General features: G+C 65.9%; 56 protein-coding genes and 1 pseudogene (1 of these 57 running past the window's edge). 51 read left to right on the forward strand and 6 right to left on the reverse strand.

Annotated features, from left to right (window positions below; genetic code table 11):
* The 5 genes and pseudogenes from ACFZAM_RS31155 to ACFZAM_RS31175 all read left to right on the forward strand — a co-directional run.
* Positions 1-498 (forward strand): annotated as a pseudogene (locus tag ACFZAM_RS31155) (hypothetical protein); the annotation flags it as partial.
* Between the two features lie 32 nt (positions 499-530).
* Positions 531-818, forward strand: coding sequence for a hypothetical protein (locus ACFZAM_RS31160; RefSeq protein ID WP_391050754.1), 288 nt, complete (start codon positions 531-533; stop codon positions 816-818).
* 171 nt (positions 819-989) lie between these two features.
* Entirely contained in the window at positions 990-1,283 is a 294-nt protein-coding gene (locus ACFZAM_RS31165; RefSeq protein ID WP_391050756.1) for a hypothetical protein, read from the forward strand.
* A gap of 65 nt (positions 1,284-1,348) precedes the next feature.
* On the forward strand, positions 1,349-3,535 hold the full coding sequence (locus tag ACFZAM_RS31170; RefSeq protein ID WP_391050757.1) for a hypothetical protein: 2,187 nt from the start codon (positions 1,349-1,351) through the stop codon (positions 3,533-3,535).
* Positions 3,532-3,975 (forward strand): hypothetical protein, encoded by a 444-nt coding sequence (locus tag ACFZAM_RS31175; RefSeq protein ID WP_391050759.1) that lies wholly within the window; start codon positions 3,532-3,534, stop codon positions 3,973-3,975. The genes ACFZAM_RS31170 and ACFZAM_RS31175 overlap by 4 nt, the downstream gene beginning before the upstream one ends.
* Positions 3,976-3,980: 5 nt before the next feature.
* Here ACFZAM_RS31175 and ACFZAM_RS31180 read toward each other — a convergent pair whose 3' ends face one another.
* From ACFZAM_RS31180 to ACFZAM_RS31190, 3 genes are all read right to left on the reverse strand, one after another.
* Positions 3,981-5,315, reverse strand: a complete 1,335-nt coding sequence (locus ACFZAM_RS31180; protein ID WP_391050761.1) for a DUF6545 domain-containing protein — start codon at positions 5,313-5,315, stop codon at positions 3,981-3,983.
* A 77-nt stretch (positions 5,316-5,392) separates the two neighbouring features.
* Positions 5,393-5,929: a hypothetical protein gene (locus ACFZAM_RS31185; protein WP_391050763.1), complete on the reverse strand. Its 537-nt coding sequence runs from the start codon at positions 5,927-5,929 to the stop codon at positions 5,393-5,395.
* A gap of 60 nt (positions 5,930-5,989) precedes the next feature.
* A complete protein-coding gene (locus ACFZAM_RS31190; protein WP_391050764.1) occupies positions 5,990-6,583 on the reverse strand; it encodes a hypothetical protein in 594 nt (197 codons plus the stop codon).
* A 245-nt stretch (positions 6,584-6,828) separates the two neighbouring features.
* Here ACFZAM_RS31190 and ACFZAM_RS31195 point away from each other — a divergent pair, with 245 nt between their 5' ends.
* The 29 genes from ACFZAM_RS31195 (at position 6,829) to ACFZAM_RS31335 (ending at position 31,527) form a co-directional block, all read left to right on the forward strand.
* Positions 6,829-7,125 (forward strand): hypothetical protein, encoded by a 297-nt coding sequence (locus ACFZAM_RS31195; RefSeq protein ID WP_391050766.1) that lies wholly within the window; start codon positions 6,829-6,831, stop codon positions 7,123-7,125.
* Positions 7,126-7,519: 394 nt separating this feature from the next.
* Positions 7,520-10,297 (forward strand): hypothetical protein, encoded by a 2,778-nt coding sequence (locus ACFZAM_RS31200; RefSeq protein WP_391050768.1) that lies wholly within the window; start codon positions 7,520-7,522, stop codon positions 10,295-10,297.
* Between the two features lie 19 nt (positions 10,298-10,316).
* Positions 10,317-10,550, forward strand: a complete 234-nt coding sequence (locus tag ACFZAM_RS31205) for a hypothetical protein (RefSeq protein ID WP_391050769.1) — start codon at positions 10,317-10,319, stop codon at positions 10,548-10,550.
* A gap of 53 nt (positions 10,551-10,603) precedes the next feature.
* Positions 10,604-11,446 carry a hypothetical protein gene (locus tag ACFZAM_RS31210; protein WP_391050771.1) on the forward strand — a complete coding sequence of 281 codons (843 nt, stop codon included), beginning with the start codon at positions 10,604-10,606 and terminating at the stop codon, positions 11,444-11,446.
* Between the two features lie 166 nt (positions 11,447-11,612).
* Positions 11,613-12,113 (forward strand): hypothetical protein, encoded by a 501-nt coding sequence (locus ACFZAM_RS31215; RefSeq protein ID WP_391050773.1) that lies wholly within the window; start codon positions 11,613-11,615, stop codon positions 12,111-12,113.
* Positions 12,114-12,152: 39 nt separating this feature from the next.
* Positions 12,153-13,142, forward strand: coding sequence for an HK97-fold major capsid protein (locus tag ACFZAM_RS31220; protein ID WP_391050774.1), 990 nt, complete (start codon positions 12,153-12,155; stop codon positions 13,140-13,142).
* Between the two features lie 123 nt (positions 13,143-13,265).
* The gene (locus ACFZAM_RS31225) at positions 13,266-13,733 is read left to right on the forward strand and encodes a helix-turn-helix domain-containing protein (protein ID WP_391050776.1); all 468 of its coding nucleotides are present in this window, start codon (positions 13,266-13,268) and stop codon (positions 13,731-13,733) included.
* 450 nt (positions 13,734-14,183) lie between these two features.
* Positions 14,184-14,555, forward strand: a complete 372-nt coding sequence (locus tag ACFZAM_RS31230) for a hypothetical protein (RefSeq protein WP_391050778.1) — start codon at positions 14,184-14,186, stop codon at positions 14,553-14,555.
* The gene (locus ACFZAM_RS31235) at positions 14,555-14,818 is read left to right on the forward strand and encodes a hypothetical protein (RefSeq protein ID WP_391050780.1); all 264 of its coding nucleotides are present in this window, start codon (positions 14,555-14,557) and stop codon (positions 14,816-14,818) included. Before ACFZAM_RS31230 ends, ACFZAM_RS31235 begins: the two co-directional genes overlap by 1 nt.
* A gap of 12 nt (positions 14,819-14,830) precedes the next feature.
* A complete protein-coding gene (locus ACFZAM_RS31240; RefSeq protein ID WP_391050783.1) occupies positions 14,831-15,841 on the forward strand; it encodes a fibronectin type III domain-containing protein in 1,011 nt (336 codons plus the stop codon).
* 118 nt (positions 15,842-15,959) lie between these two features.
* The gene (locus ACFZAM_RS31245; RefSeq protein ID WP_391050785.1) at positions 15,960-16,619 is read left to right on the forward strand and encodes a hypothetical protein; all 660 of its coding nucleotides are present in this window, start codon (positions 15,960-15,962) and stop codon (positions 16,617-16,619) included.
* Complete coding sequence (locus tag ACFZAM_RS31250; RefSeq protein ID WP_391050787.1) at positions 16,619-17,494, forward strand: hypothetical protein; 876 nt, start codon at positions 16,619-16,621, stop codon at positions 17,492-17,494. The genes ACFZAM_RS31245 and ACFZAM_RS31250 overlap by 1 nt, the downstream gene beginning before the upstream one ends.
* Before the next feature lie 111 nt (positions 17,495-17,605).
* Positions 17,606-17,974, forward strand: a complete 369-nt coding sequence (locus ACFZAM_RS31255) for a hypothetical protein (RefSeq protein ID WP_391050789.1) — start codon at positions 17,606-17,608, stop codon at positions 17,972-17,974.
* Between the two features lie 10 nt (positions 17,975-17,984).
* On the forward strand, positions 17,985-18,149 hold the full coding sequence (locus tag ACFZAM_RS31260; RefSeq protein ID WP_391050791.1) for a hypothetical protein: 165 nt from the start codon (positions 17,985-17,987) through the stop codon (positions 18,147-18,149).
* A complete protein-coding gene (locus ACFZAM_RS31265) occupies positions 18,146-18,823 on the forward strand; it encodes a hypothetical protein (RefSeq protein ID WP_391050793.1) in 678 nt (225 codons plus the stop codon). The genes ACFZAM_RS31260 and ACFZAM_RS31265 overlap by 4 nt, the downstream gene beginning before the upstream one ends.
* A 122-nt stretch (positions 18,824-18,945) precedes the next feature.
* Positions 18,946-19,617 carry a hypothetical protein gene (locus ACFZAM_RS31270; RefSeq protein ID WP_391050795.1) on the forward strand — a complete coding sequence of 224 codons (672 nt, stop codon included), beginning with the start codon at positions 18,946-18,948 and terminating at the stop codon, positions 19,615-19,617.
* Between the two features lie 24 nt (positions 19,618-19,641).
* A complete protein-coding gene (locus tag ACFZAM_RS31275; protein ID WP_391050797.1) occupies positions 19,642-20,280 on the forward strand; it encodes a hypothetical protein in 639 nt (212 codons plus the stop codon).
* 9 nt (positions 20,281-20,289) lie between these two features.
* Positions 20,290-21,018: a hypothetical protein gene (locus tag ACFZAM_RS31280; protein WP_391050799.1), complete on the forward strand. Its 729-nt coding sequence runs from the start codon at positions 20,290-20,292 to the stop codon at positions 21,016-21,018.
* A gap of 75 nt (positions 21,019-21,093) precedes the next feature.
* Positions 21,094-21,720 carry a hypothetical protein gene (locus ACFZAM_RS31285; RefSeq protein WP_391050801.1) on the forward strand — a complete coding sequence of 209 codons (627 nt, stop codon included), beginning with the start codon at positions 21,094-21,096 and terminating at the stop codon, positions 21,718-21,720.
* Between the two features lie 320 nt (positions 21,721-22,040).
* A complete protein-coding gene (locus ACFZAM_RS31290) occupies positions 22,041-23,327 on the forward strand; it encodes a hypothetical protein (RefSeq protein ID WP_391050803.1) in 1,287 nt (428 codons plus the stop codon).
* Between the two features lie 131 nt (positions 23,328-23,458).
* Positions 23,459-23,968 carry a hypothetical protein gene (locus ACFZAM_RS31295; protein WP_391050805.1) on the forward strand — a complete coding sequence of 170 codons (510 nt, stop codon included), beginning with the start codon at positions 23,459-23,461 and terminating at the stop codon, positions 23,966-23,968.
* An 11-nt stretch (positions 23,969-23,979) separates the two neighbouring features.
* Positions 23,980-24,528: a hypothetical protein gene (locus ACFZAM_RS31300; protein ID WP_391050807.1), complete on the forward strand. Its 549-nt coding sequence runs from the start codon at positions 23,980-23,982 to the stop codon at positions 24,526-24,528.
* A gap of 38 nt (positions 24,529-24,566) precedes the next feature.
* Positions 24,567-24,869, forward strand: coding sequence for a hypothetical protein (locus ACFZAM_RS31305; RefSeq protein WP_391050809.1), 303 nt, complete (start codon positions 24,567-24,569; stop codon positions 24,867-24,869).
* Positions 24,866-27,019 carry a hypothetical protein gene (locus tag ACFZAM_RS31310; protein WP_391050811.1) on the forward strand — a complete coding sequence of 718 codons (2,154 nt, stop codon included), beginning with the start codon at positions 24,866-24,868 and terminating at the stop codon, positions 27,017-27,019. Before ACFZAM_RS31305 ends, ACFZAM_RS31310 begins: the two co-directional genes overlap by 4 nt.
* A 1-nt stretch (position 27,020) precedes the next feature.
* Positions 27,021-27,668, forward strand: a complete 648-nt coding sequence (locus ACFZAM_RS31315) for a hypothetical protein (protein WP_391050813.1) — start codon at positions 27,021-27,023, stop codon at positions 27,666-27,668.
* Entirely contained in the window at positions 27,665-27,904 is a 240-nt protein-coding gene (locus ACFZAM_RS31320; protein ID WP_391050815.1) for a hypothetical protein, read from the forward strand. The genes ACFZAM_RS31315 and ACFZAM_RS31320 overlap by 4 nt, the downstream gene beginning before the upstream one ends.
* Positions 27,897-28,550 (forward strand): hypothetical protein, encoded by a 654-nt coding sequence (locus tag ACFZAM_RS31325; RefSeq protein ID WP_391050816.1) that lies wholly within the window; start codon positions 27,897-27,899, stop codon positions 28,548-28,550. Before ACFZAM_RS31320 ends, ACFZAM_RS31325 begins: the two co-directional genes overlap by 8 nt.
* A 44-nt stretch (positions 28,551-28,594) precedes the next feature.
* Positions 28,595-31,072, forward strand: a complete 2,478-nt coding sequence (locus ACFZAM_RS31330) for a hypothetical protein (RefSeq protein WP_391050818.1) — start codon at positions 28,595-28,597, stop codon at positions 31,070-31,072.
* On the forward strand, positions 31,072-31,527 hold the full coding sequence (locus ACFZAM_RS31335; protein WP_391050820.1) for a hypothetical protein: 456 nt from the start codon (positions 31,072-31,074) through the stop codon (positions 31,525-31,527). The genes ACFZAM_RS31330 and ACFZAM_RS31335 overlap by 1 nt, the downstream gene beginning before the upstream one ends.
* Before the next feature lie 68 nt (positions 31,528-31,595).
* Here ACFZAM_RS31335 and ACFZAM_RS31340 read toward each other — a convergent pair whose 3' ends face one another.
* Together ACFZAM_RS31340 and ACFZAM_RS31345 are read right to left on the reverse strand one after the other, a co-directional pair.
* Positions 31,596-32,510 (reverse strand): hypothetical protein, encoded by a 915-nt coding sequence (locus tag ACFZAM_RS31340; protein WP_391050822.1) that lies wholly within the window; start codon positions 32,508-32,510, stop codon positions 31,596-31,598.
* Positions 32,510-33,289 (reverse strand): division plane positioning ATPase MipZ, encoded by a 780-nt coding sequence (locus ACFZAM_RS31345; RefSeq protein ID WP_391050824.1) that lies wholly within the window; start codon positions 33,287-33,289, stop codon positions 32,510-32,512. Before ACFZAM_RS31345 ends, ACFZAM_RS31340 begins: the two co-directional genes overlap by 1 nt.
* A gap of 144 nt (positions 33,290-33,433) precedes the next feature.
* Between ACFZAM_RS31345 and ACFZAM_RS31350 the strand changes: the two genes are divergently transcribed.
* From ACFZAM_RS31350 to ACFZAM_RS31390, 9 genes are all read left to right on the forward strand, one after another.
* A complete protein-coding gene (locus ACFZAM_RS31350; protein ID WP_391050826.1) occupies positions 33,434-33,862 on the forward strand; it encodes a hypothetical protein in 429 nt (142 codons plus the stop codon).
* A gap of 29 nt (positions 33,863-33,891) precedes the next feature.
* Positions 33,892-35,739 carry a baseplate J/gp47 family protein gene (locus ACFZAM_RS31355; protein ID WP_391050828.1) on the forward strand — a complete coding sequence of 616 codons (1,848 nt, stop codon included), beginning with the start codon at positions 33,892-33,894 and terminating at the stop codon, positions 35,737-35,739.
* Positions 35,739-37,067, forward strand: coding sequence for a hypothetical protein (locus ACFZAM_RS31360; RefSeq protein WP_391050830.1), 1,329 nt, complete (start codon positions 35,739-35,741; stop codon positions 37,065-37,067). The genes ACFZAM_RS31355 and ACFZAM_RS31360 overlap by 1 nt, the downstream gene beginning before the upstream one ends.
* 10 nt (positions 37,068-37,077) lie before the next feature.
* Positions 37,078-41,274, forward strand: a complete 4,197-nt coding sequence (locus ACFZAM_RS31365) for a poly-gamma-glutamate hydrolase family protein (RefSeq protein ID WP_391050832.1) — start codon at positions 37,078-37,080, stop codon at positions 41,272-41,274.
* A gap of 7 nt (positions 41,275-41,281) precedes the next feature.
* Positions 41,282-42,049 (forward strand): hypothetical protein, encoded by a 768-nt coding sequence (locus ACFZAM_RS31370; protein WP_391050834.1) that lies wholly within the window; start codon positions 41,282-41,284, stop codon positions 42,047-42,049.
* A gap of 138 nt (positions 42,050-42,187) precedes the next feature.
* The gene (locus tag ACFZAM_RS31375) at positions 42,188-43,708 is read left to right on the forward strand and encodes a hypothetical protein (protein WP_391050836.1); all 1,521 of its coding nucleotides are present in this window, start codon (positions 42,188-42,190) and stop codon (positions 43,706-43,708) included.
* 9 nt (positions 43,709-43,717) lie between these two features.
* Positions 43,718-45,049: a hypothetical protein gene (locus ACFZAM_RS31380; protein WP_391050838.1), complete on the forward strand. Its 1,332-nt coding sequence runs from the start codon at positions 43,718-43,720 to the stop codon at positions 45,047-45,049.
* 104 nt (positions 45,050-45,153) lie between these two features.
* On the forward strand, positions 45,154-46,584 hold the full coding sequence (locus ACFZAM_RS31385) for a hypothetical protein (protein ID WP_391050840.1): 1,431 nt from the start codon (positions 45,154-45,156) through the stop codon (positions 46,582-46,584).
* A 101-nt stretch (positions 46,585-46,685) separates the two neighbouring features.
* On the forward strand, positions 46,686-48,233 hold the full coding sequence (locus ACFZAM_RS31390) for an SNF2-related protein (RefSeq protein WP_391050842.1): 1,548 nt from the start codon (positions 46,686-46,688) through the stop codon (positions 48,231-48,233).
* A gap of 285 nt (positions 48,234-48,518) precedes the next feature.
* On the opposite strand, the gene ACFZAM_RS31395 is transcribed toward ACFZAM_RS31390, so the two are convergent.
* Positions 48,519-49,754 (reverse strand): helix-turn-helix domain-containing protein, encoded by a 1,236-nt coding sequence (locus tag ACFZAM_RS31395; protein ID WP_391050844.1) that lies wholly within the window; start codon positions 49,752-49,754, stop codon positions 48,519-48,521.
* A gap of 1,022 nt (positions 49,755-50,776) precedes the next feature.
* Between ACFZAM_RS31395 and ACFZAM_RS31400 the strand changes: the two genes are divergently transcribed.
* The 8 genes from ACFZAM_RS31400 to ACFZAM_RS31435 all read left to right on the forward strand — a co-directional run.
* A complete protein-coding gene (locus tag ACFZAM_RS31400; protein WP_391050845.1) occupies positions 50,777-52,822 on the forward strand; it encodes a helicase C-terminal domain-containing protein in 2,046 nt (681 codons plus the stop codon).
* Positions 52,823-52,949: 127 nt separating this feature from the next.
* The gene (locus ACFZAM_RS31405; protein WP_391050847.1) at positions 52,950-53,684 is read left to right on the forward strand and encodes a hypothetical protein; all 735 of its coding nucleotides are present in this window, start codon (positions 52,950-52,952) and stop codon (positions 53,682-53,684) included.
* A 56-nt stretch (positions 53,685-53,740) separates the two neighbouring features.
* Positions 53,741-54,211 carry a hypothetical protein gene (locus ACFZAM_RS31410; protein WP_391050849.1) on the forward strand — a complete coding sequence of 157 codons (471 nt, stop codon included), beginning with the start codon at positions 53,741-53,743 and terminating at the stop codon, positions 54,209-54,211.
* On the forward strand, positions 54,211-55,083 hold the full coding sequence (locus tag ACFZAM_RS31415; protein ID WP_391050851.1) for a hypothetical protein: 873 nt from the start codon (positions 54,211-54,213) through the stop codon (positions 55,081-55,083). The genes ACFZAM_RS31410 and ACFZAM_RS31415 overlap by 1 nt, the downstream gene beginning before the upstream one ends.
* 126 nt (positions 55,084-55,209) lie before the next feature.
* The gene (locus ACFZAM_RS31420; protein ID WP_391050853.1) at positions 55,210-55,614 is read left to right on the forward strand and encodes a hypothetical protein; all 405 of its coding nucleotides are present in this window, start codon (positions 55,210-55,212) and stop codon (positions 55,612-55,614) included.
* Positions 55,615-55,942: 328 nt separating this feature from the next.
* A complete protein-coding gene (locus ACFZAM_RS31425; RefSeq protein ID WP_391050855.1) occupies positions 55,943-56,773 on the forward strand; it encodes a hypothetical protein in 831 nt (276 codons plus the stop codon).
* 308 nt (positions 56,774-57,081) lie between these two features.
* The gene (locus tag ACFZAM_RS31430; RefSeq protein ID WP_391050857.1) at positions 57,082-57,291 is read left to right on the forward strand and encodes a hypothetical protein; all 210 of its coding nucleotides are present in this window, start codon (positions 57,082-57,084) and stop codon (positions 57,289-57,291) included.
* Positions 57,288-57,671, forward strand: the 5' portion of a protein-coding gene (locus ACFZAM_RS31435) for a DnaB-like helicase C-terminal domain-containing protein (protein WP_391050859.1). Its footprint extends 921 nt past the window's final position; the window shows 384 of its 1,305 coding nt (coding positions 1-384); the start codon lies at positions 57,288-57,290; the stop codon falls past the right edge of the window. Before ACFZAM_RS31430 ends, ACFZAM_RS31435 begins: the two co-directional genes overlap by 4 nt.

Here is a 57,671-nt window from a genome sequence, read left to right on the forward strand (position 1 = left end):
AACGGCGTGTGGTCGCACCGTGAACTGCGTCACGCCCAGCGCGTCACCGGCTACTTCGCGCCGCGCTTCCCCGACGGGATCTGCCCGCCGACCGCCGACCCCGCCGACCCGCGCGGCGGCAAGCCGGTCGCCGCCTGGCGCTGGCCGGGACCGGCCGCGCCCACCACCCCGCAGAAGAACGACACATCGGAGGACGGCATGCTCAACCCCAAGGACGTCTGGGCCTACAAGGGCCAGCTCAACGGCAACGCCGACCCGAACGACGCGTACAGCTATCTGCGTGGCACCAACGCCGCCGTCAAGAGCTTCGGCCGCCGTCTCGACACCCTGACGGCGACCATCGACACCCAGAGCAAGGCCCTTCAGGCCCTCGTGGACGCTCAGAAGTCCGGAACCGACGGCGCCAAGGTCGCCGCTGCGCTCGACCGGATGACGGCGGCGTTCACGGCGGCGGAAGGCGCCCACCTTCCGGCTGGCGACGCTTTGGCCAAGGACTGAGTCTTGGGCGCGGTACGAGAAGGAGTGCCCGGATGGGGATGCTAATCGGTCAGCTTGGCGCTGGTGGCCTGCTGTCCCTCGGAGTGTGGCTTATCCTCACTGGCCGTCTCGTGCCGCGCTCCACCCTGCTCGACGCATGGCGTCAGCGCGATACCTGGCAGGAGGCGCACCGGCAGTCGGAGGAGGCGCGCCACGGGGACCGCGACCAGATCCGCCAGTTGCTCGAAGTCGCACGGGTCACCGAACACGTGATGACCTCTTTGCCCCAGCCGGGGGAGGTGGATCGTGGGACGAGGGTGGATGAAGCGGCGCCGCGCTGATCCTGCCGGGCAGGCAGCCGCCGACGCTGCGCTGGAGCGGGCGCAGCGGGCGCAGCGTGAGGTCGAGGACCGGGCGTCGGAAGTAACCGCAGTGGCCAATCGACTGCGGGACCTGCGGGAGAAAAACCATTTCGCGGAGATGATCTCCGCAGCGTTGAGGGGGGGGCGTTGATGGACTGGTCGCAGTGGATCAACGCAGCCGCGAGTGCTCTGGTCGCGGTATGTGCCTTGGTTTTCGTCGTCACCTATGCGTTGCTCGCTCCCTGGCGGGCGAGTGTCGCCGGGCGGCACGTCATGGCTGTCACGGTGGTCATCGGCCTCCTCGGCGCGTACACCGTGGCGTTCACGGTGTGGCCGTCCGTGGCCCCCGTGCTACGGGTGATCCGCGTGGTGATCGTTCTCGCAATGGCCGGGCTCCTGGTCCAGCGGACCTGGATGGTCATCCGGGCCCAACGGCGCCGCTGACGGCCGCCGTCCTGTCTGCAGTACGACGGCCGTCTCCAATCGGTGAGACCGCCAGAGGAGGACCCGTGGGACTTCAGCGTGAGGGCCGTCAGAGCCACCGTCACGAGACCGTCGGTGTGCAGGCCCTCGCGGGTGTGCACTCGGAGGACTACTACGAATACCAGCCTCTTCAGCACGTCATGACGACCGACGGCTTCCCCGGCGTCGTCACCGCCGTCCACGACGGCCCGCACCCCGGCGCGGAGGACTACGAGGTCACTCTCGACGGTGGCATGGGTGGCGGTTCGTACACAGCTTCTCAGCTCAGCCCCGCGCCGGTCTCCACAGCAGCCCTGGAGGGCACTGCGGCGGCCGACTACCCGGAGCTGAGCCGCATCCTCGTTGACCGGCCCGATCCGGCCCTGCAGCAGGTCTACGCGGCAGCGAGCAACTCCTTCGCTGATGACGATGCCGACAGCAAGGACGACACGGACGACAGCGCCTCGGACGACGACAGCGACAAGGACTCCGACGAGGAGGCCGGTAACGACTCGGACGACGACAGCGAGACCCCGCCGCCGTGGGCCAAGTCGGCAGCGCTGTTCGACCGGCTGATCGCCATGGCCGTCGCCGACATAGACTTCCGGTTCCACGTCACCGCCTCCTGGCGCGACGTCGTCGCCAAGGCCAAGCGCCTGCGCGCCGAGGGGCGCCTGCGCGTCACCCTCGCCTCCGACGGCCTGGTCGTCGCCGAGGTTAAGGGCGACCACCACGTCTACGAGACCGGCCTGCAACGCCTCCCCGGCCGTACCGCCGTCCAGTCCTGGACCTGCGGCTGCAAATGGGGCGCCTACCACTGGGGCGCCGACGACGACTACTCCCGCTTTGCAGGACGTATGTGCAGCCACGCTCTCGCACTGACCTACGAAGCCCAGTCGCGGGGGATGTTCGGGCACGACGTGCGCGCCGACGAGACCAAGCCGACCTGGGTTCCCCGTAAGGTCGTCATCAGGTACGACATCGACGCTGACACCAACCGGCTCGTGCCGTCGACCGCGAAGGCCAGTCCCCAGACCGCGCCCGCCCGCGCTCTTCTCCAGTCTCTCGCTCGTGCGGCCGTCGCCGCCGGGGAGAACGCGGAGGAGTTCTCGATGGTGCTCCGTGCTGTCGGAGTGACGGCCACCTGGGAGCAGGACGAGCCGGAGGAAGAGGAGGACGAGGAGGGCACCCGCTTCCACCGCGACGAGTGGGGCGACCCGGTCTACAAGTGCCACAACAAGCACTGCTACGACGGGGAACACTCCGACGGCGAGACCAAGCGCGCCCACGAGGGGGTCTACACCGACTGGGACTCCGTCCACCCGCATCTGGGCAACACCCTGCACCGGGGGATGGCCGTCAGCCTGCCCGGCCACGTGGCCGACGTGGTGCACGACGACTCCCGGCCGGTTGCCGACCGGGCGCACGCCCTGTCCGAGCACCTGCGCGAGCAGGGGATGGGCACGCACTGGACACCGGACAAGGAGCAGGCCCAGCACTACTCGGGCGTCAGTGACAGCCGGAAAAACAACACGCACGTGGTGCTGCACGCCCACACCCCGCCCAAGGAGCACATCGAGACCGACCCCGACGAGCTGGTGGCCCAGGACGTCATCTCCATGGGCGACCACGACGACGGCGAGGTCCCGCTCCGGTCCGGTGCGCCGGTCAGCCTGAAGGGGATCTCCTGGCGCCAGCGCGGCAACGGCCCCTGGGTGCGGCACGACTTCGACAACCCTCACCCCCATACCGCGTCGGTGGCCGCGCCGTTCGGTGAGCCGTCGGCACCCTCTTACCAGACCCCCCATCCGTCCGGCGCCACACATGCACGGGTGCCCTGGGAGAACCCCGGCTCCGCCGGGCCGCTCGCAACCGCTGACCCGACCGGGTGGGGCCGGACCATGCCGATGGAACAGGTCTACGCCTCGGCGCACGACGCGGCGATATTCGAGCCCGGCGGCCCCGAGGCGATGCTGCACGACGAGCCCGAGGGCGCCCTTCCGGCCACCGACGGGACGGAGTCGACGGACAACGACATGCCGCTGGCCCCCGCGATGAGCGGCCTGCGCACCCACGCGCTCAAGGACTTCACCCTCGCCGAGCGGCAGGCCCTCATCAACGAAGGCGACGGTACGCGGGCGGCGAATCTCGACCGGCTGCAGATCGCAGGCACACACTACGAGGACCTGGAGCAGGCCCTCGCATCACAGGAAGACACCACATGGCTGGCGTGAACGACACCACAGTGCTGGACGACGCCCCTGTCCCGGAAGCCGGGGCTCCGCGCCGCCAGTACATCGACCCCTTCGGCGACAGGGGCAGCATCAAGATCGCGTGGTCGTCCGAGCTGAACGTGGGTCAGCTCTTCGACGAGTTCCGGGCGTTGGAGGGCATTACCCCGGACGCGCAGTACACCACGTACACGCCGGAGGACGACGAAGGAAACGCAATACCCGCTGACGCCGATCACCCGTACGTCTTCTTCTTCACTCCACCGACGTTGGACGTGTCTGTCCTGAAGAAGGCCCTGGCCGCCCACCGGCCGGATCCGTACTACGGCATGGACGCTGACCAACGGGAGCAGCTCCAGTTGGTCGCCAAGCTTCGGTCCGGAGAGGATCTGACGCTGGAAGAGATGCAGAAGGCGATCCGTATGGCCGTCGGCATCGGCTGACCTCCCTACGCGGACACGCCGGTGCGTTTCGGCGTGTCCGCGTTCCCCATGGGATCCGTACGGCGCCTGAGCTGTGAAATGACGGGCCGTGATCTCATCTGCGTCCAGATGGGGAGCAGCGTTGCGTGGGTCGCCTGGAAAAGATCGTCGTGGACTCTGACAAGAGCGCGGCGGCTCCGTTCAGGATTGGGCGAGAGCCCGGCCTGCTGCCTGCGGATCGCCACGTGCAGCAGGTAGGCGGCCGTTGCTTCGGCTGGCATGCCTGTGGTCTTCACAATCGCGGCGGTTTCCTCCGGCAGGCCCGGTGGGACGTAGGACTGGAGGATCATGGCGGAGTCGCAGATCTCGATCACCCGGCGCCGGAGACGGAATTCCAGATCCCGCCAGTTCCTCGCTTCTGAGAGGGCCAGCTTCAGGTCACGGTAGCGGCGCCGTATCCGTAGGGGCAGCGGTAGTCGCTTCAGCCATGCGCGGAGTGCCTGGAGACAGCGGTTCGACTTGCGAGGCAGCCGGACCGTCCCCGTTGTCTCCGCTCCGGCGAACGGGTCGAGGACGACGCTGGGTGTCGCCGCTGTCATATGCAGCCACATGGGCCTGAGATCGGTGATCGCTCCGTGGGCAGCGAGAGCGCGGTTGATGCGGTCTACCATCGGCGCGCAGCAGCCGAAGAGAGTGAGCATCACGCAGAGGATCAGCGACGCGTTCGACATGGACGCGACGAGTACATCACCGCCGATGAAGGCGCGCTGCATGAGCCGGATGATCAGGTACGTGATGCGCAGACCGCCGTAGAAGACGCCAACAGCGCAGCCGATGGCCATGCTCTGCAAGCCCCGGCCAAGGACGGTGGGGCGTCCCGCATTGCGGAGACGGTCACGGCGCCCCGCGTCTGCGCACATGATCGCAGCGCAGCTCATGCCGTAGACGACGTAGAGGTAGAACAGCACCAGGTGCACTGACCCCCAGAAGTGACCGGCCTGGACGAAGATGAAATCCGCGTCTTCGACATGAGGTCCTGGTCGGCGGTTCGCCCAAGGGAAGACCACGGTGATCGCCACGACGGCGACCCGTGTCACGATACGGCGCGGTCGGTTGCTGATCGTACGGCGATACCGTGGTTCCGGTTGGCCGTCCTCGCTTCCGGGGATGACCGCCAAGACCCACCGGAGGAGCATCGTGATCGCCAGTATGCCGAGCAAGTGCTTGGTGAGCGTGGCGATCTCGTCTATGCGGGTGATCTGGTAGAGCAGGTCGCTGACGTAGGAGATCCGGGTCGTCATGGACGCGGCCAAAGCCACGATCACATACCACAGGATGCGAGCCTCGGGATGCTTGATCACGACGGGGATCCGCCAGAGAGCTGCTGCCCACAAGGGAGCAACGACCATCAGCGCCCACAAGTCGTCCGTACCGGTTCTCACCAGTACTGGCTTCGCGAGTCCAGACTGCCGCGCATGCGGTCGAGCACGACGTCGGCAGGCATGCTGCGCCGTCGTGCCAGTCTCTGGCTGACCCAGGTGGCGCAGGCTTCGGCGCGGCGTTCAACGAAGGCGTCATAGGTGGTGCGCGCGAGCGCGGCTTCCACCAGGCTCATGTCGATGTGCTTGAAGCTGGAAGCGGCCAGCGTGGCGATGGTGTCTCCGCGAAGTGACGATGCGCCGTCGCCGTTGAGCATGTGCGCCGCTTCGTGGCAGAGGATCGCGTCGCGGTGTGCGCCGGTGGCCGCAGGGTCGACCCAGACCATGTCGACTCCTTCCACGTGGACCCACATACCGCAGGGGCCGCCGGAAAAGCCCATCCCGCTGTCGTCGAGGAGGACGAGCGTATTGCCTCGGTCCTCGACTATCTGACGGAGCAAGTCCTCAGCCGTCTCGACGTTCTGATGTTCGGTCAGCCGTGCGAGCTGGCTTCCCCACCGCTCCCGTCGGCCGTTGTTCCCCCTGAAAAAACCCATGCCCCACCCGCCCGTTCTGCGTGGCCCCCGGCTCGCTCACACTAGTCCACAAGGTGGACATTAGCTGCCCTCTGGGGCCGATCCGTTCTCAGGAGGCCGGGCTGTCTTGGCTGTGAGGATGGCGATCTGCATGACGCGGCGCGCAGCGTCGGGGGTCAGGGCGGTCGTGAGACGGGCGAAGACTGACAAGCCTTCCAACTGGCCTGCCTCTTTGGCTTCCTGGAGCATCGTCAGCAGCTCGACTTCCTGCGCGACCTTGTCTCCTTCCTCTCCAGGGAAGAAGTACGAGGGAGATACCCCGAACCACTTGGCGAGGTACTCGATGATCACGAGGGACGGATTGTCCGTCGTGCCGTTGAGGATCTTGCCGATGTACGTGCGGTGGGTCAGCGGCGGCTCACGCTCGATCTCGGCGAGCCGGATCTCCCGTTCGCCTTCGGGGAGGCGCAGCGCTTCCTCCATGCGGTCCTTCCGGTAGAGGTCCGAGACCCCTTCCGCGATCTCCTTCTGCGTGTACTTCGCTCCGGACGGGTGCTTCTTGAGGCGGATCAGGCTCAGTACCTTCCGGCCGAGTGGTCCGGGGTCGTCGGGGGCGCCATGCGGCACCGCACGAGGCGGCATGAATCCTCCTAGATGAAAAAAGTTGTGCTGCACGCAGGGTAGAGACTACCCCCGCCGTGTCGCGATGAGTCTCACCGTCTTGGCCGAAATAAGAACATGTGAGACTGAACTTGACACGACCGGGAGTAGTCCGCCTACGATCACGTCCATACCACCGGATCGTGCCAAGAAGGGTTGACGTGACTACCCGCAAGTTCGGAATGCCCTGTCAGCCGGTCCTGTCCGGTGTCATGATCACGGCTCCAGGGGACGACAGGCCCGTCGTCAGAGGAGTCCGCATGCAGTTTCCCGCCCTGATTCGTACCTACGTGCCCGTCGGTGTCGGCTACGTGATCACGTTCCTCGCCACCCTCGGTGTCCGCGTCGACGGCACGGCTCAGACAGCACTGGTCCTGGGCCTCGGAGGCGTCACCTCCGCCGTCTACTACACCGGTGCCCACGCACTCGAATCCCGCTGGCCGGTCTTCAGCGTGCTGCTCGGCTCCTCAGTGACGCCGAGCTACCACAACGCCAAGGACTCCAGCGGTTCCAGCTCGGCGACCGCCACGTCGGGCTCTCCGGAGTACCGGGGGTAGACCGCCAACTACCGCTGACGTAACCGGAGCAGGGCCCCGACCGATCAATATCCATTCCGGGGAGTAGATCGGTCGGGGCCCTCTGCATGTCATGGCGGCTTGGCGGATCTCTTTACGTCTCGGACCACCGTAGCGGGCCACTGAGGGCCCCGTCTATTTGTCGCCAAAGAGATAAAAAAATTCTCGTCTTTAAGGCAACCCTACATCGTTCCTGCGTGCTCGATGTGACAGGAATGCCTCATCGTGACGCTCTGTCCACGGATCCCGCACAACTGGAACGACCTCTCCGGGCATAACGACGGTCCGACCGCCAGGTCACTGTCCTGCCGACCATGACTGCCTCCAAGGGGCGGAGACGTGCCGCGCGCCTCCGTTGACCGAGGAGGGCCCGCCGGTGCTGAAATTCGCCACGGCTCAGATCATCGCTGCCGAGCTGGGCGGCGAAGGATGGCGACTCCCGAAGACAGCGCACCGCGCCGTCTTCGACTACGAGCCTCGCCCCGGCTACCTCTACGTCCGGTCCCGAGCCATCAGTTCGCGCTGCAACGACAACTGGGATGAATTCCCCGCCGACGAGATCAAGAAGGCGTACGGGACGTTTCGCGGCAAGCCCGTCTTCGTCAACCACGTCAACGACAACCACCGCCGCGCACGGGGTGTGTGCATCGATGCAGCCCTTCACGAGGACCGCAACCCCGACGGAACGCCCGACACCTGGGTCGAAGTCCTCATGGAGATCGACGCCCACAGCTTCCCCAGGCTCGCCAAAGCAATCCTGGACGGGCACGTCGACCGCACCAGCATGGGCTGCGACGTCACCGAGTCCCTCTGCTCCGCCTGCGGCAACGTCGCCACAACCCCCGCCGAGTACTGCGCGCACATCCCCCGGCTGAAGGGCCAGCGGATCTACCGGCACACTGCGTCCGGCCGTCGCGTCGGCGAACTCGTCCGCGAGATCTGCAAGGGCCTCGGCTTCTTCGAGAACTCGATCCTGGTGGAACCTCCGGCCGATCCCACCGCGCACTTTCTCGGCGTGGACTCCTCCGGCCTGAACAAGGCCGCCTCCCAGACCCCGGAGGAAGAGCCCGAGTCTGACGTGGAACGGCTGCGGCGCCAGCGGGACATCGCCGACCGTGCTTTCGGCCAGGTCTCCGAGCACCCCACGACCACTCACCTGCCGGACACCTGGAAGCGCGACCATGAGCGGGCCCAGGATGCGATCGACCGCACTCCGACCGGCGGCAGGTACCGGCCGGACTACCAGGAGCAACTCCAGGACAAGCGAGAGCGCGCCGTCACACAGGCGCAGCCTTTCCAGCCGAAGACACCCGGCAAGCAGAGCCTCAACTTTTTGCAGGGCACTCCAGGTGCCGCTGTGAGCACTCCTCCGCCTCCGTCGACGACAACCGGGCCATGGACTCCGGCAGGCACGGCGAAGGAGGCGGCAGGTCCGGCTCACCCGAATCCGGCTGACCACCCGTGGTTCCAGCAGACGCCGCTGCATCATGACCACGTCCTGGCCCACTGGGACAAGGCCACCGACGAAGAGCGGAAACAGGGCGCCCGCTGGTACCCCGACGCGCACCACGTTGCCAAGGCCATCGCGAAGCTCGACCCGACGATCAAGGACGACAAAGAAGCCGCACACAAGGGCGCTGGTGTCCTGTCGGCGTACAGTCCGCAACAGAATTGGTGGGCGAACCAGCACAACGCCGCGCGTTCCTTCGTTCAGGGGAAGGCTGTCGGCAAGGGTGAGGGCCTGATGGTGATGTCCTCCCACGCCAACGCCGCCCAGCGGATCATGGACGGCGAGGACCACCAGAAGGTCCTCAAGGGCCCCAAGACCGCTGACTTCGCACACCTGATCGAGCACGGAGGCAATGACGAGAAGGGACGCCCGTCGGAAAGGGTCGTTGTCGACCGGCATGCCCTGTCCGTCGCTGCCGGACGCCGACTTACCTCTGACGACGCCGCCGGGTTCCCCACCGGATCCCGGCACTACTACGAGCACGCTGCAAAGCAGTTCCGTACGGCAGCCGCCATCGCCTCCGACCGCGAGGGGCGCCACATCGCGCCGCATGAGATGCAGGCCACCACCTGGCTCGTACGGCAGCGCCTCAACGCCGACGCCGACGCGGGCAGCCGTGGCGGCAAGGGCCGCCAGACTGTTCAGCGCAATCAGCGGTCCCAGTGGCAGGACCTCTCCAGGGAGCACACCCCCGGCCTGCACGAGGAGCCGCCTAACTCTCACGTCGCGCTCCTCGTTGACGCCTCGGCAGTCATGGACGACGGCACCGTGCGCCTGGCGTACGGGGAGATAAAGGCGCCCGAAGACGTCGACACACTCCGCGAGGAGGCGTGCCCGGTGTGCGGAGACGGCGACACCTACGACGGGCAGATGTGCCAGATCTGCGGGTTCATCAGCCCGCCGGTCCAGTTCCGGGACCCGGACCTGGACGCGGCCAAACGGATGGACCTGCGCAAGCAGGTCGTCGACCCCACGATGGTCGACGACAACGGTGAGCTGCAGCGCGTTGATGGCCAGGGCGGCCCGCAGACCCCGCAGGCCGACGACGGCCAGATGCCGCTCGGCCCCGACGGGCTGCCGATGGACCCCAACGCCAGCGGACTGCCGATGTCGCCCGACGGCGACCAGGCCCTGGACGGCACACAGCACGGTCCGGCAGTCAGTGACCGCAACGGCGACGGCATCATCGAGCCGGGCGAGATCGACGCCGAGGGCAACCCGACCGCTGATCCCCTCCTGGACCCCGAACAGGGCGGCCAGGCCGTTCCTCGTGAACTGCCGTGGGGGGCGCAGGATCACACAGGGGAGCCGTTCACGCAGGGTCCGGACATGCCGCAGCAGCCGGACGAGCCCGAAGGTCCTGACGCGCTCCTCGACGAAACCGGTCTGCAGGGACAGGAGCAGCCGGTGCCCGGTACGCCCGGCGACGGCGTCCCGGACCTGGGCTGCCCTGCCTGCGGCTTTGCGGTTGACGCGACACCGCCGCAGACCCAGAACATGGACGATCCGAACGCGGCGGCCGACGGCATCGTCGCCGGGGACGTCTGCCCCAACTGCCAGAGGGCGCAGCTCCTGAGCCCTGGCGAACTGCAGGGACAGGACTCTCCGCCGCCGCCTGCTGTCCCACGCGGTCCCAGCGCCTGAACGGGTGGAGGAGGTGCCGATGACGAAGCAGGATTTCGCAGCGGCGAAGGCCGCTGCCAATGCCATACCTGCGGAGGTCAAAGTCCTGGCTGATCCGGTGAACGGCGTGCAGACGATCCGTGTCGACAACCGTCTGATGGCGGCGACCGGGCTTCGTACGCCCTGTCCCAACGGCTGGGTCTCAGGGAACAGGGCCGCTTACATCTACGAGGGCGACATCTTCCTACTTGTTCGAACCACCACTGCGAGCTGAATCCACGCCCATGGCATACGGCTGTGAGCGCAGGCTTTGAAGGAGTATTCAGTATGAGCCGACCGCTCATGACCGTCGTGGGAGCCATGCAGCACGTCATCGACGATCTGCGTCAGGAGATCGCCGTTCAGTCCCGGCAGATCGCTCTGATTGCCCGACTCGCGGGAATCACCCCCGAGATCACCCGTCTCGCCGACATCAACAACCCGGCCCAGCCCATCGAGGACGGCCCGGAGCAGCCCGCTTCCGAGAGCAGCGAGGAAGCGGTCACGCCGGTCACCCACGACGACGTGCGGGCGCCGGGCCAGACCGGCGGATCCACCCAGCACGTCCCGGCGGCAACGACCGATGTCGCGATCAACCCCGGCGGCACACTCCCGGCTGAGCCGTACAACAACCTCGTCGACGTCACGTCGCCCGTCGCCGGAACCAACACCGGGGAGATCCCGCCTGAGGAGACCCGCATCGAAACCGACGTCCGCGCGATGGATCCGATGCAGCCCGAGGTCGCTTTCCCCTGGACGATAAGCCCGAACCAGTCGAACTCCAACCCGCCGCACGACGGTGAGATGGCAGGCGGGAAGACCGGCAGCCGGTACTTCGCCGCACTGCGGCTGGCCAGACTGCGAATCCAGGCCCGGCTGGCGGCAGGCGACGACATCACCCTGGCCGCGTCGATCGAAGCGGACGCCGGACTGACCGACACGATCATCGACCACGAGATCAACGTCCTGTCGTCACTCGCGGACGCCCGCAAGGGGGGCGCCGCTGCCCCCGACCGAGCCACCGTCCCGCGCCGCGCCGCGCAGGCCGCCCGTACGGCGCCGTCGCTGGCCGAGAAGCCCGGCACGGCTTCGACGGACACCGTGGATGATGACATGTTCCTCGGCCTCTGACCTGGCGTTTTTTTGAGGAAGACCCGCCCTGGGGGCGGGTCTTCCTCATTCTCTCCAGAAAATCCGTCGATTGATCCCTGTCCTGTAGCCGCCTGCCCACGAGAAGGGGTGAGAAGCGGCCCGCCGGTCCTGGCGGCCAGCCGAGACCAAAGGAGGGCGGACCTTCATGATCCGCGTCCGGGCTGCGAATGCCCACATCAAGCGCACCTTCCGTCCCGCTTACGGCTGGACCCAGGCCACCCCGAAGGCGGTCTTCCTCGACCCCGCCTGGGACCGCAGCGTCAACATCTACCCCGGCATGGTCCTGATGAAGACCACCGGCGAGAACGTGACGCTGATCAACGGCGTCGGCGTCCCCTACGGGTTCGCCGGGGACTACGTCGGCGGCGACGGCTTCGACCCGCTGCTCGACGTCGGCTTCAACGGGTTCAGCGCCTGGGTACTCGGCCCCGACGCCGAGTTCGAAGTCCTCGCCCCCGCCTTCGACGACAGCTTGACGTGGGCCGAGACCGGGACGGGCACCGAGGTCCTCGTCTACGCCCAGACCACGGGAGCCAACCGGGGCAAGCTCGTAGTTTCCGGTACGTCCGGTGCCTCCACGGCCCCCATCGCGCGCCTCATCAAGGTCAATTCGCCCTCGAAGATCACCATCGGCGGACTGCGCTAAGCGCTGCTCAGGGCCGGACGGAAGGACAAGGACTACCTCATGACCACGAGCACGCTCACCAGCCACAAGGGCGGCGTCACCGCACGCAAGTCCGACAGCTACGTCGCGGACATCCTCGCCCGCCGCGAGGCCAGCGGCGGAACCCCCATGACCCACGAGGCCAAGCAGCAGCGCCTGGAGATGGTCCTCTCCGACACTGCCAACGGCATCAAGCGCCTCGGCGTGGGCATGATCGGCCCGATCCAGCTCAAGCTCCGCTACCAGGGCATCACCCGCAACGTCCTGGTCGAAGATCCCTGCACCCCAGGAACACCGGTTCAGTATGACGTCTGGGACGACCTGGGCCAGGCGTACATGATGTCCGGGACCGAGGGCGAAGTCCGGATCACGCCCTTCGAGGGCAAGCGCATCGACGTCCGGTTCTTCCGGATCGCGACGAGGCCCGCGATCCGCAAGGAGGACCTTCTCTACCTGCGGATCAACGCCGTGGAGCAGCTCCAGGACGAAAGCAAGCAGGCGATCCTCAAGCAGGAGGATTCCCGGCTCGTCACCATCGTGCAGGCCGCCATCACCGATTACGCGGGCCGGGCCGACCACACGGTCACCCCGAACCACGTGATCACCGAGGCGTCCGGCTACCTCACGCCCGGCAGTCTGTACTCGGCGGTGTCGACGACCGACATGCACGAGCTGCAGTCCTCGCGGCTCCTGATCAACCCGATGGATTTCCGGGACCTGTACCGGTGGGATATCAACCAGACCGGCTGGGCTTTTAAGGACAGGGTCGTCGCGGGCGAGACCATCACCTCGTTCGGTGAGTTCCAGCTCCAGCGTTCGATCGTGATCCCGCAGAACACGACGTTCCTGACGCCGGACCCGCAGTTCCTCGGCGTGCTGCCCATCCTCTACAGCCTCGACGTGGAGGAGAACCACCGCGTCGAATCGTTTTGGAAGGGCTGGGTCTTCGACGAGATGTTGAGCATGCTGATCCTCAACGCGCGCGGTCTGGCGAAGATCGTCAAGTCCTGACGGAACGTGTCACACCAACGGCGGCCGGGGCATCCCCGGCCGCCGTTGCGCTGGCCTCAGTGTGCGGCTCGGGGTAGAAATGAGCCAACCGCCAAGAGCCACCGCCACGAAGGACCAGCCGCTATGCCGCAAAAGCGCCACCGGAGTCGAGATGACTTCGATCCAGAGGACTTCCGTACGGCCTGTGAGATGTACCAGAACGGTGACGGCGTCACCAAGATCGGCGCGTTTCTTCAGCGTTCAGATACTGTCATCGAAGCGTGGGTCGGCGGTCTCACCAGGGGGTCGCGGAACTGGACCCGAGGTACCCCGGCCGAGCGCGAGATGGTCCGCAGACTGAGCGGGCGCCTTACTGTCACGGAACTCGCCGGTCTGATGGATCGGTCACCGAGCACCATTGACGTATGGATCAAGAACCCAGAACGGGGCGACGGCCACCAGACCGTCAAGGCCAGGACCGACGAACTGGCGCTGAAGGCATACACGTTCAGGACCGAACGGGAGATGCCGGTGGAAAAGATCGCCGATCTCATGGGGGTCTCTGCCTCCACCGTCACCAGGTGGATCACCCGAGCCAAGAAACTGATCTGAGCCCTGGCCCCTCCCGTTCGGTTCGGGAGGGGCCACGTCATGCCCGCACCCAACTGCAGGCGTCCCTGAACGGCATCGGGGTCTCTGACCGCGCGAGCAGACAGTCGGACCGCCGATGCCCCCCCCTGCAGCGGGGGCTTGCAGATCAGAGCACATGTCGGTGCGAGCCAGGGTCATCCTGGCGGGTGACATATTTTCAGTTTGCCACATTCGCAAGGTGGTTGGGAACCTTCGGTGCAATCTCCGATAGATCTCCTGTCGGATGCCGGGTCTGCCCAGATAGGGGGTGAGGGTTTGTGGTGGGCCCTCACCCTGCGGCTCCGTTCTCCGGCCGCCGCCCGAACCCCCGTGCATCAGCTCGGGGGTTCGGTGCTGTCCGGAGGCGATTGCCCGCAGACAAGGGGTGACAGCACGACCCGTCACCCCAACGGTACTCATCTGGAGGCCACCGTGCAGTTCCCGCAGCAGCTCAAGCTCGTCAACGAGAGCAACCGCATCCTCGTCATCACCCCGGACCCCGAGCGCCCCAAGTCCTACCTCCGTTTCGAGCCCTTCGGCGACGAGATGGACGGTCACGAGCGTTACGTGACGCGTGAGGTGCTCCAGCAGCCCGACCTCATCAAGGCGATCCAGCGCGGCCTGCTGTGCGTCGAGGGGCTCCCGGACGACGACCCGATGAAGAGCATGCTGCAGCCCAAGAAGCGGGCTCCGAAGGCCGAAGAGCCCCTCACTGTCCAGAACGTGATCTTCGACGAGGCGAACGAATACAAGCCGCGAACCGAGTTCCGGCCGGTCAAGGTCGACCCGCTGGTCGTCCTCTGATGTCCGCCCTCAGCTCCCACGAGCAGCTCCTGCTCGTTTCCGGCACCCTCGACACCTCGGGCGTTGCGGGCGGTCCGGGCGAGTCGCTGGCGAACGTGGCGGCAGCCTTTGCCCCTGGCGTCGCCGAGGAGCCCCAGGACGAGGAACAGGTGTTCTCCGTGTTTCCGCCGGAACCTTCCGAAACCAGGACCTCGGCCAGGAAAGCGGTTGCGAAGAAGACGACCGCGAAGAGGACGCAGGCGCCGAAGCCTGCATCAAGCTGACAGGAGGCCGTCGTGGCCAGCACGGACATGAGCAGTACCACAGACACCACGGACGCGATCGGCACCAAGGGCAAGCCGGTTCCTGCTCCCGTTCCGGCCACTACGCCCGACACCACGGAGGCGGGCCGCGTTGCCGCACGCGGCTGGGCCCCGACACCGACGGGGGTGTCGTCGACGCCGGACACCCTGTCGTCGCCTGTCGTGGACGTGTACCCGCCGTACAAGGCTCCTCCTGCGCCGCAGCCGGGCGTGACCGTCGATACGACGCACACCGATTCGCCGACCACGGACGGAACCGGCGGTGCGACGTTCAATCCGAATCTGGCGATGTCGAGTACCCCGGAGACCGGGTCGATCGGCGCGCAACCGATCGGTTCAACGGCGATACCGGTGGCGCCGAACACTCCGACGGTGGTGTCCGGGAACCACTTCATTACGGTGTCCTGGTCGGCGGTCACTGACCCGGCCACCGATGCGAAGGTCCTCGGGTACGTAGTTGAGTGCGACACCGGCGGTCACGCGCAGGCTCCTCGCGGTGCGAATTCGGTGAAGTTCGAGCAAGTTGCCGGAGGGCAGCCGTACCGGTTCCGGGTGCGGGCCCTGAACCGGAACGGTGACGGCCCCTGGTCCCCGTTCTCGTCCCCGTCGGTGTCGGCGATGAACTATGAGGCGGTCCCGCTCGGCAGCCTCTGGCCCGAGAACAAGATCAATCCGATCTACAACCAGGACGGGTCGATCAAGAAGGGGTCGTACGGCGCGCCGACGGCACCCGGCAAGCCGACGGTCGTCGCGCAGGGGACCTCCGGTACTGCCACGGTGTCGTGGACCGCGTCCTCCCCGGCGCCGTCGGGCGGCTACACCGTCCGCGCGTCGTCCGGGCAGAGCACTCATGTCGCGAGCGGCGTGCTCACCGCGAACGTCGCGGGTCTGACGGTTTCCGCCGTGGTGACGGTCACGGTGCAGGCAATCGGCGCGCTGCAGTCGGCGACGTCGGCCGCCTCGAACAACTACACGGTGGTGTAGGTACGCTCACGACAGCAAGACGCCCCGCCTCATTTGCCCTCGGAGGTGGGGCGTCTTGCTGTCGTGGGTGGGTGAGCGGCCTGAAGGGGCGAGACCACAGTTTGAGGAGAGGACGGCGATGTCTGGATCGACCCCGCGTCTGGGACTGAAAACTTTCGACCCGTCCGACCCGTTTCTGCGGGCCGACTTCAACGACATCTTCACGAAGATCGACGCGTCTCCCGGAAACTTCATCTGCACGTCGGCCACACGTCCGGCATGGGGCGCGGCGCAGGCCGGGATGCGCGTCTACGAGGCCGATACGCGCCGGGAGATCGTCTGGACCGGCACCGCCTGGCGTGAGGTGCTGCCGGTGCCGCCGGTGTGGACGGGCTGGCTGCGACCCAACATCTCCATGTCCGCAGGTACGCATGTGTATTACAAGCTGGCAACGTTCAACGTGAACCGGCCTGGCGCCCTGCTCGTTCTCATCAACTCCGAGCACTCGATCCTGAGTACGCAGACGATGAACGTCAACACCAAGGCGCAGGTCGACGGCACCGACGCTCAGGTCAACGACCAGGGGTCGTACACGCGCGAGACGCAGATCAACGCCAGCGGAACGGCCCTCTCCAGGAACTTCATGGTTCCGACGATCGGGCTGCGGGCGGTTGGTGTGGGGTCCCATAACTTCGGTGTCCACGTGGAGTGCAGCACGCAGGTCGTCACGACCGGCGGCAGTGTGAAGCTCGTGGCGCTTCAGGGTGTGGCGATCCTCGTGAACTCCTCGGACACGTGATGACGACCGAAGAGTTCACTGACCGCCAGTACGTCTCCCGCTACCGTGCCGCAACGTTCGGCCTCCAGGTCATGCGTGACGGGGTGGCCGCCGACGCCGACGGCCCGGTCACGGCGGCGTTTCTCCACGACGATGAAGCAGCCGCCGTCGTGGTCAGCGGGCCCGCTGACCACGACGGTCCTGGGATGTACTCGGCGCGGCTGACGAGCCGTGAGACGGCCACGCCCGGACCATACGTCCTGGTGTGGACCTACCAGGTCAACGCAGTCGATGAGGAGTGGCGCGTCTGGGTGGAGGTCGGCAAGACCGCTCCTGAGTACGACCGGCTCAGCGATGACATGCAGCAACTCATCGAGTCCGTCTGGAACCGGTTCGGCGACCTCTTCGACTTCGCTACCGAGGGTCCTCACCTTCAGACGTACTTCCAGAGCAACTTCGGCCGGAACCGGATGGCACAGCTCCTCAAGATCGCGGTCGGCCGTCTCAACACCATGGCTCAGCCGTATCAGACGTACACGATCGACGGTGACGGAGGCGCGAGTTTTCCGGTCGCGAAGTGGGGTTCACTTCTGGAATCCGCCCTGTACGTCGAGTGTCTGCGTCACCTGATGCGGTCCTACGTGGAGCAGCCCGATCTGGCGTCGGGGTCGGGGGTCTCACGACTCGACCGGCGCGATTACATGGACCGGTGGGCGGAGGTCCTCGGCGTTGAGGAGCCGGTACTCAAGGAGCAGCTCGCCACCTTCAAGATCGCCAACATGGGTCTGGGCCGGGCTCGGGTGCTTGTGTCCGGCGGCGTATACGGCCGCTGGGGGCCGACCAGGGCGCCGCTGTCGGTGGCCGCGCGCCCTCGCATCATGACCCGAATGTACTGATCGACATCTCTGCGTGGAAATTTTTTTACATGGAGACTCGATCAGAGGTGGTCCTGTCTCGGGTGTGGTCTGCCGCTGCAGGGGATGACACCACACGGCGAGGAGAACGACATGGTCGAAATCAAGCGGTTCCAGGACGCCCCGGACGTCATCGAGGGCTGGGCCGTGGCGGCGCTCCAGAAGAGCTGGCCCTCCCAGGACAACCTGCACGTACTCGTGCAGGCCACCCTCACGGTCCCGGCGCCAGGAGACCCGCTCCTCGCCAAAGTTTTCATCCTGGCGCTGCGACCGGGCAGCCGCCAGCCGCTCTACGTGGAGACCCAGACGGAGTCCATCACCGATTCGGCAGTCGCCGCCTGTGCATGGGACGCCATGGCGGCGATCCGGCAAGTCGTCACCGCCGAGCAGGCAGCCGACGACGCCGCCGCCGAGCAGAATGCCCCCGAGCTTGAAGCCGATACCCGGCCCGAAACCGACTGAAGGGGTTCCCATGGCCTACACCGTGGTCCTGAAAAACGGCCTCGTGGACGTCGTGCTGCCCAACGGCAACCGTTACCAGGGCGGCGACACCGCGATCCTGAGCGACGCCCAGTTCGGTGTCATCCCGGAAGCCACCAAGGACGCCGTCTTCGAGAGCACCGACCTCATCACATGAGCGCTCCGACGCCGCCGTCGAAACGGCTCTACACCCGGACACAGCAGAACTGGGCTGTCGACCAGGAGCGCGCCCGCCACGATCAGGCCCTCTACATGATCGGCGAGTACGCGCTGTTCGTCCTGCTTTGGACCGCACGGGACTACGACGCCAACCTGGTCGGTCACTGCCCCACGTGCGCCAGCGACCGGATCTCGGCTGCCTACGGCCAGGCCGCCCGCAACCGGTGTCCGGACTGTTACGGCACCACCTTCACCGGCGGATACCGCGCGCTGATCGTCCGCCCTTGCATCTTCACCGACGCCGACGACTCCCAGTCCTTCACCGCGCGCGGCGTCGTCTCCCCGCAGGAGCTGCAGTTCGAAACCACCAGCGACTTCCGTATCCACTCCGGCGACTACGTCATGCGCGCGACCGGCGAGCGACTGCAGATGCGGGCGCCACAGCGCACCACGATCCGCACCGGGTTCGGCACTCCCTACCAGCGGGACACAGCCACCGCCTACAATTTGGGCAGCGCCAACGTTGAGGACGCTGAAGCCGTCGCCTACCTCATCCCGCCGGACACGAACGACCTGATCACGATCCTCAACCGCACCGCCCCGGCCCCGGTGAGCTTCGCTGACGTCGAGGTACTGCGCGCCCCGCTGATCCCGCTCTACGAGAGGGACTGAGCGGTGCGCTGATGTGTGACCCTCATCAGCAATAAGCGCAGTCCGTTCATCCAAATTGCACAGTAGGGCCCTGTCGCAATCCTTCCGCCCGTCCGAAGGGGTGAGACCTGGAGGGCGGAGTCATGCTGACGTCGATAGCGGCCTGGTGGAGCCGCGACCGCGATTTCGAGCACGAGGGCGACGACGAGTACCCGCTGCGTGACCCCCATGAGTCGATGGCGCAGCGCCGGTCCCGGTACATCAGCCACGTCGCGGATGCCCACCACGTCGACGAGAAGGCGGCCACTGGCGCGCTGCGACACATCGTCGGCCACATCTCCAGCGGCTCCCTCTTTACCTCGCCGACCGATCACGGTTTTGCCTCCGATTCCGACCAGGCGCACCACTACTCGCTGTCCATGAGCAGGAAACTCATGGATCCCAAGACCTGGGAAGGCCGGAAGCCGGAGAACATCGACCTTCGGCAGCCCCTTCACGCGACACAAAATTTCATCCGGCCCGACTCCGTTGCTCATAACCTTTTCCACCCTGGCAGCCACGAGCCCACTGAGCGGAGCGCTGTCGGAGATCCGGACTACAAGCCGAGCTGGGATGACGACAGCCGTGAAGAGTCGGAGTCCGGCTCGGAGTCCACCCCGGAAGAGAAGGCCCTCCATAACACCGCGCGCTTCATGCGACGGCACAACGGCCGCCTGGAGGTCGTCGACGGCCACCACCGGGTCGCGGCCGACATGCTCCTCGGCAAAACCCATACGCGCGGCGTGATGATCCACGAACGGGACCTGGGCAACTGACGTGCACGGAGGCGGAGGTACCGTATGAGCCTGATCTGGAGCTACATCGGGAGGATGCCGCCGGTGACGGCGACCTGGCACGACTACAGCAACCCGAGCGGCGGCTACGCTCAGCACGCTGAGCGGCTGAAAAAGCAAGTCTCCGACGGTCATGGCATCCCCGGATATGCAGCCGGAGCTGGTCTTCGGACACTGCGCGATCACCTCAGGGCAGACTCCGACCGCGCCTCCGACTACGGATTCGCCACCGGGTACGAGCATTCGGACAGCGGCTCCTATCCGCACGAACTGCTGAACCACAAGGCGTGGCATCGCATGGAGCCGGAGAAGGTCTCGCTGCGGCAACCGATCCATGCCAGTCAGTACGAGATGGATGCCAATTCCGTCGCGCACAACATTTTTCACCCAGGGAAGCCGCATCCGGCCGACTGGGACGAGATCGGCAATCCGGATCACGACCCGACGCAGGACTCGATGCCGGTGCCGACGCATGTCCGCACTGACCTGCCTCGTCTGTACCGCAATGAGCAGGGGCAGATGCACGTCGTGGACGGCCACCATCGCCTGGCCGCCGATATGCTGCTCAAGAAGTCCCACACGCAGGCCCTGGTGTGGGATGCCAAGAACCCTCCGACGAGGCCCACGCAGCTCCCCTTGTTCTGAGGAGGCCCAATGCCGCAGGCCGAGGTCCCCGAGGTGCACCTGGTCGAGCGCCCCGACCGAATGATCATGGTCGAGCCCGGATTGCCGCCAGGCCGTGCCCGTGCAGCCGCCCGCGACGCCGTGCGGATGACCCGTAGGCGGATGCCGAAGCTCTCCGGCGCAGCAGCACGCGGTCTGCAACCGCTGTACGGCAAGGGCTACTTCGGCGTCCAGTGGGACACCCCTGTCGTCTGGTATCAGGACCACGGTACGAAGCCCTTCACCATGAGGTCCCTGGCTGGCAAAGTGATTCCGATGTGGATCGACGACCCGACCGGAGTGGAGCGCAAGAATCACCCGAAGTCCAAGGTCCGCACCACCGAGTCCGGGAAGATCCAGGTTTTGATCTTCCGGCGTGCCGCGAAGATCGGACAGCGAAAGAAGATCTACCGCCGTGACCCCAAGACGGGCTTGCGCGTGCTGATCTCGGACAAGCCCATGCACTATCCCGGCGCCCCTGGCCGGATCGGCTGGCGTGAGGCCAAGCGGCCCTGGACTACGCCGGGGAAGACGCCTGGGGCTGTGCATTCGGGAAACATTGGCGTCTGGTGGCGGCATCCTGGGCTCACCCCCCGTTCCTTCCTGAACGCCTCGATGACCGCCGCCGCCCAGAAATCCGGTCTGCTGCCCGTCCGGGTCTATGTGGCAGACAAGGGGTGGCGGAATTCGGTTCGTCTGCACGGCGAGGACTTCAAATGAAGCCGCGCCCCCCTTGTAAGCCTGTCCGCTTCTCCGTCTGCGCCTCAAGAGGTGACGGAGGAGGCCGGATTGTATGTGACCAAGGTGAAGACACTGGGCATCGAGGCGCTGCGTGCCACTTTCGACGATCAGTACCCGGTTGCGGAGTTCCGGGGGCTACATGCCAGCCTGGAGTATCCGGTCAAGAGCATCGACTTGCCCGAGGTCTGGGTGCGGTACACCGATACCGAGCCGTTGCAGCAGTCGGGTGTGGCTCACATCGAGGACGTTGCGCCGGGACTCGATGTCCGCGTCGCCCCGTACACCAGGTGGCGGTTCAAGGGCGCCTGGGAGTTCATCGTCGTGGCGCTCTCGTCGTACGAACGAGACCGCGTGTATGACGAACTGATCCGGGTGATCGCTTTCTCACAGCAGGGCGGCCTCCTCGGCCGCTTCAGGTCCTACATCGAGCACAACGACCTGATTGACCTCACCGCGCGAGTCGACGAGATCGAGTCCACCGGCGAGAGCGCGGAGCCGGGTACTCCGTGGGGCACCGACGAAGTGGTCTACGAACGAACGCTGAACATCGATCTGATCGGTGACTTCTGCCCGGACCCGGAAACCGGCAATCTGGTGCCGCTGTCCCGCATCGACGTCATCCCCACCCCCCAACTGGGACTTGGTGCCGAGTCCTCTGACGGTTTCAACGACTGGCACTGAACTGAGCAGAGTCCTGCTGTCTCCGGGGTGCCGCGCCACAGCCAAGGGGTGAGAGCTGACGCGACGACGCTGGAGACGGCATGACTGACATCTCGACCGCGACGTACACGCCGCCGGGTGTGTACGTCACCGACGAAAGCACACCGTCTGCATCGCCGAGGTCGGTGTCGACGAACACGGTGACGGTCTTCGGTCCAGGCAGGGGTTACCAGACTCTGACCGAGGTGCTGACAGTCTATGCGGCGTCGGCCACGAACCTGTCCCAGAGGGGCGTCTACGTCTCAGCCGTGGCAGGCCCGCCGCCGATCGCGGCGCCTATCGTGACGAATCTCGCCGGTCAGGTCATGGTGTACGGCGATGACTACACCTTCGTCGTCATCGCAGGGTCCGGCGGCGCGGCCACGGCGACCACGCAGATCAAGAGGCTCTCGACGGACGAAGGCGACCTGACGCTTCCTTCGCCGAACGGACTGCGCAACGGCGACCAGGTGCGCATCACTTACGCGTTCACGTCGTCGTCCTACTACCAGCCGACGGAATTCGACTCGTACGACCAGGTCGTGGCCACTTTCGGACCGGCCCTCGTGGCCGTGGCACCCACGGATCCCACGGCCAGCCAGGTCTCCTCGCCGATCACTCTGGCGGCCAAGATCGCCTTCGAGAACGGCGCTGCGACGGTTTTGTGCGTAGCGACTGATCCGTCGGCCGGAGATTACCGGACGCAGCTCGTGGCGGCGTACGCGAAGGTGGCGACGGATTACCGGGCGCAGATCCTGGTGCCGCTCCTGGTGAACGGGACGTACGATGCTCACACTGGGACGAACGTCGCGAACCTCCTGACTGACATCAAGAGCCACTGCGAGGCGGCCGGGTCGGACGGATACGGGCGCATCGCGTTCTGCGGTGTGGCGGCGGTGTACGACAACTCAGTCACCCACGACCAGCTCGCCGTCCAGGTGGCCTCCAAGCGGGTGGTGCTCGGGTATCCGAATCGGCTGCTTCTGTTCAACTCCTCCGTCAACGCGTCGACGGAGGTGGACGGCTTCTACCTTGCGGCAGCCATGGCCGGACGGCTGGCCCTCAACGCGGTCAACCGGGGTCTGACCGCCCAGTCCCTGACGTCCTTCACGGGCCTGCCCGCGACGGTCGCGCAGGCGATGACGCGGACCTTCAAGAACAACCTCTCGCGCAACGGTGTGTGCGTCGCGGAGATCACGGCCGCAAATCAGCTCATGGTCCGGCACGGGACGTCCACGAAGACCACGTCGGAGCTGGAGCAGGAGATCTCGCTGACACGGATCGGCGACACCCTCCTCCAGACGATCCAGACGGGCATGTCGTCGTCCGGCCTGATCGGCGAGCCGATCACCGCCGACATGACGATGAACGTCAAATCGTCGCTCACCGGGATCCTGGAGCGGGCTGTCGCCGACGGGGTGATCGTGGCGTACTCGCCCGTTTCCGTCCGGCAGCGTGAGGGACAGCCCAGCGTGATCGAGGCGACCTTCAGTTACAAGCCCGCTGTGCCCATGAACTACATCGTCGTGAAGTTCAGCATGGACCTCACGACCGGCGACAGCACCACGGACACCGATCAGGCGGCCTGACCCGCTGGCCGTGCACTGACGGGGCGCCCGGCCAGCACCCAGCGGACTCCGGGAGGCGAGGCCCGGAGTCCGCTGCTGTCTCGGATGACTCTGCTGCCCGTAGGGGGTGAGACAACCTACGGAATGGGGTGGTGGCCGTGCCGAACGGCAAGGCGCGTGTCACAGGCAGCGGCTACTCGACTTTCGCCTATGCGGGCAAGGCCATCGCGTACCTGATTGGCGTGGAGGACTCGGGACAGCGCGCATGGTCGGACCGGGGTCAGGCGTACAGCTTTATCCACCCGCTCGGGAGTCGTACGCCCAAGGAGATCGCCACCAGCCGGGTTCTGGCAGGCGGCACGCTGCAACTCACGATTCAGGAGCTGTGGGATACGGCTCACTGGCAGCAGATGGTTGGCCTGACCGGCACGAACAACGTGGTGGAAATCTTCGACCGTCTGGCCGCGACGGCGAATTACGTCACCGCTCAGACGATCATCAAGCCGCCCGGCACCGAGTCCACGCCGTCGAAGTGGCGAGGCAAGGTTTACCACAACGTGACGATCGTCGACATCGCAGACGGAGACACCATCACCGTCGGCGGCCTGGACGTCGCCAAGCCCGTCATCGCCGCTTACACGCACACCACTCCCCTGACGTGAGCGGAGATCCTATGTCCGACGCCTTCGGCACGTTCGACCCGGCCGCCCGGCCCGGCCGTAAGACGGCTCCCCATCAGGCTCCCGCCGTGCTCCTCGATGACGACGGGAGCGCGCTGCCGTCCTTCGATGAGCGGTACACGGAAGCCTTCCTCGGCCTGACGTACGTCGGGGCGCTGACCGCATCGCTGTCATGGCTGGGCCACGAGTTCGTGATCCGCACTCTCGGGCTCGATGAGCAGCTTGCGATCTCTCTGGTCACCAAGCCCTACATCGGCACTTCGGGTGAGCAGCTCGCGTACACCACCGCCGTGGCGGCAATGGCCACGGTGAGCGTCGACGGCGAGGAGCTGCCGAGTCCGATCGGTGAGGACGCCCACCTGGCGGAGTGGGCGCAGGCGCGATTCTCCTTCGTTTCGAAGAACTGGTTCGGGTTCACTATCGCAAAAGTGTTCGAGCGATATCTGGAGCTGGAGGACAAGGCCGCGCAGGTGGTGGCGGCCATGGGAAAAGCCTTCGGCCCGGCCGTATCGACCCCTGGGTCGAACGACACCTCCGCGTAGCGGAGCGCAGAGGGCTCCTGACGCGTTCCAGGCCGTCCGTGGTGCAGAGCTTCGGCCTGGAGCTGCTGATCCTCGCTGACGGCTGGGCGCAGCAGCAGGTGGTGCCCGTGCGGTCCGGCGCGGAGGATCCGCCCGAGGAAGTGCCGGATCTGGATCCGGCGGATGACTGGGACTACTCGGAGGTGGAGTGGGCAACCGACGCCTCCGCCGACGAGTGGCAGCTCATGCAGCAGCAGTTGGCGGCGAACCGGGTCACGGTGAGCGACCCGGAGCCTGACAGTCCGCCGGTGATTAGGAGCGTTCCGATGGCTGACGTCGACTTCGATCGAGAGTGGACATGACGACACCGCCGCCGGGACCGGGAGCCTCCGCAGCGCTCAACGCGATCGCCATGCAGCTCGCGGCACTGCTGCACCAGCAGCAGGTCTACAACAACCTGCCCTCTTCCTCCGCACAGGCCATGGCGGCACGTCAGGCTGTTACTCCGCAACCGCCGGGCAGCAGCGCGCCTCCGTCGTGGGTGCAGGGGCTGACCGGCGGTGCCACCCCTCCACCGGCCGCGCCGACGGTCGGCTGGCTTCAGCAGGCTGCCCAGTCGCTGATCAGCCAGGTAGTCCTCAACCAGCCTCGCCGGAGCGGCGGCACGGCAACGACCGTCACACCCCCCAGCACGCCACAGGGCGGAGTCACCGGTACCAGCAGCGCCTATCCGGCCATGATGATGCCCACCAGCGGTGGCGTCCCCAATCCGTGGGGCGGCATGCCCGCAATGGTGCCATCCACCATGTTTTATCCCGGCGCCTCGTCCGCGCCGCCCGTAAGCTCCTCCCACGGCGGCGCAGGAAGCTGGAACACCAGCACCGGAGTTGGTCGCTGGGCGCGCTCCTCACTGCCCCGTATCGGCGCCGCTGTGGGAGGCCCCTGGGGCGCCGTGGCGGGCGCGGCTATTGCAGCGAGCACCCAGGTTCCGGCTGAGGTCCGTTCCCAGCGGGACAAGAACGCCTTCTACCAGTCGATCGAGGGAGGATCGAACGCGAGCGGCTTCGGCGAGCGGCTGTCCGAAGAGGGATACCGCTGGTCGACCTTCGGCGTCCTGTCCAGCCAGGAGGCGCGCCAGGCGTTCAAGGGCGTCACCAAACTGGGCTTCAACTCCAAGGTCGAGGGCGGCCCCGGCCGTCAGGATGCCCTCGACTTCGTCTATCACGGCAAGACGTCCTACGGCGCGACCGTCGATGAGAGCCTTCAGGAGATCCAGGTCGCCACCCAAAGTGCCCTGACCAACTTCAAGGATCTCTCCAAGGCGCTCAAGGACGTCTCCGATTCCGCCGGAAAAGCCGGGGTCAACGCCCAGATGGCCAGAGGCGAGTTCACCCAGCTCATGGACACCGCGATCAAGACGGGGTACGGCTCGTCGTCTGCGGACGTCGCCCAACTCGAACAGCAGACGAAGAACTCCTACGGCAGGTCGTTCCAGGGCGTCGATGTCTCCGGGCGCCTCTCCCAGTCCCACGCGGTGATGGCTTCCTCGCTTTCCGGGATCTCCGTAGCGCAGTACATGACCGGCGGCGCAGGGGTTAAGGGTGCTGCTGACGCCAAGCTCGATGCGGCCACGGTCGACGCGATTCTCAAGCCAGGAGTCGCGGACTGGGTCAAGGAGCAGATCAACGATGCGGGCGGCAACGTCGGGCAGGACATCGTCCAGCAGATCGCTGAGGAGATGCTCCGCCAGTTCTACCCGAATGATCTCCAGGCCCTCGGTCCTGTCGTCGCATCGATCTCCGGCAACTCCGGCCTCACCAACGATCCCGTCAAGGCTGCGATGTGGATCGTCCAGCAGTACAACGGCAAGGGCGCCGCCGAGACCGCGAAGACCATCGCCGCCGGAACCAACAAGACCAACCAGCAGCTCCACGACAGGAACCGGCCGCAGTCGGGCACGTACCTGATGCAGCACGATCGCGGACGCATGCTCACCAGCACCCTCGGGACCAAGTCCACAGCGGCCACGCGCGCCTACCAGGACTGGAGCCAGAGCGCGGGAACGGACAACCAGGACCTCGTCATCCGCAACCTCCTCAAGGACGTCGACGACGACAAGACGCAGGTCGCGGTGACCACTAAGTCCGGCAAGCGCGTCGTTTCGCTGGCCGACGCCATCAAAAACCACCGCAATGAACTGGCCACCGGCAAGGCCGTCATCGTCTCCGGCGACCAGGCCGGGAAGAGCGTCAAGGATGTCGTCGGCGCCGACAACGTGGACCCCCTGCGGGACTACTCGAAGGAAGCAGCCGCCACCGACAACTCCGGTATGGCGTACGACACCTGGACGAAGAAGAACAGCACGAGCGCGGGCAAGCTTCAGATCGGCCTCACCCCGGACGCACGCCGTTTGCTGACCGTGCTGGACAACACCGGCGTGGCCGGATCGGCCGCCACCGCGACGCCGCCACAGAGCCCGTACGCGTCGAACCCGTCCTACAACGGAGGCTGAGATGTCCCTGGCCTCACTCGGATTCTCCGGCGGCGGTCCCAGCATCACTTTCCGCCTCAATCCAAGCTCCATCGACTGGGGCTTCGACATCCACACCAACGCCATCGACACCATCGGCGGACGGGTCGTGGAGATCACCGGCGCGACTCTCCGAGACTTGACGGTCACCGGCTACCTCGGAGAGGACCACGGTGCGGGCCGGTCCAAGGACGGTCTCTCTGACCATGCGGGCGCCTCCTGGCGCCTTCATGAAGCGTTCATCACCCGTTGCAGGGCCGTCATGGAGTACCAGTCCCGCGACGCCACGACCCCCGGAACCATGCATCCGCCCGCCGTCTTCAACTACCCGTCCAGGAACTGGCGCTGGAAGGTCTATCTGAAATCCGTCGCCGACCTCGACGGAAACGGCTCTGTCGAGCACCGGACCGGAAAATACAGCCATGGCTACAAGCTGGCCCTGTTCGTCGTCCAGGGCGGTTCTGACAGCCTGGTCAGGGCCGGAAGCAGTGACAACGTGATAAACGCGGCGCAGGAGAAAGCCATCGCCTCGTATATCGCGCGTATATCGGAAGGGATCGGCTGGCGGCAGAGCGAGTACAACGGCGGTCTCGCCGACAGCGGCCCCTCGGACAAGGGACAGACACCATGACCGTGAACCAGTGGGGAAGCGACGTTCCCGTCTCGATGCCCCAGCCGCTGCCCTCCGACCTCACCGGCCACACTGTCGCCATGGGTGGCTTCGTCATGACCGAACGCGGCCTCTTCCACGACCTGTCGTCCGCCGACCACGACCGGATGTCCCGTCCGCAGTTCGCGCCGTACAACCCTCAGCAGCACGTCAACGAGACAACCCCGGACCCGGCCGACGAGGTGGAACATGGCTGACACCCGGCAGGGCCTGAACTGCACCCTGACCTACCCCCGTCGCGGCGTCACACAGACCTTCCGGGCACGCGTGGACACCGTCGGCCACGGCCTGGTGATGGTCGCCGCCGAATCCACCGGCCGTAACCGCCGCGCCTACTACCCGCACCGTGTCGCGCCCGCCCAGTTCTACCTGAGGATGCTCCTCAACGGCTTCGCGGAGCGGAAGGCATTCAGCGACTGGATGCAGGCGTACGCCGACTACGTCATGGACCCCGGCCTGCCCGGCGGCCAGAAGTTTCCCGACATGCGGGTGCTGGTCCCGGCAAGGAAATTCGACCGGGAGGGCGTTCCTCTCACCGGATTCGACTGGGGGGACACCGTCGGAGCGATGCTGTGGACGCCGACCGTCACCTTCGAAACGACCCGCGAACCACAGGACACCGAGAGCTGGGCCACCAGCCACTTCGTAGCGGCTTCAGACCCCTCCCTGAAGTACTTCTGGCCGTCCGGAACACAGCTCGGCGGCAATGCCGTCCCCAGCGGCTCCTACACCACCGTCATCGACGGCACGGACGGAGGCAGTGACGCGGGGCAGAACCCCATACCACTCCCGCACACCTCCGGCGCCGACCCCGGATTCGCACCGGCCGACTACGGCGACTGATGTGATCCTGCCGCTTCCGCGACCCAAGGGATGGAGGTGGTCTGGTGCCGCAATTCGTCTACGCCCCGAACGTCAAGGTGTACGTCTCCACGGAGAAGCACGGAATCGTGGACGTCTCTGGCGACCTCGTCGACGGCACCCTCATACGCCGCTCAGACGGAGTGTCGACCTTCGAGTTCCGGCTCCAGAACGCCCGGCGGAAGTACGACGGAGTTTTCAGTCCCAACGACCGCATCAGCGTGGAGATGAAGCGCCTGAAGTGGTTGCTGGTCTACACCGGCTATCTCAACCAGGTGCCACTGGTCACCGCATGGCCACGCGTGGTGAATCTGACCTCGTCGTGCAGCCTGAAGCGATTGCAGTACTGGTTCTGGGACGCACACGCCGAAGCGTCACAGGCCATGGTTCGCCAGGCCCTCACCGACGCAGGCAAGGACAACGGGGTCTCCGACGGCGGCATGACCAACGTCGTCCTCACGATCCTCCGCAAGGTCGTTGGTTGGCCGGAATCCAAGGCGCACATCGCCGCCATCCCTGGCACCTGGTACAAGGTCATCGAGGACCTCGCGAAGCAGATCGACGCACAGCTCACCGGCGCCGACGAGTTGGCAAGGACTCTTATGCAGTCCTTGGGGACGTCATCCATCGGCGGCGTCAGCGGGGCTACGTCAAGCGCGCTCACCGGCACGTATGGCGGCTTCAACAGCGCGGAGCAGAAGTCGAACGCGGCACTGATCTACACTGTCGGGAAGAGCGTCGGCGCGGGAAATCGGGACATCATCATCGCGCTCGTCGCTGCTATGCAGGAGTCCGGCCTCCGCAACCTCAAGGGCGGAGACAAGGACTCGGCCGGGCTCTTCCAAATGCGCCCCTCGCAGTCCTGGGGAACGTACGAGCAAGTCACCAACCCCGACTACGCCACCCGGAAATTCTTCAAGGTCCTCTTCGCCATCCCCGGCCGCGCCGTCCTCAGCGTCGGCGGCGCGGCACAGCAGGTTGAGCGAAGCGCCTTTCCTGGCCTCTACGCTCAGCACGAGCCCGCCGCCACGGCGATGGTCCGGGACCTCGACAAGGGCGCCACGAGCAACCCCCTCAATAGCAAACCGATGGGCACACTCTCCGGGGCGGCCCTCGCCCAGCTCGCCGTGAACTTCTGCAAGAAGTACCCGAACATCCCCTACAGCCAGGAGTACGGGGGCACCCAGCTCGCCATCCTCAAGGCGGAACCCCCTCCGGCGCTGGACTGCTCCAGCTTCGTCCAGTCCATGGTTCTGCGCGGTCTCGGTGCCCTGTACGGGCTGCCGCGCGTCGCTTCAGATCAAGCGAAATTCTGCCAGTCCGACGGAAAACTCGTCTCTGTGCAGACCGCACTCCACACACCCGGCGCACTCGTTTTCAAGGGCAGCAGCCTCAGCACGATCTTCCACGTCGAGATGTGCCTCGGCGACGGCAAATCCACGATCGGCGCCCACCGCGTTGGTGCGAAGCCCCACGATGTCGGAGTCAACCCCCCCTCGGATCCCAGCTACTGGGACTACGGCGGCTTCCTTCCCCGCATCAGCTACACCACCGGAGCGAGCGGCATCGACACGGGAGGAACCGACGACGGCACCGTGGGTACAGGCCCGGACGGTGTGCAACTCGGCACTGGCGCTGAGGTGCCCGGCTACAACCCGAACGACCCCTTCGACAAGCTCTTCGGCGACAATGCGTGGCTGCCGATCTCCACGGCGGAGAACGACCCGAACTACCTCCTCGCGCAGGCCCTCAACGGTCCACGTGCGCTCCTCAACGACCAGCCTCTGCTGCCGTACCTCAAGAACATCTTCAATTCCACGATGAGGAGCTTCAGCAGCGCCCCGAACGGCGACCTGATCGCCTGGTACCCGGACTACTACGGCATGTGGGGAACAGCGGCCAAAATGGTCGTCGAGCCCATCGAGGTCCAGGACTTCACCGTCACCTGGAGCGACGACTACATGGTCACGCACCAGTTCGTGGTCACCTCCCCGGTTTCCGGCAACCTCTTCGACCCGTCGACTGGCACCGTCTCTTCCGTCGCTCAGTCGTACCTCGACCAGCTCGCCGTCTTCACGACCGGTGTCGTGACGATCGACTTCCCCGGAGTATGGAAGGCCCTGTTCGGGATGGACATGACCGAAGCCGAGGCGAAGACGTTCGCCACCTGGATCAAGACGCGGTTCGGGGCACGGCCGGACTATCAGCAGCTCCCTGGACTTGTCGGCCCGAAGGCCCAGATGTTCGCTGCGATATTTCTGTTCATGCGCCAGTTCGCGTACCAGTACTCCGCCAGCGTGCCGCTGACCTTCATGCCTGAGCTGTTTCCAGGCATGGTCATGCAGTTGCCGTTCGCGAACTTCCAGGGGTACGTCACCACGGTCACCCATCAGTTCCAATTCGGTGAGGGCGGTGGTTTCTCGACGTCGGCAAGTATCGCGGCCCCCGCTCGGATCAACGGCAAGGGAAACAAGCTTCTCGGGCTCCCCGTGGCAGGTAAGTAATGGGCAGCGCGGCGACGTACGGTATCGGCTGGAGCATCAAGCAGGTCCTGATCCGCGAAATCAGTGCCCTGAGCGGCATCGCCCGCGCCGTCGACACGGAGGGTACGGTCGTTGAAGTGCGTACAGGGCTGCAGCGGACTGGCATCACGCCTCGGGTCGGGCAGACCTGGCTCGTGGACAGGGACCTCGGCGCATGGACGTTCACGGCGCTCGTGGCCACCCCCGCAGGGCCGGACCCCCTACACGGTCGTGTCGTCCTCACGGCTGGTGTTGCCGTTGTCGCGACCACGGCGGTGACGGCTGCCAGCAACATCTACGTGATGAGTCAGGCCGACGGCGGTACGCCGGGGTGGCTGCGGATCTCCGCCCGAGTCCCAGGAGCGTCGTTCACGGTCCGGTCCAGCTCGACCACTGACCTGTCGACGGTAGCGTGGAGAATCCACGAGCCCCTGTAGCCAGAAAAAGTGTGACCCATGGGTCACACTTTTTCTGGCGCTCAAAACCGTGACCCATGGGTCACGGTTTACCCCTGCACGAGAGCGGCAGCCGCCTCGTAGCGCTCGCGAAGCTGGTCTACGTACGTCCGGGCCGCCTCGGGGTTCTGCTCTTTGACCTGCTGAAGTAGGTCAAGTTCGACCAGTCGACGGCTCTTCACGGCCTGTTTCAACTTGAGAACCACGTCCGGCTGTTCCACCTCGGGTTCTGGCTCCATGAGGTCCGCAAGCGGACCCAGAACCAGGAGTTTTCGTGCCCAGACCGCTCCGGAAGAGTTGACCTTTCCTGCGAGCTTCATCTGAGCAAACTGAGTCCGCAGGCGCTCCTGACGCTCCGGCGTCGGGTCGAAGTCGTTGTTCTCGTCGGTCAGCGTCCCGTAGAGAACTCTGACGGTCCTCTCGTTGAGCGGCGCTTCCACCATGTCGGCGATCACCTCGTAGACAGGAAGCGCGCGTCGGATTCGGTAGACGTCCTGCTTGCTCAACCCGATGGTCTCGCCGAACGCCTCGACCGACTTGTATCCGGCTGCTTTGAGGGCCTTGTTGTCGGAGGTCGCCTCCCATACATGCCGACCGACCGAGAGGATGTAGTCCCGCTCCAGTCGGCCTACTGCATCACTGAGGGCGGTGTTGCCGACAACGATGCGGCGCCGGTGATGAGCGATCTGATCACGGATGTCGGCGTCCGACGGAGGTGCGATGTAGGTGAACGCATGGGACTCACGTCCGAGGGTGACGTCATCAAGCTGCGGTTCGATCGGGCCCGGCGATGCTGAAGCCTGACGCGGGAGCGCTTCCTTGGGTTGCACCCCGGTCGGAATCGCGTCATCTTCCCCCCGGCGCGCAGGTGCGTCAGCGGTGGCTGCTGCGGCTTCACGCGCAAGCATCTTCCGCTTCTCTGCCGGGGTCATCTTTGCCGCCGTCGCTCTGCCCAGACTGGCCATCAGGCCGCGACTCCTTTCATCATGAAACGGAGGAGAAACCCGAACTCCTTCAGGTCTTCCCTGCTTGGGGTCTGCTCCCAGGACCGTGGGTAATGAACAGCGTTGGAGATCTGGAACGCCTCCGGCACGATCGCGTCGACCTGATCCATCGACTGGAGGGCGACTTCTAGGGAGTCCCGCTGTTCGTCAGCAAGCCGGTTCGACTTGGACGTCTTCACCATCAGCACGTAGGCGTGGAGACCTGTCACGGAGGTGTTGAACTTCGCGGCCTTCATTGCCAGCTTCATCGACGGCGCCACGCGAGTTGTCTCGTAGCCGGACGGCGCCGTAGGCATGACCAGCACGTTCGCCGTCATGCAGAGGTCGCTGTACGCCTCCTTGTCGCCTCCGCCGATATCGACGATGACGACCTGATAGTGCTGCTTCAGCTCCTCGATCACCTCCGCAAGGTCGGGGTCCGTCTCCTTGCGGTTCTTGAAGAGGTGCAGATCGAAGGGCACGTTCTCCCTGGGGTGGCGACGTTCCCTGATGGAGACCCAGTTCTCAGCGCTCTGGCTGTTGTCGTCAGTGTCCACGAAAACGACCTTCAGGCCCATGACACGCGCAAGGTACAGGGCCATGTAGAGCGCTGACGTGGTCTTGCCGGTGCCCCCCTTCAGTATTCCGACGCCGATCACCAGGCAGCCGTTGCTGACGATCCATGCCCTGAGGGCCTCAAAAGACATCATCAGCTTGATCAAGCTCTTGTGCGCTTGACGAGGAAGCGTCCGTGCGCTCACTTTTCCTCCTTGGCGGGCGGGGTTTGCCAACATCCTGCCGCATGCAACGCGCCGTCGTGGACAGCGCGCCCAAATCGGGCCCGACATCACCCTCATCTCCTGTGAAGCAGCCCCTGGTGATGCTCAAGGGGCGAGGAGGTGGCGATGAAGACCCTGGCGCTCGTGAGTGGAGATCTCGCGATCGGTGACGGCGGCTACCAGATGCTGACCGGCGGCCCCCGTATCCGGCAAGACCTCGCCCTGGCGATGGCGGAGCCGTACGGCCACGACACCTACCACCCCGAGTACGGCTCGGTGCTCGCGTCGTACATCGGTGAACCGCTCACCGCTGAGCTGGAACTCCTCGTCCGCTCCGAGGTGGTGCGGGTACTGCAGCAGTATGTCGCCGCACAGCAGGCTGACATCGCAACGGACGCTCTGGCAACTGCTCGATCCCGGTACAGCTACGCCGATGTAGTGGACGCGGTCACTTCAGTGGCTGCCGAGGTCTCCTTCAGCACGGTGAAGGTCCTGGTCGGCCTACGCACGCGGGCGGGCGCGGCGGTCAACGTCGTACGAACTGTGGCTCTGTGAAGCCGGTCGACTAAAGGAGGGGTGCTGAAGTGGGTGTTTCCCCAGATGACATCGTCACGCAGATCCGTGATGCCCTGAGGGTGTCCGACCCGGAGCTGGACACCTCTGTCGGTACTCCGCTTCGCAAGATCATGGACGCCTTCGCCGGTTCATTGGCGGACGCGTACATCCAGCAGCATCTGCTCAGCTACGCCTACGACATCGACTCCAAGATCGACGCTGACCTGGACGCATTTACTCAACTCTTCGGCATCGCACGGATGGCGGCGCGCCGTGCTGTCGGCACCGTGACGTTCAGCAGGACGGGGGACACCACCACCACGATCTTCATTCCGGTGGGCACCGAAGTATCCACCACGGATGCCTCCGTTGTAGTGCAGACGGTAACGGGCGGCACGCTCATGCCGGGTGCTACCTCCGTCACTGTCGCTGTTCAGTCCGTGACGGCTGGCCCTGAAGGGAACGTCGGCGCCGGGATGGCCAACCTGGTCACTTCACCGGTACAGGGTGTCGGGAGTGTAGTGAACACGGCAGCGTTGACCGGCGGCATGTCGAGGGAGACGGACTCTGAACTGCGGGCGCGCTGGAAAGCAACCGTCTTCCGGTCCCTGGCCGGAACCGAGCAGATGTACCTCGGCGTGGCGCTCGATGACCCGGACTGCTACGCCGCCTCCGTCGTCGGCGCATCCTCCACGCGCACCGAGATTCTGCAAGTCCCAGTATCAGGAAACACTCTCGCTCAGATCACGGACGCCAAATACGTCTTCGCCGCTCCGGTGCAGGTGACGAAGGCGGACGGGACACAGCTCTCGGCCGGATACGACTACCAGTGGATCCCGAGCAACCCGCCCGCCATCCACGCGCTGTCCGGAGCGTTCCCGGCTGCCGGTGAACTGCTGACCGTGGCCTACCAGTACCTGCCTGTGGTGTCCCGAAACGATCCGGCGTCGGTCATCACCAACCGAGTGGACCTCTTCGTCGGCGGTACGAGGGCGCAGTCCGCACAGGCGGGCAGTATCTTCCGCCGGTCCAACGTCTTCACGGCCAGCCTCGGCACGGACCTCACCATCGGCAACTGGATCCGGGCTGACCAGACACCGCCTGACCCAACCAACGTGTTCGTGCAGCTTCCGTACGGCCCGATCCTGACCGTGCCCGCGACGCTGACAATCAGCGGAACGACCTACGGACTGGCGACCAATGACCACCCCTTCGGCACCGTGTCCGGCAGCGTCACCTATGCCTACCGAATCGTGCATCAGAACACCGTCGACGGCTGGACCGCTACCTCCAAGTTCGGCCTGGAGTGGCACCACAGCTACCTTCCCCCTGACGGTGCCGCCTTCAACGTGGGGGAATCGGGCGACTACACCTACAACGAGATCCCCGCTTCAGTACAGGACACGGTCAACCGCTGGCGCCTGGCCGGTGTCGACGCCAAGGTGCACCAGGCGCAGACACGCTGGCTCCGGTTCACTCTGGGGCTGATGTACACCCAGACGTCCACGGGTTCCGCCAGTGCGGTACAGGATGCGATCCGGGCTGCGTTGAGTGACTTCCTCGCCCGTCTCGGCTTCAGTGCGGCGGTTCAGGTCAGCGATGTACTGGAGGTCATTCATCAAGTCCCCGGCGTAGACAACGTCCGTGTACTCAACGGCGGAGACGTAACCGGCTACAACCCGCTCAACCCCAACGCTTCAGTGGTGGGCATTCAGCAGATCGTCCCCGGCTCTGCACCTGCCAGCGCGGCCATCGCGTCGTACGTCGATGCGCCCACCGGCCGTGCAACCGACGTGTACTTCCGTGACAACGAACTGCCCGTCTTGGGGGCCGTGGTTTTCAAGACCCTCGCACGCAATTCCTTCGGGGTGCTCTGATGACCGACGACCTCCACCAGTCAACGAGCATCTACGCCGCTCCTGTGCTTCCTGACGGACTGATGCCCCTTCAGGCCGATGTGTCCGTACCGCAGACGACCGCGCTGGCCAGCAGTACCGGCATGCTCGTGACCGACACGACCATCGCCGAGCAGATGCGGCACTTCCCCGAAGAAATTTATGATCTCCGGCCGACGTCACATCTGATGCGCCTCATGCAGGCCCTTCTCGGCGACTCCGGCGTGGGCCAACTCCGCAAGCGCCTACTCCAGGCACAGATCCAGGCCCTGAGCACGGCAGGGGCCCGGTTTTTCGACCTCGACAGGTTCTATGGCCCCTTGTTCAACATCTCCCGTACGGCCGCCGAGGAACTGCCGATCAATCCCATGGAGTCTGCGACCGCGACACCGGCAGAATGGGACGCCATCGAGGCGGCCGACGCAAGCTTCCGTGACCGTATGACGGCGCTCGCACGAGCCATAGCGCTGGGCGGGACCGTACCGGGTCTGCAGGCCGCCGCCGAGGCCGTCACCGGCGTCGAGTGCGATGTCTACGAGTCCTGGGCCATGATCGAGGCGGCCAAGGACCCGCTGGCGTCCGGGCACACGTGGTCGTCCATGGAGGGCACGACGTGGGGCGCCTACGAAGGGCAGACCTGGGGCGTTCTGGAAGGGCTTCCCTTCTACGGCCGTTCGGGAACCCTCACTAGGAGCGAAGTCTTGGTGAGGGTCAACAAGGACTACGAGAGTTCTCCGTCCGGCCGCGCGGCACGCACCTCCGACGAAGCCGCTCTCGTCCGGGTCCTGGAGCGCCTGCGCCCTGCCGGACTGCTGGTCACGATCGACACGCAGGGTGCCTCCACGCTGCTGCAGAGGCAGATCTCCGCCATGGTCGCCGACTCTGAGCACTGGGAAATCGCCACTCAGGTGACGCCTCGCAGAACGGCGGGCGCGGCGCCGTATCCGGTCTCGTACGGACAGCAGCAGGCAGGGATCTCGGCGACGGCCCGGCGCGTGCTTCCGCAGCCGCCGATGACAACCCGGCTCGGCGATGCCTGGTCGTATGGCACTGAAGTGCCGTCGTGCAGGTCATACGCGGTAAACCCGGTCGATGTAACCGACTTCAGCCAGCCGGGGACTGTTCCCGACACCGTCGTGGCGACCGCCGACCAAACGATCGTCTGGCGTGACGGCACCTCGACGACCTACGTCGCTTCCCAGGGCGCCCTGGACCCGCTGATGGCACTCGCGGCACGAGCGGGATCCGAGGGCATCCTGACCGCCCACCCGTACTCGGGCGACCGCCGTACCGTCCCCACCACAGACTAATGGAGTCGGCATGACCGATACGTATGCCAACTATGCCGCCCTGGCCGCCGCTCATCCCATTGGAGTGGACTACCGGCTTCTTGAGCGCATCGCGGCAGGCTCCAGGCTGACTCACCTCGCCATTCACGGCGGCGGTATCGAGCCCGGCACCACCGAACTCGCCGACTACCTGGCGGGCAGCAGCCATCGATACTACAGCTTCGACGCGATGCTGCCGTCGGGAAACTCGGTCCTGCACCTCGCCAGCACGAACTTCGACGAGCCGACAGCGCTGGACCTGGTCGCGGGCAGCGACTACGTCATCGCGTGGCACGGCTGCACGGGTGCGGATCCGGTTACCTACATCAGTGGCCTCGACCTGGACATCAGCAACCGGATCCAGCAGGCGCTGGTGGATGCCGGGTTCGCTGTCGGCGGTGTCCCTCCAGAGGAGGCCGACGGCGCCGACCCGGCCAACCTGGTCAACAAGGGCACCCGCTCGATGGGCGTACAACTGCAGTTGTCCTACGGGCTGCGGCAGTCGTTTTTCAGTGACTTCACCCGCGCGGGCCGCGACACAGGCCCCCGTACACCGACGTGGTACAGCTACACCACGGCGATCCGTACTGCGCTTAACGGCCTGGATGTACTGGGTAAACCCCAGGACTTCATCGCTTCAGGCGGTGCTGCTCAGCCGGTGCGGGGCGTCTCGTCCGGAGTCGGCGACTACGGCATCCCCACCTTGTCGAGTCTCACCGTCGACGGCATGCCCCTAGACGCGGTCACCGACGCGCTGCGGCTCAACCAGACGGCCCGGCAGGCAGCAGGCGGCTCTCAGACTGAGAAGTTCTGGTCGTCCGCAGCGCGGCCGAACGGCGACCTGACCCGTGAGGTCTACGAGTTCAGCCTCACGAACGCGCGGCCCGTGAACCAGGTCACTTTCGCGCTCGCGCGGGTCCCGCAGCGCGCCTGGATCCAGTACCGGGCGCAGGACGGCACATGGCTCCCGCTTACCGTCGCGAACAGCCAGACTCCGGCCGCCGTCACCATCACCGACTCTGTCCCTGCCGTCATCCCCGCCGGAGTGAACAGCGACCTCCGGCAGCACCCTCAGCACTTCGGCGCCGGGCACTGGTACCCCCAGCAGATCGACGTCGCGCCGGTAACAGCAAGCCGCTTCCGCATCATCATGGCTCGTATTACCTCCACGGCCGCTCCTCGTGGTGTCGACGGGCAACTCGTCGACTACTGCCTGGGAATCAAGAACGCCGCCGTGTCCTACAAGGCCGCATCCCGAGCGGATCTACCCTGGCTGCCGCAGGCTGACCCCGAGCATTCCGTTCCGCTCGCCGGGTCCCAGGACGTCCTCGGCTCGCAGATCGACTACGTCGTACGGAACAACCCGGCATCCAACCTGCTGCGCGCTGACGGCGGCGTATGGCGGTGCGGGCCGCAGCCAATCCCGCAGGCCGTCGTCAGCCTTCACATGGACGTCCGGACGTCTACCGGTGATGCACAGGTCGTGGACCGTCTGTACGTGGAGCCGCTGACCGCTGGCCCGACGATGAACATCTACGTAACGGACAGCGATCCGGTTAGCGAGAGGTTCGCACCGTCGAACACCCCGCTGGCATTTCCTGCCGTCCGGCCGAGCACCATCAACCCTGTCGCTGACTCCATGGGAGTGCTGTTCAGCGATCCGACCGCCGCCCTGGAGATCGACAACAGCGCCATTCAGTTCGACCCCCGGCGCCCTTTCCTCCTCTCAATGATCATCAACCCGCAGTACACCTCGGACGACACCGCGACGTACACCGTGCTCGGGAACGGCCTGCTGTCGATCACGATCGCGGCCGGGGTCCTGTCGGTGGCCCTCGCCGACAGGACCGTCGTCATGGCTCCAGTTGGCTTCGGCTACAACACGGCGATGCCTTTCGCCGTGGCTTTCGACGGCGGCACCCTGACCGTCCGGACACCGTGGGAGACCAGATCCCAGGATCACGCTCAGCCCCCGGCGGGGGCGACGCCGTCCGCACTGCGCCTGGGGGCAGCCCTGGCCGGTGCCGCCGGAGCGTACCGGCTGACGAGCCTCTTCCTGGCTGTCGGCCGCCCGCAGGACATCTCCACCGTCGAGGGACACTGGGCAGCTCCGGCCGCCTACGGACTCACGCCGGGCTACGGCAAGGACGCGTCCGCTCACACCTGCGCAAACGCAATCCTGAGAATGGACCCGATGCTCGTCACCACAGGCGTCGACTCCGTGTGCCCGTGGGGGCTCATCGGGGGACCGGGCGTACGGTACGAGGACGCGGTCTGGACTCCAGTCCCCGGCAACTTCACCCTTCGCACGGGCATGGTCAAATTCAGGCCGGTCCGGGCACGGCACATCAAGTTGGAGTTCACGAACCTGAGTCCGATCTCGGTTGTTCCCTCCGGTGTCGCACCTCTCGTCGATGTCAGCCTCTTCCCTTCCACCTCGGCTCAGGGCATGAGCCCCAAGGCATCTCCCGCCGATACTTCCTCCGGTGCCGTGCCCGCGCCGACCTCCGTCGCACTCCAGGGCGCCCCGGTTCAGTACAGGGACAGCGCACGGCTCCAGGCGGGCACTGCGGTGGCGTCAACGCCGTACCTGCCCACTGAATCTCTGTACGCACCGGATCCCAGCGATGCGCAGATCCTGCGCCGGTCGAGTGCCGCCTTCCCCTACCTTCCTCTGCCGAGCACGACGGGCGGCCGGTTCGGCTCGACCGGTGTTCACCGCTACCACACCGTGCCGATCTCGATGGACGCCAAAACGGCCTACACCGTAGCAATCCGCCAGGTCCTCGCTTACGGAAGTGACCCCACGGCGGAGAGGGACACGGAACAGTACATCGAGCTGTTCCACTCGACTGAGAACCTCAGCGGTCATGTCGAAGGCGACCCTGCGGGGTGGACCTTCACCGGCTCTGCGATGGTGACGACGAGCCAGCCGCCGTGGAGTGGTTCCCGCCTACTGTCCGCGACGTACATCAGCAGGCGCCGCGTCATCGGTGTTCAGTTCGCCGCGCAGCTTTCCGACCCTCAGCAGCTCGTCGGCGACCCTGACTTCGACGACCCGTTCTTGCAGCAGTGGCGCCCCGTGGGGGACGCAGTCCTCTCGTCGAGTGATCAGTTCTCCACGACGATCGGACAGATGGCACTCGTCGAGCGCGGCCACGCGAAGTCGACCTGGTCCGCGATGGAGCGGGAATTTCCCACCTGGGGTGATATCGAGGACCTTGACTCAGCACCGTTCCGGCCGCTGTGGTCGGAAATCGAGCAGGCGAGCATCGATGCCAGCGATTTCGGCGGCATCGAGTCGCTGAGGGGCGTAACGCCCGCGCCCGCCGGACGGCTGTACGCGGCAGCGCGGGTCGTTTCCACCGGCCCCCTTACACGGCCTCTGATCCTTCAGCTCATCAACGGCGACGGACGGATCATCGCGGAGGTCGAACAGGAGATCACAGCGGCGCAGGTCACGGAGTTCTTCGTCGGAGCCACGGTTCACAAGACCCTCCCCGGATCACCTGTCACCTGGGGCGCTGTCCAAGCCCTCGGATCCTGGACGAACGTCGAGGCCACGGGGTCTTGGGGCGACGTCTCTCAGGACTACGACATCGACGGGGTCGATGACGTCCGTGTGCGTCTGACTCAGCAGGGCCCCAACGGCACCGACCAGTGGCTCTGCGACAGCATCGCGATCTTCAACGACCCCGTGATCTGGGAGATCTCCCACGACGGCGGCATCAACTGGCACGAAATGATCGGGATCCGGAACGACCCGCGCGGCGTCTTCCAGTTCCCGGCGCTGCCGACCAATGACAAGACCGACGGGACTCAGCTTCGCTGGCGCGCCACCGGCTTCGCCCCGAACCTGTCCTTGTCGTCGGTCGTGATCCGGCCCTGGTACTCATCACTCAACGGCGCCGTTCCGTACCACGACTCCCTGCAGTCGGCGGGGGCGTCCACATCGTTGGCTGACTACTACCCGGACATCACACAGGACCCCTACTTCCAGGGGTGGACCAGACCGATCCCGCAGAGCTGGTGGCTCGCCGCCCGGCAGTGGCAGGCACAGAACACACCGGTCACGCTGCCCCCACCCACCATTGTCCTGCCGCCGACCGTGGTCGAAGGCACTGACGAGGGTGCGCCGCAGGATCTGTCCCGTCATCACCTTGCCGACGCTATCGTCCTCAACGGATAGGAACGCAATGCGCGCACACTTCAGCCGGACCGTGACCGACGGTGCAGGCAACGTCGTCGAGCAGCAGATGTCGGTCCGTGTCCTCGTGCCCGGCACCGTCGCGCCGATCGGGTCCATTCTGTACGCCGACGGCACGTCGGGCACGACCCTCACCAACCCGTGGACTGTGGTCACCGGCGGCCGGGTCAATTTCTATCTCGACCAGCCCCAGCGTGTCCGCCTCGGCATCACCGTCACCGGCGGCCTGGAAGAGTTCGTCGACGATGTCGACGTCCTGGCCGCAGCCACTGACTCCACCCATCCGGGCGCCGGAACAGACTCGGTGCAGGTCGGCCTCAACGCCGCCGCTGCAGGATCCGCCTCTCTCGCGGCGGGTGTTGAGGCCACCGCCTCTGGTAACCACGCCCTGGCCATCGGCCACCAGACCTCCGCAGTCGACGACCAGGCCGTCGCCATCGGCGAACAGGCCGCAGCAACACAGCCCGGTGCTATGGCCATTGGCGCTTCCACCGAGGCGGCGGGCAGCCAGGCCACCGCTATCGGAACTGCGGCGTCCGCGACGTACGACCAGTCCACGGCGCTCGGGTCAGGCGCGCGTACTACCCGTGACCACCAGGTGGTGCTTGGAACCTCCGGTGACCTCGTGGAGGTGCCTGGTAGTTACGTCCTCACGAGCCCGACGGGTAACCGCTACATGATCACCGTCACAGACGACGGGCAGCTCATGACGCAGGGACTGCCCGCGCTGGAGACATTTGGCGGCCCGGCCAACTGATGCTGTGCGCCGAGGGGTGTGGACCGACAAGGAGTGAGGAGAGGAGAGGCAGTGGCGAGAGCACATGTGACAAGGCCCGTTACCGGCACCACCGGTGACCTGCTTTACGGCGCGCGGGTCACCGTACGTGAAGCGGGTATGTCCGTGCCGGTCAGCCAGACGCTCTACACCGGTCCCACCGGCACGGACGTCCTGCCGAACCCGTTCACCGCCGACAACGGCATCCTCGACTTCTGGGTAGATCTGCCCCAGCGCGTCTCCGTGCTGATCCAGAAGGACGGTCACTCCGATATCCTCGTCTACCTCGACGCGGCGCCGCCGCCCGAGGAGACAGCCCGCACTGACTCGCCTCTGGTCGTCACCGGTGAGCAGCTTCCGGGCCGTGTACTGCTCGCCGGTACCACGCGAGGGCAGGCGACGTGGAGCGACCCACCGACGAATTCCGGTGTCACGCCCCAAGTCACCGTGCTCATGGAGCAGTTCGCTCTCGCCCGCGACCCGGTCGGCTGGACTTTCACTCAGAGTGCGGCCGGGCGAAGTTACGCGGCAGAGGTCCCTGCAGGCCAGGGGTACACCTACTCCCTGCATGAGACGATCACCGGCAACGCGGGCAGCCTCGTGGCGAAGACGCCAGGATTCACGCTTGGTGAACCCGGCTGGGTGAGCTGCTGGATCCGCACTAACCTTGCAGCCGGTGAACAGATCGTCATCGCCATCACCAACCAGATCGGCGTGCGCACCGTCCTGGAAACGGTCACCGGTGTCCGCGACTGGGGGTTCTACCGCTACACCGTGGCCGCCGGGACCTACCAGTCCCTCACGATCGAGACGACCGGTGCGGCGACATTCACCGGCAGTTCCGGTCACGAGATGTGGGCAACCGGCGTCCGGGCTGTCTACGGAGGCCAGGTCCCCGTCCACACCCACGCGGGTGCCGGAAGTGGCAGCGTGCTGCTCGGGGCGAGTGCCGTTGCCTCCGGGGTCAACGCGGTCGCACTCGGTCCGACCGCGTCCGCAACCGGCAGCGGCGGTGTCGCCGTCGGCTACGGAGCGCAGTCCGCAGGCACCGGCTCGCTGGCCCTGGGCTCCGGCGCGCAGGCCAAGAGCAACCAGACCGTCGCCGTCGGCGCGAACGCCAACGGATCCGTCACCGCCGCGACATGGACGGCCATCGGTGCCGACTCCTACGTCGACTCCGCCACTGGCACGGCCATCGGCAACACGGCGGCCGTCTACGCCGCCGGGGGCACCGCCGTCGGCAGCGCCGCCTACGTGGGCAACCTTGGTGCGGGTGCCGTCGCGATCGGGGCGGGCGCCCAGGCTCTCGCCCCGAACTCCGTCGCCCTCGGCGCGGGCGCCGTCGTCGCTGCCACCCACACCAAGTCCGTCGCGATCGGCGCGGGCGCCGCGACGACCGCCGCAGGCCAGTTGATGCTCGGCAACGCCGCGTCACCCAACCTGAGTGTGGTCATCGCGAACAAGGTCTACGCGGTCGGCACCGTCCAGATCGGCACCGACGCCACGAGCCGCCTGGGCTTCTTCGGCTCTGAGGGCACAAACAAGCCCACCGTCGCCGGGTCCACGAGCAGCGTCGTCGCTCTTCAGGGTCTTCTCGGAGCACTCGCCGGACTCGGCCTCATCACCAACGCGACGACCTAGGAGCGCGGCATGACAGATCCCCTCGTCGCCGTTCCCGGACAGCGTTCGGTCGGCACCGTTGACGCGTTCCTCCGCGACAACCCCGGCGACGGCACCCTCGGCGTCCCGGACCATTCGCCGTTCCCCTACAGCTACGTGGCCATGCTCGCGCCCGACCGAGGTGATCTGCGTTGGAGCGTCGACCAGTTCCGGGCTGGTGAATCTGCCGGATTCAAGGGCGCCGCCGACGGCCTCGGAACACTGAGGAACATCAGTGCTCCGGGACTGAACTACCAGAACGCCTTCCTCGTCCAGGTACTGCCCCAGACCACGGGCACACGCCAGGCGCCCTCCGGGGCCAGTACGCCTGACACCCAGTGGGGGCCACGGGATTTCGCCCTGGCCATCCGCCACCCCGGAAACATCGCCTGGGACACCAGCACCCGCTCCTACGTGGCGTTCATGCAGGCCACCAACTCGGTCGGGATGCGTCTGACGACGACCCAGTCCGCAGGAACCTGGGACGCCGAGGTCGCGGACTCCGCCGCGATCACCCTCACCAATGCCAGCCTGCCGCAGATCTGGGACGGCAACGTTCACACCATCTCGGCCGCGACCTTCGGCCAGAACGTCCTGACGACCATTGACGGCCGCTACGCGGTCCCCTTCCGCGCTCCCCGCGCTTACCACCGCAATCCCAACGGCACGATCAACACCGCCGTCTTCGACAACTTGCCGTCCATCGGCGCTTACGGGGGATTCGACACGCGGGGGACAGAGACGTACCTCTACCAGTGGCAGGCCCTCGACGCGGCGTCAGGCGACTGCTTCTACTACGATCGCGGCCCCCTTACTGTCCAGACTCCCAACGCCACGACCTACACCCCGACCACCCTGTCGTCGGGCGAGACCTGGGTCCGCACCGGCACCGCCACCGGCAGCAAGGACGGTGTGCTGCTCGCCGCCAGCAGCACACTGACCTGGACCGTCAGGGCGCCCCACGGACTGATTTGCACGAAGTGGGGCACCGTCGCTACCGAGGGCGGCGTCCTCCTGCGCCGCCAGGACGCCGCGAACTACTACCTCATCACCTCCACCGGCGCCTGGATCTACACCGGCGGGGTCGGCACCAAATTCGCGACCTGGACCACGCCCCTGGCCGCAGAAGACAACGTGGTGATCCGGAACCTGCCCTCGCAGCTCGTCGTGTACGTCAACGGCATCCAGATCGGGAATTTCACCGTGGGCTCCTTCAGCAACGCTACCGGCCTGGGCCTCCTGAGCCCCGCGTCCGGCAGCAGCGCGTTCCGATACATCGCTTTCCAGCCGCTGCCCAATCCCGTCATCCTGCCGACCTCCTGAGGGGTGTGATTATGGACCGCTGCCACCTGTATCTGCCCCTCGTCGACTCGTCCGGAGTCCTCTACCCGTACGCGGACGTCACGCTCCTCGACCCCGCCACCGGCGTGCCGATCTCCACACCGGTGTACCTGGGGCCGATCGGAGGCGCACCCCAGACGTGGCCGATCCTCATCAACCCGGCCGTCGTCAACCTCTGGACCGACACGCCGCTACGCGTCACGTTGCAGGCGGCCCTCCCTGGCGGCGTCACGGTCACACAAACCGGCGTTGACATCGCTCCGTCGCCGCCGACCGACATCAGGTCCGACCGGGTACTGCGGATCGGGTCCACCTCCGGCCTCGACGGCAGCGCGATTCTCTCGATCTCGCCGACCGGCACAGCCAGCTGGGGTGTCGTCGACGCCCTGACGTATCACCGCCATCGTGGTGATTCCCAGGATTCCACCATGGTCGGCATGACCGACTACACCGACATCTACCCCCGGCAGGTCTGGATCGGTTCCGCACCCGGCGCGACCAGCGATTCTCAGGGTTCAGACACCGTCGCGATCGGCAGTACTGCCACTGCGCAGGGCGCCCGCGCCGTCGCGATCGGCAGTGCCACCGCGCTCGCCTCCGGCGTAGCAATCGGCAGCGGCGCCGCAGCGGCTGTCCAGGCTGTAGCCCTCGGTTCCGGTGCAAGCGCTTCCGCGACACGTCAGGTCGCGCTCGGCGAAGCTGCCAACGCTTCGGCGGGCGCGGCAGGGGCCGTCGCAGTCGGAGCGACCGTCGCATCCGGCATGGGCAGCGATGTCACCGTCGTCGACGGCGTGAAGACAATGCCGGACGGCAGTGTCGTCCTCGGCAAGGGCACGATGCCCAGTCTGGTCGGTCTGGGGGGGACCACCTTCGTCACCCTCCTGGGCACCACCGTCCTCGACCAGTACGTCTCCGCCCGTGCGGATGCCAGCGTCGCCGGAAGCGCCTCCCCCCTGGGGTTCTACGGCGCAGCGGGGACGCCCCGTCCCATCGTCTCCAGCAGCGGCCTCACCGGAGCAGCGGGGGAGGCCGCGACCAGGTCCCTGATAGCGGCCCTCAACGCCCTCGGGCTGATCTATTCGACCGACGGAGCACTTGACGACGAACTGGCAGCCTGGACGCTGACCGATACCCACGACGCCAACAGCTCGCTCGACACGGGCGATCCGAGCGGGTTCTTTGCCTCCGACCTCACCCGAGCCAAACGGGCAGCAGCCGGGGTCGCCACGTTCAGCTACCGCCGTGCCACCGACATCAAGGACTTCACCGCCCGCGTCTTCTCCACCGCTCCCGTCGACATCACCACCGAGGTCCTGGTGGCGACATCGACGAACGGCACCGTGTGGACGCCGCTGACGCTGGCGTGGCAGGCGCTTGTGCCCACGGCGGGCACATGGGTGCAGACCTGGTGCACCAACGCAAGGCCGCTGCCTTCCGGTGTCCGCTATCTACGGTTCACGCTCGGGGTGAACGCGTCCGTGTCGGCACCGCAGATCGGCCGCGTCATCATCCGCTGACGGCCGGGTGGCATGTAAAAAAATGTCTACGTGTCCATGCGTCTACATCTCAAAAAATCTCTCTATGTCTTCATCGACATGAAGTTGCCTACGGTGCCCGCATGTCCGGTGTCTTCCGCAGTCCCCACGGCCTGTTCGCCTGCCAGCAGGAAGGCGTCGCCTTCGGCTACGCCCGTTCCGGGCTGCTGATCGCCGACACCGGCCTCGGTAAATCTGTCATGGCCATGGCAATTGCCGCGCTGTTCAAAGAAGACCACGCGGCCCACCTCGTGCTCCTGGTCTGCAAAAACAACAAGACCAGCGAATGGGCTGAGGACTTCGACACCTTCACCAGCCTCACCCACCGCCTCCACCACGGATCCGCCCGCATGAAGCACCTCACCCGCGACGGACTGCCCGACGTCCTCATCTCGACGTACGAGACCCTCCGCGCCGACCTCGCCCAGTTCACCGTTCCACCCGGCAGACGAACGAAGCGGGCAGAGGACGGCGCCCTCCTGCACTGCCTGCTCAGCGCCCTGGCCGACGGTCGCCGCATCACCGTCATCTACGACGAGGTCAGCGACAAGCTCCGCAACCGCTCGTCCGCCCTCTACAAGGCCCACGCACACGCCCTCACGCGCCTGCGGACCGTCCAGCCCGACCTGCGCGTCATCGGACTCACCGCGACTCCGTTGTCACAGGGCTACGAGGACGCGTTCAATGTCCTGCGCCTCCTGGTGCCTGACGCCATGCCAACCATCGGGACCTTCACGTCCATCGTCATCAAGGCCCGTGACGACTACGGCCGCCCCCGCTACCGGCCAGAAGGCGTCGACGCCTTCCTGAAGCTCGCCCGGCCGCACTTCTGGCGCAAGAGGAAGACCGACCCCGACGTACAAGAGTTGTTCCCGGCCAAGATCGAGGAGTTCCGGACCGTCACCATGGGCGATGCCCAGGACGCCCTCTACCGCGCGGTCGCCGAGCTTCAGCAACCCGGCGAACCGGCCGTCCCCGGCCTTCACGTAGCTCTGCGGCAGATCGCCGCCTACCCGGCGGCCCTCATCCAGTCCGCCCGCCACGGCAGCTCCCACCTCGCCACACAGCTCGTCGACACCATGGGGGAGGAGACGCTGCGCCAAGTACCCTCCGCCAAAGCCGACGAGCTGGTCTCCTATCTCGCGCCGATCATCCACGCGCAAGGCGACAAGGCCGTCGTCTTCAGCTTCTTCGGACCGTCCGTCCTTCCGCTGCTCGCTGAAGTCCTGCGCAAGGAGGGCATCCGCAGCCACCTCTACCACGCCGCCATGACCGACGCAGAGCGTGACACCGCCCGCACGGCTTTCCGCGCTGACACAGGCGCGTGCGTCTTCCTGACCTCGGACGCGGGCAAGGACGGAATCAACCTGCCCGAAGCGTCCTACGTGATCGAGTACGAGTCCGCGACGACCTTCGAGACGCGCGTCCAGCGCTTCGGCCGCATCGACCGGGTCACGTCCACCGCACCCTGTATTACCTGTACCACCCTCGTCCTGCGGGAGACCGTCGAGGAGGACCTGGTGGGCGCCATGCTGGCCCGCAACGAGATGACGGACCACCTACTGGGGGACACCGGCGCCAAAGGCCACAGGACGGCCTGGGAACGCCGGGCAGCTTTCGTCCGAAGTTGAGCGACGCCCAGCGTTCTCAGCACCGATACACCCCCAGGGGGGCGCAGCCAGGGGGGGCACTCTGAATGCATCAATGATGAGAACCAACAGGTCAGGTTGGTCTTTTCTTAGATGTCCTGCGGGGTCCGCCGTTGCTGTCAAGCGGCGTAGAACTGTAGGTGCAACGTTCTGGAGCGTGTTGTAGGTAGATCGACTCGGCACTCCTGCTGACGGGCAGCATGACCTACTGGTCTGGGACTTTTCAGTAGGTCTCTAGGAGGTCCGGCATTCGTGCTTAACGGCTGGTCACGCGGCCTTCGAGTAGGCGAGTTCGGCTTCACGAGCCCGTCTCACCAGATCCTCGTAGTCAGGCTCTTCCTCCATCAGGATCAGTCTGCCGTCCGTGGCGACCGTCCAGTCCCGGAGGACTTCACCAGTCGTCGGATCCACGAGGGTCCCGTCCGGGGTGAGCCAGTCACACGGCGGCTCGTCCCCTCGCGCCACCGTGATGTTCGCCGTCCGGTGCTCTCGGAGGCGGGGGAGGACGACTGCACGCCACCCGGCCCGCTGGTCCCGGTGAAGCTGCTGACGCCGCCAGGAGGTCCCGTAGGTCTCCTCCTGGGCCGCCACGTCGTGCCAGCCCTGCCAGTCGCTGTAGAGGGCTTCCTGGGCTTCCTGGGCGAGAACCCACACATCGGCTTCCTTGGTCAGCAGCCCGTGCTCGACAAGGCGCCCCAGATGCCGGTATGCCGTCGCCAGGCTCATCTGTGCCGTGTCGGCGACCTCGCGCGCGGTCAGTGACTCGCGGGAGGCCATCACAGCGAGGATTTTCAGGCTGGAGGCCCCCAGGCCCCTGTGGGCGAAAGCGTCCAGGCTCATCAGCCGCTCGATGACGGAGACGTCCATGACGGCTTCTCCCACCGGCTCCGGAGCGGGGCTCTGCCGCTGTGACCCGTCCAGGAGGAGCCACGTCGATCCCTCCTCACCCGCCCCCTTGACGACGAGCTGGAGCCAGTGCTTGAGCCGCTTCTTGACGGCCTTCAGCGCTGTGTTCAGGTTGCAGCCCGCGATCTCGGCCATTTCCCGGTACGACAGCGTGTACTCGCGTCCTCCGAGGCGTCGGGCAGTCTGCCAGTGAGCCATCAGGATGCGCAGGGCAGTCCCCATGCCGGGGCCACGCCAGGTGACGTGTCCGATGCGGTCTCGCAGTTCGATGAGGTCGAGAACGGCGTCCGACCGGGAGGTGATAGGGGTCTCGCGGCCGACCAGTTCCTTCGCGCGATCCCAGACGCGCTGGACGTATCCGAGCGCGGCGTCGTGGCCCTTGCGGTGCTGGAAATCTCGGGCGTGGGAGCCGCCACGGGAGTTGGTGTCCAGGAGGGCCCGGCGGTAGTCGGGGAACGACCACCCGGCTCGGGCCATACCAGTGGCCAAGGCGGCCGTCGTCGCGTGGTCCGCGTCACTGCGGGCGCGCTTGGTGTCGCGGTGACCGCGCCGGTTGTAGGTGTTGTCCACGTCGCCGTCTACAAGCAGCGTAGTCATGCGCTGCGAGAGGCCGGGGAGGTGTGACAACCACGGCGGGTTATGAGCAGGTCTGCACGAGTTTGCGTGTTCAGGACTTGACGAACCGTTATTGGCGAGATTTGTGTCACACGTGGCGTGCGGCGGTGGCCGTTCGCCCGTATCGTGGTCCCGCAAGGCAGCCAGCTTTCTGGGAACGGCTGCCGCGCACGGGCAGCCAGGCTGAAAAGTCCTGATTGCTCGGAGGGGCACGCTTTGCTTGGCGGTGAACGTGTCCCACTACCGCGAACGGCCCGACTGGCGAAGGGCCGATGCGAGAGCCTCCCGAGCGGAGGTCGGAGTCGCCGCTGAGAAGCCGCGACGGGCGAGGGGCGTGATGGGGGCTTGGCGGCCCCAGTAGCGCCCCTTCGGCCTTTTACGGGTCGAAAACAGACACAAGGATCACGGACTTTCTGAGGGCCGGGCAGGCGGGCGCCCAGCAGGGTGGCGGGTGTGGGACTGGCCGTGGATCACGGCCTGAACCCAGGCCCATTGAACCCCATCAGAGGTCTCAATGGGGAGTCCCGATCATGATCGGCGCGTCTGACCTTCGGTCAACGGCGTGTCGCCATCGCGGGTGTTGCGCAGATCTCGCAGAAAATGGGTAGCATGTCTCATGCCAGCGACCTCCTGGTCGGTAGCTCGTCCGGGTTTCCGTGTGAGGTTGTTGGCCAGCCGACACCAGACACCTTGCCTGGGAGGGTGTCGGAAGCCCCTGAGGATTGCCAAGTCCTCGGGGGCTTTCTTGTCTGCCCTGCGTGCTTGAGTGGACATCAGCACGGTGATGTGCGTGTCGCACCGACTACCCTAGCCCGCCCGTGTGGACCAATGCACGCGCCTCGGGCCGGAATCCTGCGATCGTGTCACCTGACGAAACGCCGGGCCAGTTCCTGACCTTCCGTCAGGGCCGTGGCTGAGGCCAACGCCAGGTGTAGCCTCCTGCCAACCGCCGAGAAACCCGCAGCCACCGCCAAGAGGACGCCTTCATGCCCACATCTGCGCCTGTGCTCAAGACATTCGCCGACGCCCAGAACGTGCTCGCGGCGAAGTTGCCGGGCTACCGCCGACGGCCTCAGCAAGAACAAGTCGCACTCGCGATCGAGGGTGTATTCGACACCGTGGGCAGAGCGGCACCCGACGGTGGCCCTCCCGTGCATCTGCTCGTGGAGGCGGGTACCGGAACCGGCAAGTCCCTGGCCGCAGCGATCCCCGCGATCCTCTCGGGCAAGCGCGTGATCATTGCGACGACGACGAACGCGCTGCTGGCCCAGTACAGGGACAAAGACCTGCCGTTCCTCGAAGGGCATCTGGACCGCCCTGTGCACTGGGCTCCGCTGAAGGGACTCGGGAACTTCCTGTGCCTTGCGAAACTCGCGCAAGGGCCCGCCGTGGTGAATCTCGCAACGCTGCTGGAGGAGACCAAGACGCGGGACGGTGTTCTGCACACCGGCGACCGGGACGACATCACCACTCCGATCAGCGTGGCTGAGTGGCGCGAAGTGTCAGCCACCTCCGACGAGTGCCCCGGCAAGAGCCGGTGCGAGCTGGCCGACGCCTGTTACGGGATGCGGCACAGAGCCCTGGCGGCCGACGCTCAGGTCGTCGTCACCAACGCAGCCATGGTGATGGCGGACGTGAAAATGAACCGGCAGGTCCGGGAGAGTGCGGACAACCCCGAGGACACCCACCCCGTCCTCGGTCCGTATGACGTGCTTGTCATGGACGAAGCCCACGAACTGATCGACATCGCCACCAGCCAGCTCGGGTTCGACATCACCCAGGGCGGCGTTCTGAGGTACCTGGACTCCGCCAGCTCCTTCGTGAACATCCACACCGATCTGGCAGGCGCCGACGAACTGAGCGAGAAGATCACCGGCCAGATGTCCGCCATCGGCCGGATCATCAGAACCCACCTGGGCCGCGCAACCACCGCGACCCTCGACAACGCGTTCATCGGCCACCACATCCAGATCCTGGAGCAGTTCTACCTGGCTCTGAACCGTATGGTCGATCTCGTTGCAGCCGCCAAGGTCGACCGGGGCGCGAAGAAGGAGCAGAGGGAGCGTCAGCAGCTCCTGTCCACGATGGGCACGGCCATCCTGACGAACCTGAAGGAGGTCCTCGCCGCCGAGGACATCGAGATCGTGCGATGGGTCGAGACCTACGAGGCGACCAACAGGGCCGGTGACCGCAAATCCACGAGGTGGGTCATCAAGACGGCGCCGATCGATGTCGCACCCGTTCTCAGGACCGAACTCTGGGACAAAACTCCGGCCGTGCTCATGTCGGCCACGCTCACCACCGGCGCGTCGAAGTCGTTCTCCTACGTCGCACGCTCGCTCGGACTTCCGGACGCGAAGACCCTCTACGTTGACAGCCCGTTCGACTATCAGCACCAGACCCTCCTCTACCGCCCCAGCGCCTCGGTGCCGTCTCCGGCGCTGGCTACCAGGGCCGCGTGGGCATCCCTTGCGCCGGAGCTGTCGCTGGAACTGGTGCGGGCGGCCGGGGGAGGGGCGATGCTCCTCTACACCTCGCGCGCGGCGATGAACGCCTCGTCCGCTGCGATCACAGACCGGCTGAAGCAGAGCGGTATCAACGTTTTCGTGCAGGGCGGCGGCATGTCCAACAAGGACATCGCCGCCCGCTTCCGTGAGGACGAAGACTCGGTGCTGCTGGGTCTGAGGTCCTTCATGACCGGCATGGACTTCCCCGGCCGGACCAACCGCCTCGTGATCATCGACAAACTCCCATTCCCGGTGCCCACCGACCCGATCTTCCAGGCGCGGGAGAAAGTCGTGGACACACGCGGCGGCGAGCCGTTCACCGAACTGTCCGTGCCGATGATGACGCTCATCCTCCAGCAGGCGTTCGGGCGCCTCATCCGCAGTCTTGACGACTACGGTGCTGTCGCCATCCTCGACTCCCGTCTCGCAAGCAAGCCGTACGGGCGGAACATTGTCGCGTCCCTGCCAGGCTGCCCCGAGACGAGTGAACTCGCCGACGTGCGCGGCTTCTTCGCCCGCTGGAACGCCGTCCAAGCCGCTTGACCCGACAGCACGCAGCCCGGCCCGGAAATACTCGGGCCGGGCTTTTTTCTTGCGAAGTACCCCGGATCTGGGGTACTTTCATCTCACGCCAAGATAACCCTCACCGCCAAGAAAACTGGAGTCACCCATGGCTGCCGCCGCCACGTCCGGGCTGGACACCGTCAATTTCGCCAGCGTCGCCAAGATTCTCAACGGGTCGTCCGATCTCAGTCTCGGCGACGTTCTCGCGAAGCTCGCCGAGCCTGCCGACGAGAAGCAGCCGACGGTCTCAGCCATGCCCACCGCCGTGGCCCTCAGCGAGGATGTCCAGCGCGCACTCGAACTCCTGCCCGTTGTGTTCGGCCAGGTGAAGACCCCCGCTTCCCGCCGCGTCCTGAACCAGTCCGAGCTGGCCAAGTTCGCCGACGAGAAGACCATCATCGACACCATCCAGAAGGCCCTCAAGGCACGGCTGGCTGAGATGACGGCGACCATCAGCGTCCACTTCGACGTGGCGGCCGAGAAGTCCGGCAAAGCGAAGAAGTCGACCCCTCGTGACGGCAACGGGCACTACCAGATCGCCGTGCCCGGAAGCCCCGAAGAAGCACCAATCTCCGACCGGGCCTCGACCTGGTTCCGTCAGCGCGTCAGCGACAAGACGGTGTTCGTCCAGGACCTCCTCGAAAAGGCGCTCCTGGATGGCAAGATCACCCGCGCCGACTACCTGGCAGTCACCGAACCCGTCAAGGGGCGTGTCGTCTCCGAAGAGAAGATCAACAAGCTGTTCCTCTCCGCCAAGGGGCGTGACCGCGCGCAGAAGGTCATCAAGGTCGCCGGGAAGGTCGTCCGGGGCACCAACAGCATCCACCTGCGCAACAACTGACCGCTCGCTGCCCCCTCGGCGCCTGCCGAGGGGGCACACCCATTGAGGAAAATCCGATGCCCGTCCCGGACGAATCCACGATGCCCGACGTCATCGAGCCCCAGCCCCTCCCGCAGCTCGGCGACCCCAAGACGGCCAGGTGGACGCTGTACGACGAGGATTTCTCCATCGAGCACCGCCTGAAGTACGCGCTCACCGAATCAGGGCACCTGAGGATTCCGCACTTCACCCCCACCGCTGTTGCCGAGTGGGTCTTCGGCCGAGACGGCAACTGGGCCCGCTACGTCCTGGGTCCCAGGAAGTCACCCCTTAAAACCGGTCCCCACGACCCCCCCCTTGTCTTCCGGCGCCTGGCAGGAGGGCGGCTGGGAGGAGCCGGTGAACGGCGCCTGACGCTTCCCGACATCGAACGGTTCGCCCACGCCCTGTACCGCCGGGGAGACATCGACGGCCTCGTTCTGCAAGCCGCCCACGAGATCGTCTGCCGGGTAGCACAGCAATACCTCCTGACGAAGAGGCCGTACTGATGCGCCCCACCCTCCTCGTCGACGGCAACAACATCTTGATCCGCGCCGTCGAAGCCACCCGCAGGACGGCCATGACCAGTCCGGTCACCGGCCGCACCACGGCAGCCATGGTCGTTGTGGCGCAGACGCTGAGCCGTTACATCACCGCCGAGCAGCCCTTCAGGGTGATCATCTTGTGGGACAGCGGGCACGCCGCCCGCAGCGCACTCTTCCCCGCCTACAAGGCGCAGCGGCCCCAGGGTTCAGACCCGTACCGCAGCGAGTCCAAAGACCTTGTTCGGCAGTTCCTCGACCTGTGCCGGATCCCGCAACTCGCCGTCCCCGGTGAGGAAGCAGACGACCTGATCGCCGCCTACTGGCGCACCGCCGCAGGACCAGTCACGATCCTGAGCAGCGACAAGGACCTCCTGCAGCTCGTCGGCACGACTCCGACGGGCTACGCGTGTGAGCAGATACGGGTCAGCAGCGCCGACACCCCCACCGACCGGTGGGACGCCGCGACGGTGCAGGAGCACTTCGGATGCACTCCGGCCCAGCTCCCCGTTGCGATGTCCCTGGCCGGAGACACCAGCGACAACATCCCCGGCGTACCGGGCATCGGCATGGTGAAGGCCGTGAAAATCCTCTCCGGTGCCGCGTGGCGGCTCGACGGCGTCACCCACGCGGCCGTCGTTGCGCACCGCGCCGAGATTGACGTCTACCGTCAACTCGTTGACCTGCGCGATGTGCGTCTGGACCTTCCGCAGATTCCCCCGTTCATGCCCACCACGGTCGGCCCAGACCGCGACTGGGTGCGCCTTCACGAGTTTCTCAGCAGCCATGCCCTGCAACGGCTGACGAACCGGCTGAACAGCGGTCGGATGTGGCGGTAGGTCAAAGCTTGCTTGGCCAGCCACCTGCGGATAGCGTCGAGGTGCCTCCTCCGCCAGAGGCACCTCTTCCACGTCAGAACCGCCACTGACGTCCCAGCCACCGCCAGGTTGGAGCCCTTCATGCTTATGGACCTCTCGCCTAAGTCGTACGGCCGTACGGTCGCTGACGCAGTCCCCCCCGCGCCCCTCCAGCAGCACACTCCGACGGCTTCGCCGCCGTCTCCTCCGTGCGCTGTCACCGACCTCCTCGACGAGCCCCAGGACTGGACCTGGGAGCAACTGCGGGACTACGTAGTGCGCGCCGCCGTCGACCGCCATGGCCCTCAGCCCGCCGACCCGATCAAGACCGCCTCGATCTTCAAGTCGTTCCACGACCGTTGGGGACGGCAGGCCGGACCCATCGCCCGATTCGCCTTCGAGGCCCAGGACGGCTACTGGAGGTCGGCGCCGGTCACCCCCAACAGATTCTGTCGCGCAAGCGACGAGTACTTCGCCAAGCCCATCGCAGAGAGACTGGTCAGTGCCCCGTAAGCCCCACCGCGCCGCCATTACGGCGCTGCGAACGGTCGTTCTTCGCGCCGTCGTACGCTCGCTGCCCTACCCCACCCCCCACTTCGGACCCCGGCCGTCGTGCTGCCCGGACGCGTACTGGTGCCCTCGGCTCGGTGAAGTCGAGTGCCCCCGCCACGGCGGCTTTGATATCTGCTGCGGGCGGCCCGACGCGCACATCCCGCAACCGCGAGATCTGTGGCACCGGCAGATGGAGGACTACGAACGGGCTCTCCTCGACACGCACATCCGGGCCCACCTTGATTCGCGTTTCCCGCTTGCCGCATGACCTCACGCAAGGACCGCCATCGTGAAGCCGCCATCTAACCCGCCAGCCTGTCAGCCGCTCGCCAACGACGACTTCACTCGGTTGAAGACCGCGCGCCCCGGACTCTGGACTAACCCTTCCACGAGCTGTATCACCTGCCTGAAGACGGGCACCTACCAGTGGTACGCGGAGGGCAGCCGTGAGGACGTCGTCACCTACGAATGCGACTGCAAGGCCCAGTGGCTCCTGCACATGTGGTTCCTCAGCGCCGGGATCGGCCTGAACTACCAGCGGCTCGGCTGGGATGACATCGTTACAGTTCCGGCTGCTGTCGTCGAACGGATCGAGCAGTACGCCCTGCACGCCGAGCGGAACATCGCCGCCGGGCGGAGCATCGTCTTGTGGTCTCCCAATGCCGGGTCCGGCAAGACGCTGCTCATGATGCTTCTGTGCAAGGCAATCCTGGCCCAGGGGTTCGCCGTCCATCTCGACCAGTTCAACGACATTCTTGATCTGTTCACCAGCACCTGGCGTGACAAGTCCGAACGTGAACGCTGGGACCAGCAGGTCCGGAACGTGGATTTTCTGGGCATTGACGATTTCGGCAAGGAGAACAAGGGCCGCATCGAAGTGGTCGAGGACGCCATCGACAGAGTCCTCCGCTCCAGGGTCAGCAGCGATGCGCCCACCGCCATCACCACCAACCTCACACCTACAGAGATACAGCAGGGGTACGGCGGCTACGTGATGAGCCTGCTCACGGAGAAGGCCGTGTTCATCGAGGTTCCCGGAGCGAGTTACCGGCCCCGCCGCCTCGAACTGGCTCAGATGGAAGCCGAGCGGGGCCTGACCCGGCCGGTCATGGTGGTCTGAGATGGACGTGATGGTCACTCTCAGCGTCCCCGGCCGGGATCGCCCGGAGGAGTACGTCGCCACGGCGGAGATCGGCACCGATCCGCCGCGCCGCATTCCTGTACGGGATCCCGAAGGGCTGCTCAAGCGTCTCCGCCGCAACATGAGACTGAGCATCGGATTCTCGGCCGTCGCGCTTCCGGATGATCTCCGCCCGGCAGCGTCCTGGGTACCGGAGTCCGTGCGGGGTACCGTCCGGGCGTGCATCGACCGGGCAGGTCTCGAACGTCGGCCGTTTCCCGACTCACCTCCTTCAGGGCGGTGGTCCCATGATCTCCCCTGAAAATCACGCAGGCGGATTCGTCATTCGCAAGCGGTCGCCCGGCGACCGGATCGGATACTTCTCGCAGCGTTTGCAGGACCTCGCGGACGCCTCAGGAGACATGGAGCTGGCCGGAATCTCCCTGGCGCTGCGTATGGTCGGAGACGAAATTCAAGCCGAGTTCGAAGAGCTGCAAAATATTCGAGGAACCGCATGAGTGATCACAGCGAGTCGGTTCTTTATGCCTCGCTCACTGACGTCGAGGCACTCGAACAGATTGCTCAGATCGGTATCGACCCGCAGGTCATACCGACTGAGGCGATGCGGGACGTCGTCATGTGGTGTCTGGAGTATTACCACCTGAGTGGGCGGACGAAAGCTCCTTCTCGGGAGATGCTACTAGAACAATGGGGCAAACGTCTGGAACGCGCCAGAATCGAATTGCCTGACGAAGACGTAGAGATCGACCTGGCTACCACTGCTGTGAAGTACCTTGTCGCGCAGTACGTGCACAAGGAAATGCAGCACCTTCAACGCGAGATCGCCATCATCATGGCCAGTGCCGAGCCTCACGAGGTCGTCGACGGCGTCCATGCC

It is taken from the genome of Streptomyces sp. NPDC008079 (assembly GCF_042957385.1).
Lineage (GTDB): Bacteria > Actinomycetota > Actinomycetes > Streptomycetales > Streptomycetaceae > Actinacidiphila.

Coding starts and splice junctions, on each gene's coding strand:
- ACFZAM_RS31160 (WP_391050754.1), top strand. CDS start 531: ATGGGGATGCTAATCGGTCAGCTTGGCGCTGGTGGCCTGCTGTCCCTC.
- ACFZAM_RS31165 (WP_391050756.1), top strand. CDS start 990: ATGGACTGGTCGCAGTGGATCAACGCAGCCGCGAGTGCTCTGGTCGCG.
- ACFZAM_RS31185 (WP_391050763.1), bottom strand. CDS start 5,929: ATGGGTTTTTTCAGGGGGAACAACGGCCGACGGGAGCGGTGGGGAAGC.
- ACFZAM_RS31195 (WP_391050766.1), top strand. CDS start 6,829: ATGCAGTTTCCCGCCCTGATTCGTACCTACGTGCCCGTCGGTGTCGGC.
- ACFZAM_RS31205 (WP_391050769.1), top strand. CDS start 10,317: ATGACGAAGCAGGATTTCGCAGCGGCGAAGGCCGCTGCCAATGCCATA.
- ACFZAM_RS31210 (WP_391050771.1), top strand. CDS start 10,604: ATGAGCCGACCGCTCATGACCGTCGTGGGAGCCATGCAGCACGTCATC.
- ACFZAM_RS31215 (WP_391050773.1), top strand. CDS start 11,613: ATGATCCGCGTCCGGGCTGCGAATGCCCACATCAAGCGCACCTTCCGT.
- ACFZAM_RS31220 (WP_391050774.1), top strand. CDS start 12,153: ATGACCACGAGCACGCTCACCAGCCACAAGGGCGGCGTCACCGCACGC.
- ACFZAM_RS31225 (WP_391050776.1), top strand. CDS start 13,266: ATGCCGCAAAAGCGCCACCGGAGTCGAGATGACTTCGATCCAGAGGAC.
- ACFZAM_RS31235 (WP_391050780.1), top strand. CDS start 14,555: ATGTCCGCCCTCAGCTCCCACGAGCAGCTCCTGCTCGTTTCCGGCACC.
- ACFZAM_RS31245 (WP_391050785.1), top strand. CDS start 15,960: ATGTCTGGATCGACCCCGCGTCTGGGACTGAAAACTTTCGACCCGTCC.
- ACFZAM_RS31250 (WP_391050787.1), top strand. CDS start 16,619: ATGACGACCGAAGAGTTCACTGACCGCCAGTACGTCTCCCGCTACCGT.
- ACFZAM_RS31255 (WP_391050789.1), top strand. CDS start 17,606: ATGGTCGAAATCAAGCGGTTCCAGGACGCCCCGGACGTCATCGAGGGC.
- ACFZAM_RS31260 (WP_391050791.1), top strand. CDS start 17,985: ATGGCCTACACCGTGGTCCTGAAAAACGGCCTCGTGGACGTCGTGCTG.
- ACFZAM_RS31265 (WP_391050793.1), top strand. CDS start 18,146: ATGAGCGCTCCGACGCCGCCGTCGAAACGGCTCTACACCCGGACACAG.
- ACFZAM_RS31270 (WP_391050795.1), top strand. CDS start 18,946: ATGCTGACGTCGATAGCGGCCTGGTGGAGCCGCGACCGCGATTTCGAG.
- ACFZAM_RS31275 (WP_391050797.1), top strand. CDS start 19,642: ATGAGCCTGATCTGGAGCTACATCGGGAGGATGCCGCCGGTGACGGCG.
- ACFZAM_RS31280 (WP_391050799.1), top strand. CDS start 20,290: ATGCCGCAGGCCGAGGTCCCCGAGGTGCACCTGGTCGAGCGCCCCGAC.
- ACFZAM_RS31300 (WP_391050807.1), top strand. CDS start 23,980: ATGTCCGACGCCTTCGGCACGTTCGACCCGGCCGCCCGGCCCGGCCGT.
- ACFZAM_RS31310 (WP_391050811.1), top strand. CDS start 24,866: ATGACGACACCGCCGCCGGGACCGGGAGCCTCCGCAGCGCTCAACGCG.
- ACFZAM_RS31315 (WP_391050813.1), top strand. CDS start 27,021: ATGTCCCTGGCCTCACTCGGATTCTCCGGCGGCGGTCCCAGCATCACT.
- ACFZAM_RS31320 (WP_391050815.1), top strand. CDS start 27,665: ATGACCGTGAACCAGTGGGGAAGCGACGTTCCCGTCTCGATGCCCCAG.
- ACFZAM_RS31325 (WP_391050816.1), top strand. CDS start 27,897: ATGGCTGACACCCGGCAGGGCCTGAACTGCACCCTGACCTACCCCCGT.
- ACFZAM_RS31335 (WP_391050820.1), top strand. CDS start 31,072: ATGGGCAGCGCGGCGACGTACGGTATCGGCTGGAGCATCAAGCAGGTC.
- ACFZAM_RS31340 (WP_391050822.1), bottom strand. CDS start 32,510: ATGGCCAGTCTGGGCAGAGCGACGGCGGCAAAGATGACCCCGGCAGAG.
- ACFZAM_RS31350 (WP_391050826.1), top strand. CDS start 33,434: ATGAAGACCCTGGCGCTCGTGAGTGGAGATCTCGCGATCGGTGACGGC.
- ACFZAM_RS31360 (WP_391050830.1), top strand. CDS start 35,739: ATGACCGACGACCTCCACCAGTCAACGAGCATCTACGCCGCTCCTGTG.
- ACFZAM_RS31365 (WP_391050832.1), top strand. CDS start 37,078: ATGACCGATACGTATGCCAACTATGCCGCCCTGGCCGCCGCTCATCCC.
- ACFZAM_RS31370 (WP_391050834.1), top strand. CDS start 41,282: ATGCGCGCACACTTCAGCCGGACCGTGACCGACGGTGCAGGCAACGTC.
- ACFZAM_RS31375 (WP_391050836.1), top strand. CDS start 42,188: ATGTCCGTGCCGGTCAGCCAGACGCTCTACACCGGTCCCACCGGCACG.
- ACFZAM_RS31380 (WP_391050838.1), top strand. CDS start 43,718: ATGACAGATCCCCTCGTCGCCGTTCCCGGACAGCGTTCGGTCGGCACC.
- ACFZAM_RS31390 (WP_391050842.1), top strand. CDS start 46,686: ATGTCCGGTGTCTTCCGCAGTCCCCACGGCCTGTTCGCCTGCCAGCAG.
- ACFZAM_RS31395 (WP_391050844.1), bottom strand. CDS start 49,754: ATGACTACGCTGCTTGTAGACGGCGACGTGGACAACACCTACAACCGG.
- ACFZAM_RS31405 (WP_391050847.1), top strand. CDS start 52,950: ATGGCTGCCGCCGCCACGTCCGGGCTGGACACCGTCAATTTCGCCAGC.
- ACFZAM_RS31410 (WP_391050849.1), top strand. CDS start 53,741: ATGCCCGTCCCGGACGAATCCACGATGCCCGACGTCATCGAGCCCCAG.
- ACFZAM_RS31415 (WP_391050851.1), top strand. CDS start 54,211: ATGCGCCCCACCCTCCTCGTCGACGGCAACAACATCTTGATCCGCGCC.
- ACFZAM_RS31420 (WP_391050853.1), top strand. CDS start 55,210: ATGGACCTCTCGCCTAAGTCGTACGGCCGTACGGTCGCTGACGCAGTC.
- ACFZAM_RS31430 (WP_391050857.1), top strand. CDS start 57,082: ATGATCTCCCCTGAAAATCACGCAGGCGGATTCGTCATTCGCAAGCGG.